Raw genomic sequence first — 55,497 nt, 5'->3', positions numbered from 1 at the left:
GAACTGGCGCTCCTCGGGGCGGCGGGGAACATCACCTCGGGTACGGCGGAAAGACGCCGGTCACGAAGTGGTGTGGAGAAGCCGGTGTGCCGGTCGGAGATCGACGGGCTGTTCGGCGAAGGTGAAATCAGATCTGCACCGGCGCCCACAACGGGGCGTACACAAGTGCTGACCGCACCGTAGCACACCCGGTGCGGTTCTGGGTGTGACGTAGGGCTCAGCGACTTGCCAGGAGGCCGTACAGGAGGGGGATCCGGGGCTCGGGCAGGCACCACCAGCCGGTCTCGGTCCGGACCATCTGCGGCCAGCGCGGCCACGGCAGTTCGTCGCTCTCGCGAAGGTGCCGGATGTTCAGTCCCGCTGTCGTCAACGCGTTGATGACTTCGTCTATTCCGTGCATCCACTCGTAGCTGTCGGTCGCGCCCGCCACAGCCGGGCCGTCGGTGTACGTGAACGTCGCGTCCCGGTGCACCGGGCCCCCGCCGCCCAGGTAGTCGTGGCGCAGCAGGAGTTCCGGTCCTTCGCCCGGAGCCGGCTTCGGGCCGAGGGAGTTGAGCAGGGGGTGGAACTCGACGATGTACAACAGGCCGCCGGGGCGCAGGAGTTGGGCGACCGTGTCCGCCCAGCGTGGTAGGTCGGGCAGGTAGCACAGGGCACCCTTGCCGGTGTACACGACGTCGAACTGCCGTTGTCCCAGGGCCGCTACGGCGTCGTACACGTTCGCCTGTACGTAGTCGACGTCGAGGCCCGCCTTCGCCGCGATGTCGTTCGCGGCCGCGACGGACGCCTCGGAGAAGTCGAGGCCCGTGGCACGCGCCCCGCGCTGTGCGAACGCGAGGGTCTCGGTGCCGAGGTGACACTGGAGGTGGAGCACGTCACGGCCGGTCAGCTCGCCGAGGTCGTCCCACTCGAAGGCGGCGAACCAGCGGGCCGGGTCCGGGTCGCCGTCGAGGCCGTAGAAGCGGCTGGCGAGGTGGACGGGGGTGCGGGCGTCCCAGTTCGCCTGGTTGGCGCGCATCAGCCGGGACTGGTCGTCGGTGCTCATGGGGACATCCTGCCGTGAACCTGTGAGGAGTTTCCGGCTTCCCGCCTCATACCAGCCATACGAACCCCCGATGGCCCTTCGTTGACCCATTTCTTGTTCTCGCCAATGGCCGTACCTACGCTGCCACCACCGCACCACGGCGGCACGGGACAAGGGACTTGGCAATCATGGGTCGACTGGCCGGGAAAATCGCTTTCATCAGTGGAACGGGGGCTGGAATAGGGCGGGCCGCGGCACTGGTATTCGCTGCGGAGGGTGCTGAAGTCTTCGGTTGTGACATCGACGTGGACAGCGCGGCCGAGACCGTGGAACTCGTCGAAAAGGGCGGCGGAATCATGCGGTCCCTCGCACCCGTGGATCTGTCCACCGAAGACGGCGCCCGGGAGTGGATCGAGGCCGGGATCGCGGCCTTCGGTGGGATCGACATCCTCTACAACAACGCCTCCGCGCTGCGGAACGGCCCGTTCGGGACGATGCCCGCCGAGGACTGGTACTTCACCATCAAGAACGAGCTGGACATCCCCTACTTCTGCACCCAGGCCGCCTGGCCGCATCTGATCTCACGCGGTGGCGGGGCCGTTCTCAACGTGGCGTCCGTGGCCGCCGTACGCGGGGCGCCGTTCATGCCGATGGTGCCCCACGGGGCCGCCAAAGGTGGGGTGTTGGCGATGAGCCTGCACCTGTGCGCGGCCGGCGCCCCGCACCGCATCCGGGTCAACACCATCGCGCCCGGCATGACCCGCACCTCCGCCACCGCGCCCTTCCTCGACGATCCGGCAGGCCCCAAGGCCCAGTTGGAGGCGCGTATCCCGGTCGGGCGGGTGGGGCAGCCCGAGGACATCGCACGGGTCGCCGCCTTTCTCTGCTCCGACGAGGCGGCCTTCGTCAACGGCGCCAACCTCATGGTCGACGGCGGCGACAGCGCGATGGCGGGCTGAGCCGCCGTGACCACCCGACTCGACCATGTGGGCGTCAACGTAAGGGATCTGGCGGCACAAGTCGCCTGGTACCAGGGCGCGTTCGGGCTCAAGACCGTCTTCGAGTTCCACCTCGAAGGGCCCGGTCTGCGCGGTGTCGTCCTGGAGCATCCGCGGGGCTGGCGGATCGAGTTGCTCGCCAGACCCGGTTCCGCCCCCGGCCTTCGCGCGCCGGACCCGCTGACCGCCGCCCTCACCGAGGGATACGGGCACTTCGCGGTCACCACCCCCGAACTCGACCCCGTCCACGGCGCGTTGATGGCCCATGGCGCGGGCGAGGTCATGGCACCCGGTCCGTCCCCCGAGCCCGGAGTGCGCATGGCCTGGGTCAGTGACCCCGAGGGAAATCTCATCGAACTCATAGAGAAAAACGCAGAGTGAGGGCACGCACGATGACGGATTCGACCTCCTTGAAAAGACTGGACCCCGGAACACTCATAGCATGCTGTCTCGCGGTCGCGGCGGCACAGTTGTGCATTACCGTTCCCTCGCCCATCAACGGAGAAATTCAGGCCGCATTCGGCGCATCGGGTTCCCAAGTAGCCTGGGTCACCTCGGCCTTCATTCTCCCCACCGCGATTCTGGAACTGAATTTCGGTGTGGTGGGCGATCTCTTCGGACGCAAGCGGCTGTTGGTGCTCGGCGGGATCGTCCTGGCGCTCGGTGAACTCCTCAACTCCACCTCGCAGAACATCACCATGATGTGGACCGGGCAGGCCCTGGCCGGCATCGGCGCCGCCGCCCTGTTCCCCAGCTCCCTCGCGGTCATCGCGGCGGCCACACCGGACGGCAAGGACCGGGCGAAAGCCGTCTCTACCTGGGCGCTGTCCATCTCCCTCGCCTCCGCGCTCGGCCCGCTGTCCTCCGGGATCCTCGCCACGGTCGCCGACTTCCGCTGGGCGTTCGTGCCGCCGGTCGTCCTCGGTCTCGTCGTCGCGGTCACCTCCTGGAAGCTCGTCACCGACTCCAAGGCCCCTGAAGGCCGCGCGCTGGACTGGCCCGGGCAGATCACCATCGCCGTCGGCCTCACCGCCCTGCTCTGGGGCATCATCGAGGGCGGCGACCGAGGCTGGGGCAGCGCGGCGATCGTCGGCTCGCTGGCCCTGGCGGCCGTCGCACTCACCGGGTTCGTCGTCGCGGAGACCCGCGCGGCCTCGCCGATGTTCAACCTCGACCTGCTGAAGATCCCGTCGTTCGCGGCGGCGGCCGTCGTCGCGCTGGCCGGCATGTTCGGCTTCATCGGCACCGCCTACTGCGTCTCGATCCGCCTCGGCGCGGTGATGCACCTCAGCGCCCTGCGGGCCGGAATGCCGTTCGTGATCCTGCAGTTGATCCCGCTGCTCTTGGCACCCGTGCTCAGCCGGATGCTCACGAAGATCGACGCCCGCTGGCTCCTGATGGGCGGGCTGCTGCCCATGGCCGCCGGACAGTTCTGGATCGCCGCGCTGCCCATCACCACCACCTCCCTGGCGGCCTTCATCGGCCCGGTGCTGCTGCTCGGCATCGGCTTCATCTGCGTGGTGTCCTCGCTGACCTCCGCCGCCGTGAACGCCGTACCGATCAACATGACCGGCATGGCCAGCGGCGCGACCAGCCTGGTCCGCGAGTTCGGGCAGGGCCTTGGCCCGGCCGTGATCTCCACCATCGCGATGAGCCTCGCGTCCTCCGCCCTCGTCGGCAAGCTCAGCGGGGCCGACGCGGGCATGGAGAAGGCGGCCGGTCCCCTTGCGGTCGTGAACGCGGGCAGCGCGCAGGCCAAGGCCGCCGCGCAGACCGCGCTCGGCCACGGCATGGCCGTCGGTGTGGTGATCTGCGGCTGCGCCTCACTGCTGGGCGCGGTGGTCACCCTGCTGCTGGTCCGCAAGAACACCGAGCGCGCGGTTGTGGGGGCGGGGGAGCCTTCGGTGCAGGCCGCCACCGCGTAGCAGGTAAGTCGTACGGGTCGTACGGGAGAGGTCGGGCCGGTGCCCCGGCCTCTCCGTGTTTTTGGACGCGTGGTTTTTGGATGCGTGTTTTTTCTTCGCGGGGTGTCGATCCGGCTCGGTCGCGTTCGTCGGTGGGGTGTAGGAAGCTCATCGAGGACCGGGAGGACCCATGAAATACATGCTGCTCGTGTGTGGCGACGACACTGCCGACGGCTCCGGGATGGCACCCGTAGAACCTTGGGTGGAGGAACTCGGCGACCGGAACGTACGGCTGCACGGGCACCGGCTCGCGCAGCCCGCCGAGGCCGTCACGGTGCGGGTGCGCGGCGGGGAGGTGCTGCGCACGGACGGGCCGTTCGCCGAGACCAAGGAGTACGTCGCCGGATACGACATCCTGGAGTGCGACACCCTGGAGGAGGCCGTCGAGGCCGCCGCCAAGCACCCCGTGGCGACCATCGGCGCGATGGAAGTGCGCCCGTTCTGGCCGATGGACGGCGAGGAGGAGGGCGAGGCGGAGATCCGCGCGCTCGACGCCGAACTGACCGACGCGGCCCGCGAAGGGGACGTGGACCGCGTCGTCGCCTGCTACGCCCCGGACGTGGAGGCCTTCCACTTCACCACCGGCCTGGAAGCGCAGGGGATCGACGCCTTCCGCAAGGCCATGGAGGGCGTGTTCGCGAGCGTGGCCGGTCCGGTGACCCGCGAGGTCCTGGAGTTCCGCGTCCGCGTCGACGAGTCCATCGCCTTCGGCAACGCCCTCGTCCGGCTGCGCGGCACCCTCGCCGACGGCCGGCCGCTGGACGACGTACTGCGCGTGACCACCGGCTACCGCAACGCCGGTCTGCGCTGGCAGATCGTCCACGAACACGTGTCGGCCGCGGCCGACAAGACCGAGGAGCGGTCATGAAGTACGTTCTGCTCATCTGCACCCCCGTCGGCGGCGAGGAACTCAGCCCCGCCGAGATCGCCGACGACCCCCGCTTCACCTCCTACATCGACGAGGTCCGCAGCCGCGACCTCATGCGCGGCGGAGCACGGCTGCGGCCGGCCACGGACGCCACCACCGTGCGCGTCCAGGGTGACGAAGTCCTGCTCAGCGACGGGCCGTTCGTCGAGTCGAAGGAGTACGTCGCCGGTATCGACATCATCGAGGTCGCCGACCTCGACGAGGCGATCTCGCTAGCCTCCCGGCACCCCGCCGCGCTGGCCGGCGGCTCGGTCGAGGTGCGGCCGGTCTGGGAGTGAACGTGCCGGACGTCGAGGAGGCGGTCGCCGCCGCCTTCCGTGAGGAGTGGGGCCAGGTCGTCGCCACCCTGATCCGGGTGACCGGCGACTGGGACCTCGCGGAGGAGTGCGCGCAGGACGCCTTCGCCCAGGCACTCGACCGGTGGCGGCGCGACGGAATCCCGCGCCGCCCCGGCGCCTGGCTGACCACGACCGCCCGCAACCGCGCCCTCGACGTCCTGCGCCGGGAGGCGGTCGGGGCGGCGAAACTGCGGGAGGTCGCGGTGCTGGGGCGGGACGAGGGACCGTACGACCCGGAGTACGACGGTGAGGACAGCGGAGTCGAGGACGACCGGCTGCGGCTGGTCTTCACCTGCTGCCACCCCGCGCTGCCCATCGAGGCCCGGGTCGCGCTGACCCTGCGCACGCTCGCGGGCCTGACCACGCCGGAGATCGCCCGCGCCTTCCTCGTCCCCGAGGCGACCATGGCGCAACGGCTCGTGCGGGCCAAGAAGAAGATCCGCAACGCCGGTATCCCGTACCGGGTGCCGCCCGCGCATCTGCTGCCCGAGCGGACGACGGGCGTGCTGGGGGTCGTCTATCTCCTCTTCAACGAGGGGTACGCGGCCTCGTCCGGCGCCGAGTTGGTGCGGACGAACCTGTGCGCGGAGGCGATCCGCCTGGCCCGTGTGCTGGCCCGCCTGATGCCGGACGAGCCCGAAGTGCTGGGCCTGCTGGCCTTGTTGCTGCTGCACGATGCCCGCCGTGGCACGCGCGTGGACGCGGCGGGGGAGCTGGTGACCTTGGAGGACCAGGACCGTACGGCGTGGGACCGGGCCGAAGTCGACGAGGGCGCCGCCCTGTTGGAGACCGCGCTGCGCCGGGGCCGTCCCGGGCCGTACCAGATCCAGGCCGCCATCGCCGCCTGCCACACCACCGCGCCCACCGCCGAGGAGACCGACTGGGCCGACATCGCGGGCCTGTACGGCGAGTTGGAGCGCTTCGTGCCCTCCGCCGTGGTGCGTCTGAACCGGGCGGTGGCCGTGGGCATGGCCCAACACCCGGACGCGGGACTGGAGTTGGTGGCCGAGCTGGAGCGGTCGGGCGAACTGGCCGACTATCACCTGCTGCCCGCCACCCGCGCCGATCTGCTGCGCCGCAGCGGCCGTACGGCGGAGGCGGCCGTCGCGTACGAGTGGGCGCTGGAACTGGTCGAGAACGCAGCGGAGCGAAGGTTTCTGGAGAAGCGGCTCGCGGAGTGTCGATCCGCGTAGGAGCCGTTCGTCGGTGGGGTGGAAGCAGCCCACGACACCGGAGGTTCCGATGACCGCCCTCGCACTCCTGCGCCGCGCACGGCAGATCCTCGCCCGGTTGGCGGCCGAGGAGCCGGCACCCGGCATGCCCGACGTCTGGCTCGCGGGGCTCCGGCTGGGCGGCTGACCGGGGGTCGTCCTCAGGGGGCGTCGAGCAGGCCCGCGAGGAGTTGGAGTCGCTCGGCGTCGAGGCTGCCCTCGGCCGCGGTGCAGACCATGAGCGCGGGACCGGGGTTGCCCGGTATCGGGTAGGCGTCCCAGTCCAGGTTCAGTTCGCCGACCCGGGGGTGGTTGAGCCGCATCTGGCCGCGGGTCGGTTCCTCCACGTCGTGGAGGGCCCACAGGGCCGCGAACTCGTCGCTGCGGACGGCGAGTTCACCGACCAGCTCGATGGCGCGCGGGTTCCCCGGGTCGGCGGCGACCTGCGTCCGCAGCATCCCGATCAGCTCCGCGACGGTGGCCGCCCGGTTCGGGCAGGTCCGGTCGGCCTGGGGGTGCAGGAACAGTGCCAGCATGTTCCGTTCCTTCTGGGGCTGCCGGGTGAAGTCGCCCAACAGGGCGCCGCCGAGCGGGTTCCAGGCCAGCACGTCCAGGAAACGGCCGACGACCAGAGCGGGCGCGGTCATGCCGTGCAGCAGTCGTAGCGTGGTGTCCGGTACCTCCTCCGGCTCGTACGAACGCGGCGGGCGGGCCGGGTTGCGTGCGGCGGCGGCGAGGCTGTGCAGGTGGCGGGTCTCCTCGGCGGAGAAGTCGAGGGCGCGCGCGAGGGCGTCCAGGACCTGTTCGGAGGGGCGTACGTCGCGGCCCTGCTCCATGCGCTGGTAGTAGTCCGAGCTCACTCCCGCCAGTAGGGCCAACTCCTCGCGCCGCAGCCCGGCGACGCGCCGTCGCGGGCCGGGTTCGAGGCCAACGTCCTCCGGCCGCAGCCGAGTTCGGCGGGTGCGCAGGAACTCCGCGAGTTCGCGTCGGGGGTCGTCGCTCATGGCGTGGGAGGTGTCGTTCACCGCGCCAGTATGCCGTCGGCACGGCCCGCGAGGGTGGGTCTGCCAGACCCAGGAAAAGGAGAACGACCGTGATGTCGCGTGCGGGGTCCACCATCGGATCAACCACACAGCAGGCCACGGAAGGAACAGCGACATGAAGGCCGTTCAGATCACGAGTTTCGGTACCGCGGACGCACTGCAGGTCAACGAGGTCGACCGGCCCACTCCCGGCGCGGGTGAGGTCCTGGTGTCGGTCGAGGCGTCCAGCGTGAACGGACACGATGTGATCGTCCGGTCGGGGGAGTTGAAGATGGTGTCGGGGCGCCGCTTCCCGATCGGCGTGGGGCTGGACTTCGCCGGCGTCGTCGCCGCGACCGGCGCCGGTGTCGAGGGCTACCGGGTCGGCGACCGGGTGTGGGGCATGGTGCACCCCCGGCAGAAGCACTCCGTCGCCGGGGCGGCCGAGTATGTCGTGGTCTCCGCGGACCGGATCTCGCACGCCCCTGCCGACCTCTCCTCGGTCGAGTCGGCCTCCCTGGTGGTCGCGGGTTCCACCGCGCTGATCGCACTGCGCGACAGTGTGCGCCTGGTGAGCGGCGAGAAGGTCCTGGTCCGGGGCGCGGCCGGCGGAGTCGGCACGGCCGCCGTGCAGTTGGCGCACGCGATGGGCGGCCATGTGACCGCGCTGGCCCGCGATCGCCACGCCAAGATCCTCACCGATCTCGGCGCCGACGAGGTCCTGGACTACGGTTCCACCACGTCGGACCAGATCGGCCCGTTCGATGTCATCGTCGACACCGTCGGCACGGAACTGCACTGCTACCGCGGCCGGTTGGCCAAGGGCGGCCGGATGGTCACCGTCGGACTGTCCCCGTCCGCCATTGCCGCGATCGCCGCGTCGAGCGTGCACGGCTCCCGCCGCATCCGCACCTTCAGCGCCAACCCCGAGACTCCCGTGCTGCGCGATGTGGCCGACCGTGTCACCTCGGGCGCGCTGCGGCCGGTGATCGACAGTGTGTACCCGCTCGCGGACATCGCCGCGGCGCACCAGGCGTTCGAGCGCGGCGGCGTCGTGGGCAAGCACGTGGTGACGGTGCCGCGCAGCGCCGTCTGACGGAGTCCGGTCAGCGGGGATCGGTGCGCAGGTCGATGCCGTGGTCGTGGGCGTCGGCGGTCACGATCCGCGTGGCCATCCGCGACAGCCGCTTCCGGTCGGTTGCGGGAAGCGGCTCGACACACCTCTCGATCCGCTCGGCGAACTGAGCGGCGACCTGCTCCACGAGCTGTCGGCCGGCGTCGGTGATCGACACCTGGAACGAGCGGCGGTCGACGGTGCTGGGCGTACGGGTGACCAGGCCCCGGCGCTGGGCGCGGTCGACGAGGCCGGTGATCGAGGACTTGTCGAGGCCGAGGTGGTGGCCGAGCTGGTTCATCGTCGGCTCCCGGTCCCGCAGTATCCCGAGCATCCGGGTCTGGACGACCGACAAGTCGTACTGCCCCGCGATCTCGGCCAGGGCGCTCTGCACCAGGAACGACAGCTGGGCGAGGCCGTCGACCAGGCCGAGGTCCTCGGTCGGCGGGGGCGGGGTGTCGTGTGGTGAGGTCATGTTCCGGATTCTACTTGCAAAGGTACGTGGCACCTACTAATTTGATTGGTGTCACGTACTAAAACCTTCGTGGCACCTACTAACTCTTCGCGCCCAGCGCCCTGAATCCGATCCGAGGAGAGCAGCCATGGACATCCACGCCGCCGTCGTCAGCTCGTTCGGCACCCCGCCCCGCTACGAGCCCTTCGACCTGCCCGCGCCGGCCGACGAGGACCAGGAGATCGTCGACGTCCTCGCCGTGGGCCTGCACCCCCGGGTCCGCACCGGCGCGTCGGGCAACCACTACACCAGCACCGGCAAGCTGCCGCTGGTCCCCGGCGTCGACGGGGTCGGCCGCCGTGCGGACGGTCGCCTGGTGTACTTCGTCGCCGACGACGAACTGGTCGGCCCGATGGCGACCCGCACCGTCATCGACAGTCGGCACAGCATCCCGCTCCCCGACGGCGCGGACGTCGTGAAGATCGCCGCCGCGATGAACCCCGCCATGTCGTCCTGGGTGGCGCTGCGCCGCCGCGTCCCGATCGAGGCAGGGCAGTCGGTGCTGATCCTCGGCGCCACCGGCAACGCCGGACAGATGGCCGTCCAGGTCGCCAAGCGGCTCGGCGCCGGGCGGGTCGTCGGCGCCGGACGCGACCAGGCCCGCCTGGCCGCCCTGTCGGGGCTCGGCGCGGACGCGACCGTCGCGCTCACCGACGACGCCGACGCCACCGCGACGGCGCTGGCCAAGGAAGCGGCCGAAGTCGACCTGGTCATCGACTACTTGTGGGGCAAGCCCGCGGGTGACGCGATCATGGCCCTGCTGCGATCCCGCGCCGACCGCAGCCGCGCCCTGAACTGGATCCAGATCGGCGCCATGGCGGGCCCGACCATCGAACTCCCGTCAGTGGCACTGCGTTCGGCGAACTTCCGGCTCCAGGGCAACGGCCAGGGCGCCGTGTCGACCAGGACGTACCTGGAGGAACTCCCGTCCCTCGTCGAGGAGATCGAGAGCGGCGGCATCGCGGTCACCGCGAAGGCGGTACCCCTCGCCGAGGTCGAGAGCGCGTGGAACGCGCCCGAGGTCCCGGGTGTGCGCACCGTCCTGGTGCCCTGAACTCGCCCCGACCGTCATGCAGTTCGTACCGGAATTACCCAAGGAGCCTGGAGCCATGTCCCCCACCACAGACACCGACGTCATCATCTGCGGCACCGGCGCGGCCGGTCTGACCCTCGCCCTCGACCTCGCCCGCAGGAACATCGCCTTCCTGCTGATCGACAAGGCGCCGCACCCGTTCGTCGGCTCGCGCGGCAAGGGCATCCAGCCCCGCAGCCAGGAGGTCTTCGAGGACCTCGGCGTGATCGACCGGATCGTCGCCTCCGGCGGTGAGTATCCCGTCCAGCGCATCTACACCGCCGACGGGCCCATCGACCAGGTCGGCGTGGAGATGTCGGAGCCGACGCCCGAGGAGCCGTACCAAATACCCTTGCTCGTCCCGCAGTTCCTCACCGAGCGCCGGCTGCGCGAACGCCTCGCCGAACTCGGCCACGCCCCGCACTACGGCCATGAACTCGTCGGCTTCGACCAGGACGGCGACGGTGTGACCGCGCGCATCGCCACCCCGGACGGCGAACAGGCCGTACGCGCACGGTACTTGATCGGTGCCGACGGCGGATCGAGCTTCGTCCGCAAGACGCTCGGGATCGGCTTCCCCGGCAAGACCCTCGGCGTACGGGCGATCGTGGCCGACGTGTACGTCGACGGCGTCTCGACGGACGCCTGGCACCGGTGGGGCGAGGACACCGCCGGGCAGGTCTCGATGTGCCCGCTCTACGGCACCGACATGTTCCAACTCCAGGCCCCCGTACCCTTCGACGTCGACCTGGACCTCTCGGCCGAGGGGCTCACCGCCTTCTTCCGCGAACGCACCGGCCGCGACGACGTCGTGATCCGCTCCGTGTCCTGGGCGTCCGCTTTCCAGATGAACGCCCGGCTGGCCGACTCGTACCGACAGGGGCGCGTGTTCCTGACCGGGGACGCCGCGCACTGCCACCCGCCGACCGGCGGACAGGGCCTCAACACCAGTGTCCAGGACGCCTACAACCTCGGCTGGAAGCTCGCCGCCGTGCTCGACGGCGCCCCGGAATCCCTGCTGGAGACGTACGAGCAGGAACGCCGGCCCATCGCCCAAGCTGTCCTCGGTCTCTCCGAGAAGCTGCTCGAAGCGGCCAAGAATCGTGACATCCACCGGGGCCGCGAGGTCAGTCAGCTCGACCTCGGCTACCTGAACTCGCCCTTGTCGCTGCACAGTTCGGCGCGCGACAAGGGCGTACTGGCCGGCGACCGCGCGCCCGACTCGCCCGTGACCGGCGCGGGCGGCCTCCCCACTCGCCTGTTCAGCCTGTTCCAAGGGCCGCACTGGACTCTCCTCGGCCACGACGTCGAGGAGGCTTCGGCCCCGGAACCACGCCCCGGCCTGCACATCCACACCATCGGAACCCGGGGCGACATCCTCGACAGCGGCGACCGCGTCCAGGGGGCCTACGGACTGTCCGCCGAGCAGTGGGTGCTAGTGCGCCCGGACGGGTACGTCGCCGCCGTGGTCGACACCGCCGAACTCCCTGCCGTAGAAGCCTATTTGGACACCGTCGGCGTCCGCCCCCTCGCGGCGACGCGACCCACCACCACGGAAGCGAGCACCGACATGCCCACAGAGACCTCGTCCGAGAGCACCGGCACGCCCCGCACCCGACGGGAGCACCGACAGGCCCGAACCGCCGCCGAGCAGCGACTCGCCACCGCCCAGCGCGAACTCCACCAACTCTCGCGCCAGGTACAGCGCGACCTGCGCAGCGTCCGACGGCACGGCGAGACGACCGCCATCGTCGCCCGTTCGAACTTCGCCGAACTCGCGGTCAAGAGCATCAACCGGCTGACCGCCAACTTCCGCACCGAGCGCACCGATCAGTAGGGCTTCGCTCCTCGCCCACGACGGCCGGTGTCGCCCAGGACGCCGGCCGTCACGTGGCGTCGAGGGCGTTCGTGATTGCCTTCACCCCGCCGTGCGCCGCGTACCCGCCGTCGACCGTGATCTCCGCGCCGTTGACGTACGACGCCTCGTCCGACAGCAGATAGACGACCAGCGGCGCCACCTCGTCGACCGTGCCCGGCCGGCCCTGCGGGGTCAGCGACAGGTGGGCCTGGACGAAGACCGGGTTCGCGGAGGCCATCAGCGGGGTCTCGATGTAGCCGGGGTGGATCACGTTCGTACGGATGCCGCGCGGGGCCAGCTCCAGCGCGGCCACCTTCGACAGGCCGCGCAGCGCCCACTTGCTCGCGGTGTACGCGACCGCGTGATGTGCGGTGAGACCGGCGACCGAGCCGACGTTGACGATGGACGAACCGGTCGGCATCAGCGGGGTGAGGGCCTGGATGCCGAGCAGCGCGCCCGTGGTGTTGACCGCGAACGCCCGGTTCCAGTCGGCGAGTTCGACCGAACCGAGGCGGGCGCGCACGGCGATGCCCGCGTTGTTGACCAGGCCGTGCACCTCTGTGAGGGAAGCCGCGAGATCCGCCCAGTCGCCCTCGGACGACACGTCCAGGTGCCGGTACCGGACGTCCAGACCCTCGCCACCCAGCGACACGGCGAGCTTCTCGCCCGCCTCGTCGAGGACGTCGGTGGCGATCACCGTCGCCCCCTCCCGGGCCGCGGCCGCCACCTCGGCGGCTCCCTGGCCCTGCGCGGCCCCGGTGACGACGACGGTACGACCGGCCAGACGCGTGCGGCTCACGGTTCCTCCAGGGGGTGCGGGCTGTCTCCCGACCACGCTAGGAAGTCGGGGTCAGCTCCGGAAACGCACGATCGGCATGGGTGGCATCCGCACCGGCGATCTCCCGCACCACAGGCTCGTCCAGCGACCGCACCACAGGCTCGTCCAGCGACCTCACCACCGGGTCGTCGAGCGACGCGGCCACTTTGCGGACGGTCTCCCGCAGCCAGCGGTGCGCCGGGTCCCCGTGCCGGTTGTGGTGCCAGTACATGGCCTCCACCAGCGGTACGTCAGGGAAGGGCGTCGGTACGACCGCGCAGCGCGCGAAGCCCTCGTAGCGCCGGGCGAGCCGCTCGGGTACCACGGCGACCAGGTCGGTGCCGCCCACCAGGAACGGCAGCACGTTGAAGCCGGGCGTGCTGACCTGCACCCGGGGCGTGATGCCGAGGGTCTCCAACTGCCGGTCCGCGGGCGTGAGTTTGCCGATGACGCAGGCCGCGTGGGGCATCTCGGCGAGGTCGCGCAGCGAGAGCCGTCCGTCCACCAGGCGTGGGTTGTCCGGGTCGACGAGACACACGAACCGGTCGTGCATCACGGTCTCGCTGACCCCCGGCAACTGATACCCGAGCGGCACGATCATCAGGTCGTGGCAGCGCAGATGGGTCTCCGTCTCCAGCTGCCCGATGACGATCGGGTGGAAGTCGATCCGGATGCCGGGGGCCTCCTGCGCGAGGGCCCGCAGCAGCGGTTCCATGAACACCGTCATGACGTAGTCGGACATCACGACCGAGAACCGCTGCCGACTGCGTGACGGATCGAAGTGCCTGGTCAGCGACAGCGCCTCCTCCGCCTTGTGCAGCGAGGACTGGACGACCGGAAGCAGTCGCTCGGCAAGCGGGGTCAGCTCATACTCGCGGCCCACCCGCACCAGCAGCTCGTCGTTGAAGTGCCGCCGCAACCGGGCCAGGGAGCCGCTCATCGCGGACTGGCTGGTGGACAGCCGCACCCCCGCGTGGGTGACGTTCTTCTCCTCCAGGAGGGCTTCCAGAGCCACCAGAAGATTCAGGTCGATTGCTCCCAGACCCATGCGTGTGTCCTTCCGGCCGCGTCGTTGAAGCTCGGTGAAACCGGAGCGTAACGACCGGATTCCCGCCGAGGAAGGGGCCGGGGGACAAGTCACAGGGATCCGATAGCTGCCATCGGATCCCTGGATGCGTGCAGGTCGGAAGCTTTTCTGGCGCTTCTACGGCCGCGGGGTCCGGCCGCGCTTGCGGGCGCGCGGCAGATACACGTCCGTACGGCCGGGCACTACGCGGTTGGTCAGGGTGCCGAGGCGCTCCACCGCGAGGGTCACCTCGTCGCCCGGCTGGAGCGGCGGCGGAGTGCGCTCTCCGACCCGGCCCCAGAACTCCGCCAGCGCGCCCCAGCCGCAGGTGCCCGAGCCGAGGATGTCCCCGGGGCGCACCCAGGCGTCCCGGGAGGCGTAGGCGATCATCTCCTCGAACGTCCAGGAGACGTTGGCGAGGGTGTCGCGGCCGATCAGCTCACCGTTGAGGGTGACCGTCATCTCCAGGTCCAGGAAGCCGTCCGGGTCGCGCCGGTCCTCGACCTCGTCGGCGGTGACCAGGCAGGGGCCGAGCGTGTTCGCGAAGTCCTTGCCCTTGGAGAAGCCGAGACCGAGGTTCTTCTCCGGTTTCTGCAGATCGCGCGCCGACCAGTCGTTGAAGACCAGATAGCCGACGATGTGCTCGCGCGCCTGCTCCGGCGTGAGATCACGCCCGCTGCGGCCGATGACGACACCGACCTCCAACTCGAAGTCGAGCACCGAACAGCCCGCAGGGACAGGCACGTCGTCGTGCGCGCCGTACGCCGCATGAGGGTTGGTGAAGTAGAAGTTGGGCGCCCGGTACCACTCCTCGGGCACGTTCTCCAGCCCGTCCAGGGACTTGGAGACCCCCTCGATGTGCGCCTCGAAACCGACGAAGTCCCGGATGGACGGCGGCTTGAGGGGAGGTAGCAGCCTGACCTGATCCACCGTCAAGTCGCTTGGTGTGCGCAGCGCTTCGGTACCGGCCGCGTGCAGCACGTCCTGCTCCAGCAGGGTCAGTACGGTGATCCCCTCGGGCAGCGGATGGATGGTGCCGTCCCGGACGACCCCGGCGCGCTCCACGCCCTCGTACTCGTATGTCGCGAAACGCATCGCTCACTGCTCCCAGTGGTTGGTGTTGGTGACGGTCCCCGTGCTGAGGTAGCCGGCGAAGAGGCCCTTGGGGTCGTACGCGGCCCGGATCTCCCGCAGCCTCCGCCACTGTTCATCGCCCATGAACCTCAACTGCCGCACGGTGAAGTCGGAGTCGCCGAGGTACTGACCGGCGGTCACCGGCTCCATGTCCGCCATCGCGCTGTCCAGCCAGGCGCGCAACTCCGCGTCCCGTGCCGGGTCGTCGTGGATGACGTAGGTGGCGCAGTAGATCTCCGACTGCAACGAGAAGGCCATGTCGGGGAGTTGACGCAGCGGGGCCATGGAGAACCAGATGGTGAAGGTCTGCCGGGTGGGCTGCTCGGTGAACGCCTTGCGGATCGCCGGGACGACCTCGTCGGCACCGCCGGTCAGCCAGGCGTTGTCGACCAGGTAGCGGTGGCCCTCGGGGTTGGCGACGCGCTGACCCGCCAACTGCTCGGCGAGCGTGGTCTGTTGGGCCTCCACGCGGAACAACGCCCGGTCCGCGTACGGGTTGGCGTGCAGCGGCGCCAGCGCCTCGGCGGCTTCGTCCGCGGTGTCGGTCATCGACACGCCCGTGACCAGGAGCACCGGTTCGTCCAGGTCGGGCGGTGTCTGGGTGAGCGCGACGATCTCGACCAGGTCCGAGACCGTGTGGTGCATGCCGTGCAGCCAGGTCATGACCTCGTCGAAGAGGTCGAGCGGATACGCGTGCACGGTGTGGCCCAAGTACTGCGGGAGCGGGCGGGTACGCAGATGGAAGCGGGTGACGATGCCGAAGAAACCCGGGCCCGCACCACGCGCCGCCCAGAACAGATCGCTGTGATGACTCTCGTCGGCGCGTACCAACTCGCCCTCCGCAGTGACGACATCGATGGCCACGATGTTCTCCGCCGCCCATCCCCAGCCCCGCGCGTTCCAGCCCTGCCCGCCCTGGAGCAGGAAGCCGCCGATGCCCACGGAGGGGCAGTGCCCGCCGTTGAAGAAACGGCCGAACTCCCCGAGGTACGGGTTGAGTTCGTCGCCGCCCTTCACGCTGGGCGTCGCCGTCACGATCCCGGTCCCCGGGTCGTACGCCATCTCGCGGAAGCCCCCGAGGTCGATCAGCAGCGCGTCCTGACGCACCGACCAGGCGGCCCAACTGTGCCCGCCGGAGCGGACGGCGACCTGCCAGCCGCGTTCGAGGGCGAGCCGTACCCCTTCGACGACGTCCTGCTCCGACTCGGCCATCAGCACGGCGGCCGGTGAACGGTCGTACGGGACACGGGCGTTGAAGACCCGGCCGAAGCACGCCGTCTCGATATCCTCGTCGTCGGGGAAGTGGAGAGTGCCGGAGAAGCGGTTCAGGTTCACTGGTGGACTCACTTGATCGCGATCGGGTTGACGGGGGCACCCACCGCGCCGGTCACCGGCAGCGGCGCGGCGACCAGCAGGAACTCGAAGACACCGTCGGCCGCGCAGTCCTCGGCCAGCGCCTCCAGGTCCCACATCTCGCCCAGTGGGAGGCCCATGTTGGGGATCGCTATCTGGTGCAGCGGGGACATAGCGGGCTGCGGGAACTCGTAGGGCCGTACCTCAAGTCCCCAGGTGTCGGAGGCGATCGCCGCGATCTCCGTGCGGTGCAGCCAGCCGAGGGCGGTGAAGGAGAGGCCGGGCGCGTCACCGGCGGCGTAACCGCCCCACGCGCCGAGCCGTCGTACGCGGCCGAGTTGGCCGGTGCGGATCAGGACGAGGTCGCCGCGCCGTACGGAACTCGTCGCGCCCTGTGCCTCGATGGTGGCCCGCAGATGCTCCTCCAAGATGGGGAATCCGTCCGGGAGTTCACCGTGCTCGTCGCCAACCGCGCGGCCCACGTCGAGGAGGACCCCGCGGCTGGTGAAGGCCTCTTTCATGTGCTCGATGCCGGTGACCGAGTCGCCGTCGCCGTTGACGATGGTGCACGGACGGCCGTTCCACGCCTGTTTGTTGTCGTAGATGTGGCCCAGCCCGTCCCACTGTGTGGAGGCCTGCAACGGCATCAGGACGTGGTCGTCGGCGCCGCCGAAGCCATGCGGGAAGCCCTGGGTGCCGGCGGCCGCGTCGGAGCCGGTGTCCCGCATGTAGTGGACCGGGTTGATACGGCCGCGGAAACCGCGCTGCGGTCCGGACTCGTTGAACTCCTGGGCGAGCGAGAAGGACCGCCCGCGCCGCACCAGGCCCACCGCGTGGGCGCGGATCGCGTCGTCGATGAAGTTCAGCGTGCCGAGCACGTCATCCTCACCCCAGCGGCCCCAATTGCGGTAGGCGGAACGGGCCTTGGCGAGTTCTTCCTCGATCGGCCCGAGGGCACCGGCGGTCATCGCGTACGTCCTTTCAGCAGCAGGTCGAGGGCGTTGCCCCCGGCGACGGCGGCCCGGTCGGCCGGGGCAAGACCGGCCGCGTCCAGACGGGCCACCGGGTCGTCCACACCCATGTCGAAGGGATGGTCGGTGCCGAGGACGACCCGGTCGGCGCCCACCGCCTCGACGAGATGGCGCAATGCGCCCGGGGTGTACACCAGCGCGTCGAACCACATCCGCCGTAGGTAAGCGCTCGGTGGTTCGGCGCAGCCGCGCGCGTCCTCCCGTACCTGCCAGGCGTGGTCCGAACGGCCGATGTACGTCGGCAGATAGCCACCGCCGTGCGCCGCCACCAGCTTCAGCCGCGGGAAGCGGTCGAGGACCCCGGTGAAGATGAGCTGCGAGAGCGCGACCGTCGTCTCCACCGGCTGACCGACTGTGTTTCCCAGGTAGTTGGTGGCCAGGCGTTCGCCGAGGGAGCAGCCCCAGGGGTGCACGAAGACGACCACGCCCAGCTCCTCGGCCCGTTGCCACACCACGTCGTGTGCGAGGTCGGCGAGTTCGCGGCCGTCGACCGTCGTGGAGACGCTGATGCCGTACAGACCATGGTCGTTGACCGCCTGGTCGAGCAACGCGACGGCCAGGTCCGGGTGTTGGAGCGGGACGGTGCCCAGGCCGTACAGGCGGTCGGGTGCGGTGGCGCAGTGGGCGGCCACTATTGCGTTCACGGTGCGGGCGAGGTGGATCGCGAGGTCCGGGTCCGCCCAGTAGTGGTGCATCGGCATCGGGCCGACCACCTGAATGTCGACGCCCATCGCGTCGAGATCCGCGAGGCGGGTGGTGACGTCCGTCAACTTGGCGGTCAGGCGCTGGAGTTGGGCGCGGTTGGCGGTCATGGACGCGGGGGAGTGGGCGCGCTGGTCGGCCGCCAGCTCGGCGGCGAGACCAGGGGTGCCCGCGATCAGGGCGTCGGCGGCGGGGACGGCGAGGTGGCCGTGGAAGTCGACCACGGGCGAGCTGGTCACGCCGCCGCCGTCAGGCTGTCCAGGGTCTCCGACATGATCCGGGCCGGGTCGGCGCCGGGGGTGTCCGGGTGGATCTCCCAGTCGGCGAGCTGGAGGGAGTTCTCCAGGACCATCCGGACGCGGGACAGCCGCCGGGCCATGAAGTGGTCCAGGGCCTTCTCGGTCGGTTCGTCGCCCGTCGCCAACTCGGCGAGCAGCACGGCGTCTTCCATGCACATCGCGGCACCCTGCGCTATCAGCGGCGGACAGGCGTGCGCGGCGTCGCCGATGACCATCACGCGGCCCCGGTGCCAGGGCTCGTCGACGAGGATCGCCTCGATCCAGCGGTAGTCCACCGCCGTGTCGTCGGGCAGCGAGGCGAGGATCTTGCCCCAGGTGCCGCCGTACCCGGCACCGCGCTCGCGCAGCAGGTCGAGCGGGGCGCGGGGGCCGATCAGGGTGGTGTCGAGGTTCTCGTCGAGGAGGTAGGCGTAGCACTGGTCGGGGGAGATCGGGCTGTAGCCGGCCTTGAAGCGGGGGCCGCCGTAGTACACCTCGGCGCAGTCCATCTCGGCCGGGCGCTCCGCGACGACCCGGAAGATCGACATGCCGACGGGACGGGGCTTGGCGTCGATGCCGATCAGTTCGCGCATCGCCGAGTTGATGCCGTCGGCGCCCACGACGAGGTCGTAGCGGCCGGTCGTACCGTCCGTGAAGGCCACGTCCACGTGGTCGGGTGTCTGGTCGAGCCGTTCCACGCTCAGCCCGAGGCGGACCCGCACCCCGTGTGCGCGCACCGCGTCGCACAGCGCGTCCTGCAGATCCGAGCGCAACGCCCCTGCGGTGGACGGCAGTTCGGGCCCGCCGGTGTGCGGGGTGCTCAACTCGGTGAGCAGCCCGCCGTCGGCCCGGCGCAGCCGCATGAGGTCGAACGGCACCGCCCGGGCCAGCACCCGGTCCAGGACACCCACGGACCGCAGCGCCTTGAGCGCGTTGCCCTGAAGGGTGATGCCATGGCCCACACCGAACCACTGCGGAGAGATCTCGACGAGCTCCACCTCGGCGCCCCGCTGGGCGAGCGCGAGACAGAGCACGCTTCCGGTGATGCCGCCGCCGACGACGAGCACCTTTTGTACGGGCATGGGCGATCCTTGTGAACGTAGACAGAAGTGGTGGGTCAGCCTGGCTGTGCTCATTCCGGGGGCAGGCCCCCGGGCCCCCGCCGGTCGCCGAGTTCGTGGAAGTGCTCGACGGTCGGCGGCTCGGCGAAGAACGGCCCGACCAGGGCCCGCCAGCGCCCGAATGCCTCGGACTCCCGGAAGCCGACGTTGTGCGCCTCGACCGACTCCCAGCCGACCAGCAGAAGGAAGGTCGTCGGCCGCTCCGCACCGCGCAGCAGCTCGGCCCAGCGGAACCCGTCGGCCTTGGCCAGCACCTCACGGGCCTTGCCGAACACCTCCGCGAACTCCCGTTCACGACCCGCCTCGACGGTCAGCTCGGCATGCTCGACTATCACGCTCTTCTCCTCGGGCTTCTCCTCGGGAAAGTGGGTGCTCCGAGCCTGCGTGGGCGGTCGATGCACGGTCAACGGATCGAGGCATCGGCAAGGGGGACGTCATGCATCCCCTACGGCGATGGACCAGCGGTTCAGCCGTCCGGTGGGCCGGTGATGGAGGAGCGGGGCGGTGTCCGGTGGGCCGGTGTTGGAGGAGCGGGTGCGTGCCCGGTGGGCCGGTGATGGCAGGCATCGCGGATCGCCATTTCCGCCCGGTCCCCGGGCCGCCTAGCGTCGAGGGCGAGCCCCCACCCGTACGAGGAGAGCGCCGTGCCCGATCAACTGCCCACCCACGCCGGACCCTTCGCGCTCGGCACGTTCGCCTCCGGTGCCTCCGGTGAGGCGGGTTTCCCCGGCCTGGTCACCGGCGGCCGCGTGCGCGACCTCTCCGACCTCGTGCCGTCGATCCGCGCGCTCGTCGAGGAGTGGGACAGCTGGTTGCCCCGGCTCGAAGACCTGGCCCGGTCCACCGAGGGAACCTGGCACGAGCTGGCCGCGCTGCGCGTCCTGACCCCGATCGAACCCGGCCAGATCCTGCAGAGCGGCGCCAACTACCGCAAGCACGTGGTCGATCTGGTCGCGGCCGAGAAGGAGAGCATGCACGGCGCCACCCCCGAAGAGGCCCGCGCCGACGCCGAGTTGATGATGGACGAGCGCGCCCGCAACGGAGTGCCGTACGTCTTCCTCGGCTCCCCGCGCGCGATCAGCGGTCCCTACGACGACATCGTGCTCCCCCCGCTCGGCGAACAGCACGACTGGGAACTCGAACTCGCCCTCGTCATCGGCAAATCGGGCAAGAACATCGCCGCCGAGGACGCGATGGATTACGTCGCCGGGTACACGATCTCGAACGACCTCACCACCCGCGACCGCCTCTACCGGCCCGACCTCAAGGCCATCGGCACCGACTGGTTCAGCGCCAAGAACGCCGACACCTTCCTGCCGACCGGGCCCTTCCTGGTACCGGCGGCCTTCGTCGGGGACCCCGGGGACCTGCGGATCACCCTGCGTCACAACGGAGTTGTCCGCCAGGACGAGTCCACCAAGGACATGATCTTCGACATCCCCCGGCTCATCGAGTACGTCTCCACGACCACCACCCTGCGCCCCGGCGACCTGCTGCTCACCGGTTCCCCGGCCGGCAACGGCGCGCACTGGGGCGTCTTCCTGAAGCCCGGCGACGTCGTCGAGTCCGAGATCACCGGCCTGGGCCACCAGCGCAACACCGTCAGGAGCCACGCATGAGTGTCTTCCAGCCCATCACCCATCTGCGCCATGTCGACCTGGCCGTACCGGACTTCGCCCGCCAGCGTGCCTTCTACGGCACCACCTGGGGCCTCACCGAGGTCGCCAACGACAGCGGAGTCGCCTTCTTCGCCGCCGAGGGCAGCCCCGAGCAGTACATCGTCCGCATCCGCGAGGACGAGCGGAAGCGGATGGATCTGGTTGCCTTCGGGGCCGTATCGCCGGCTGCGGTGGATGAGTTGCACGGTCGGCTGGGGCGGGCCGGGATTCAACTCCTCGGTGAGCCCGGTGTGTTGGACACCCCGGGCGGGGGCTACGGCTTCCGGTTCTTCGACCCGGACGGGCGGGTCGTCGAGGTCTCGGCGGACGTCGAGACGCGCGCCCACCGGAAGATCGAGGAGCGTGAGGCGATCCCGGTCCGGCTCTCGCACTGTGTGGTCAACTCCCAGGACCCGGAAGGGCTTCGGGACTTCTACGTCCAGCACCTCGGGTTCCGGCTCACCGACACCCTGTACTCGACGCACATGGGCGACCTCATGTACTTCCTGCGGTGCAGCCCGCTCCACCACTCCTTCGCGATCGCCCGGGGACCCCATGTCTCCCTGCACCACGCCTCGTTCGAGATGCGCGGGGTCGAGGAGTACATGCGCGGCACCGGGCGGGCACTGCGCGCCGGGACCCGGCTGACCTGGGGGCCCGGGCGGCATCTCGCGGGCGACAACACCTTCTCCTACTTCCACGACCCGCACGGCAACACCGTCGAGTACACGACCGAACTCGCCGTCCTCGAAGAGGACTTGTGGCACCCGGGCCGGCACGACGTCGACGACCCGATCACCCAGGACCAGTGGGGCACCGCCGACCCGATGAGCGAGTCGGTCGCCAAGGAGCAGTTCAACGACCCCGACGTGCTGTTCGTGGCGCCTCCCGTCTGACACCTCCTTCTGACACCTCCGTCCGACACCTCCGTCCGACCCCCTGGTCTGGCATCCCCACTGTCGCGAACCACCCGCAGAAAGGCCGCAGTTGTGGCAACGATCCTGAAGCACGCCGTGCCCAAGTCGGAGGTGACCGCCTCGCTCGCCCAGGTGCGCGAGACCGTGACCGGCGTCATCGCGGACATCCGGGCGCGCGGCGACGAGGCGGTACGCGCCTACTCCGAGAAGTTCGACAAGTGGAGCCCCGACTCCTTCCGGCTGACGGACGAGGAGGTCGAGAAGATCGTCGCGTCGGTGCCGCAGCAGGTCATCGACGACATCCGCTTCGTCCAGGAGCAGGTACGCACCTTCGCGCGCCACCAGCTCGACTCCTTGCGGGAGTTCGAGGTGGAGACCCTGCCGGGTGTGCGGCTCGGGCAGAAGCACATCCCGGTGCAGGCGGCGGGCGCGTACATCCCCGGTGGCCGCTACCCGCTCACCGCCTCCGCCCACATGACCATCGTCACCGCCAAGGTCGCGGGCGTGCCCCGGGTCGTCGCCTGTACGCCGCCCATCCACGGGGAGATCCCGGCCGCCACCGTCGCCGCGATGCATCTCGCCGGCGCGGACGAGATCTGGCTGCTCGGCGGGGTGCAGGCGGTGGCCGCCATGTCCGTCGGCACCGACACGATGCGGCCCGTCAATCTCATCGCCGGGCCCGGCAACGCCTATGTCGCCGAGGCCAAGCGGCAGTTGTTCGGGGAGATCGGCATCGACCTGTTCGCCGGGCCGACCGAGATCCTGGTCCTCGCCGACGACCAGGCCGACCCGTTCGTGTGTGCCGTGGACCTGCTCTCGCAGGCCGAGCACGGCCCGGACTCCCCGGCCGTCCTCATCACCACCTCCCGCGAGGTCGCCGAGAAGACCATCGCCGAGGTCGAACGCCTCCTGCCCGGCATGCCCACCCGCGACTTCGCCGAGCCCGCCTGGCGCGACCACGGCCAGGTGCACGTCGTCGACACCCTCGACGAGCTGTACGCCCTCGCCGACGACTTCGCCTTCGAGCACGTGGAGGTCCTGACCGCCGAACCGCGTCTCGCGCTGGAGCGGATGACCCAGTACGGCGCCCTGTTCCTGGGCGAGGGCACCTGTGTGTCGTTCGGCGACAAGGTCATCGGCACCAACCATGTGCTGCCCACACGTGGTGCCGCGCGCTATACCGGCGGCCTGTGGGTGGGGAAGTACCTCAAGACGGTCACCTACCAGGAGGTCACCGACACCGACTCCCAGACGCTGCTCGGCCGGTTGTGCGGGCGGGCGGCCCGCGTCGAGCTCTTCGAGGGCCACGCGCGCTCCGGCGACGTACGGGCGGCGAAGGCCGCGGGCGACGAGCTGCCCTGGAACACCGCGTGACCTCGGATCCCGGCGTCACCTCGGATCGCCGTACGCCTCTCGACGGCCGTACGGCACTGATCACGGGCGGCGGCGGGCCGCTGGGGCGCGCCTTCGCGCTCGCCCTCGCGGACGCCGGGGCCCGGGTGATCCTGGTCGGCCGCAACGAGACGGCGCTCGCGGACGCGGCGGCACAGGTGGAGAAGGACGGGGGACAGGCCCGTACGGGAGTGGGTGACGTCTCCGATCCGGCGGCCGTCGGCGCCCTTGCCGCCCAACTCGCCGACGAGGACGTGTCGTTGCTCGTCAACAACGCCGGAGTCGCGGGCCCGGTCCGTCCCCTCGTCGACATCGAGCCGGACGAATGGGACGACGTGTTCGCCGCCAACGTCCGGGGCGTCTATCTGATGTGCCGCGCCTTCCTGCCGCCGATGCTCGCCGCCGGGCGCGGTGACATCGTCAACGTGGCCTCGGTGAGCGGCAAGCGACCCCTCCTCAACCGCACCCCGTACACCGCCTCCAAGATGGCGCTGCTCGGCCTGACCCGGACCCTCGCGGGGGAGGTGGGCCCGCAGGGGATCGCGGTCAACTCCCTTTCCCCGGGCCCGGTTCGGGGCCCGCGCATGGACCGCAACTTCAGGCTCACCGCCGAACTGACCGGCTGCACCGTCGCCGAGGCCGAACGCGACTTCGCCTCCCGGGCCGCCCTCGGCCGGCTCGTCGAGGAGCACGAGGTCGCGCAGGCGTTGGTGGCGATGCTCGCGATGCCAGGCCTGTGCGGGGCCGACATCGACCTGTCGGCGGGAATGATCGCCCCGGCGTAGCTGATCGGGGCGCGGGAAACGGCGAGGTGGACGGCTGACGAGCCGCCCGCCTCGCCGTCGCGCGTACGGGAACACACCCGCTATGACGACTCTGTGTGACCGCCATGAAATGGTCCGCCTGATCCGAGGCATCGGACTCCCATATGTGTGTGCCGCCCGCCTATTCCCTGGTTCTCATGGCTGCTTCACTCCCTCGTGCGCACCTTCGGTGCCTCCGCCGCGCCGTCCGCATCCCGCGTTCGACGGCCTGCCGGTCACACTGCGCAACGGCGCATCGATCCCTGGGAAGGCAAGCAATGACGCTGATCACCCGACGCTCGGTCCTGATCGCCGGTACCGCCACGGCCGGAGCCGTACTGGTTCCGGCGGTGTCCGCCACCGCCGCGCCGACGGCCACCAAGGCCACGAAGGCTTCGGGCACGCGCATCTCGGTCGCATCCGGTGAGACGTACACGGTCTCCGCGACCACCCGCGTGAGCGAGCTGTCCATCGCCGACGGCGGCACGATCGCCGCCCCGGACGGCTCCAGCCTCTCCCTGACCGTCGACGGAGTGGAGACCGGCCAACTGCTCACCGCCACCGGCGGAACGGCCACCCTGATCCAGGCCGGCACCTACCGGGGTGACGTCGTCCTGACCGTCTCAGCCGCCAACGAGGTGACGTACGAGACGCTCACCTTCCCGTTCCGGCAGGCGGTGTACGTCGACGGTGACGGCGTGGTCAAGGACAAGTCCGTCCTCGCGGCCGTTCTCGGCGGCAAGCTGACGGACGCCTACGCGAAGAACGTGTCGATCACCTCGACCGGCGAGTGCTTCGACGGGGTCTACGTCCAGGACGCCACCTACACCCTCGACCGGCCCGTCATCTCCCTTACGGGCAACGGCCGTTGCGACTTCGCGGGCTACGGTGCCGCGGTCGTCGGCGACGGTTCCTCGACCACGCTTGTCGTCGACGGCGCCCGGATCGACAACAAGGGAGTCGTCCGCACCGCCGTCATCGCCAACGACGGCGCCAACGTCATCGTCAAGGACTCCGTCCTCCGCGCCCGCAACGGCGTCCTGCCCGCCGACTACCAAGCCACTGTGGAAACCCCGTACATGGAGTCCGTGCCCTGGATGCTCGGCCTTGACGGCAACGTCCGCGCCACCAACCTCATCGGCGCGAACAGCAAGGCCACCTACCTCAACTCGACCGTGTTCTCGGAGACTTGGGGCGCCCTGTCGGTCGAGGGCGGCAGCGGGCTCAAACTGACCGCGATCAACAGTCACTTCGGCAACACGGGGGAGTACGGCTACGGCACCTACGCCATCGGCGACGCGACCGTGCGGGTGCTCGGCTCCCGGCTCGACGTCGGCAGCTACGCGACCATCATCGCGGGCCCGGCTGCTGTCGTGCACTACGGCGACAGCACCAGGGCCGCCGTCTCCGCGCTCAACACCGAGCTGGAACTCGGGCTGTCCAAGGCCGAGTTGGCGTCGATCCCGGTGCGCAACACCGTCGTGAACTCCGGGCACTTCGGCTACATGTTCTTCGGCGCCGGCCAACTCACCCTCGACGGCGGCACGGTGATCAACTCCGACCGGGCCACCTTCCTCAACAAGGGCCAGCAGACAACGATCAGCGTCGACGGCTCGCAGGGCGCCCGGCTCAACCCGCGCGACGGGATCATCCTGCAGATGATCGAGCTGGACGACCCGGGGCCGGTCCCGGTCAACGGCAAGATGATGAACATCGGTGTCTACACCGAGCCCACCGGCGATCCGGCGAAGGACGCGAGCTTCGATCCGACCGCCGTGCATGCCACCGACGGTGCCGCCACCTTCAACTCCATAGCTTTGAAGGGCGACTTCTACAACGGCATGCGCACGGGCAAGAACATGGTCCTCACTTTCGCGGGCGCGAGTGTCGAGGGCGTCATCTCGGCGACGAAGGCCAAGCACCGGGTCTCCAGCATCGACGCGTCGACCTTCTACGAGCTGGGGATCGTCACCAACACCACGCAGGCCGCCGTCAACAACGGGGCGATCGTGCAGCTGAACAGCGGCTCGACGTGGACGGTCACCGGCACCTCGTACCTGACCCGGCTCGCCCTCGCCGCCGACGCGACCGTCAAGGCGCCCCGGGGAAAGAAGGTCACGCTGACGGTCGACGGGACGGCCACGGCCATCACGCCGGGCCAGACCTACACGGGCGCCCTCGCGCTGACCGTCGCGTGAGGGATAGGCGGAGGCGCGGGGCCCACCCGAGCCGAGGGATTCATCCAAGCCGAAGGGCTCACCCGAGCCGCGCCTCCGCCTCCTTCGCGATCCGCTCGAACTGCGCACCCATGGCCGCCTGGAGAGCCTGCGCCCCCGACAACGGCCGGACCATGACCGTCAGTTCGTCGATCAGGCCCTCCTCGTTGACGTGGATGAAGTCGCACCCGGTCAGCTCGCGGTCGCCGACCCGCGCGGCGAACATCAGCGCGCTGTCGCTGCCGTCCGGGTCGCCGATCTCCCGGACGTACCGGAAGTCCTCGAAGACCCGCGCCACCCCGTGCAGGATCGCCGCGGTGATCGCCTTGCCGGGGTACGGCTTGAACACGACCGGGCTGGTGAAGACCACGTCCTCGGCCAGCAGCGCCTCGACGGCGTCCATGTCCTGCGCCTCGACCGCCTCACGGAACGCACGCATCGGCTCACCTCATAGTCAATTAGTTGAGTAGGTGTGGATGAGACTAATCAACGGCTGTTAGCGTGTCCACATGTCCCTCAAGTACGCGGTCCTCGCGGCCCTCCTGGAAGGCGAGGCCTCGGGCTACGAGCTGGCGAAGGTGTTCGACGTGTCGCTGGCCAACTTCTGGCCCGCGACACCGCAGCAGCTCTACCGCGAACTGGAGCGCCTCGCGCAGGACGGACTGATCGCGGCACGGGTCGTACAGCAGGAACGCAGGCCCAACAAAAGGATGTTCACGCTCACCGAGGCCGGCCGCCGCGACCTCGACGCCTTCGCCGCCGAGCCGCCCAGGCGCCCCACCGCCATCCGCGACGAACTCCTCATCAAGATCCAGGCGATGGACGGCACCGACCCCGCCGTGACCCGCGAGCTGATCGAGGAGCGCAGGTCGTGGGCGCGCGGCAAGCTCGACCGCTACGAGCGCGTACGGGACCGTCTGCTCGGCGGCCGGACCGAGGAGGAGTACCTCCGGGACGCCGACCGCATCGGGCCGTACCTCACACTCATGGCCGGGATCACCTTCGAGGAGGAGAACCTGCGCTGGTGCGAGCGCGTTCTCGCGATCCTCAAGCAGCGGATTGCCCTAGGCTGACCCGGATGTTCAGCCCCGAAGGCCCCAGTCTGCGCGAACTCGCCGTCCAGGCAATGTCGTCCGTCGAGCACGGCTACGACCTCCTCGCGCCCAAGTTCGACCACACCCCGTTCCGCACACCGGCCGCGCTGCTCGACGCGGTCGCCGCGATGCTGGCACGCATCGGCCCCTTCGACGACGGACTCGACGTGTGCTGCGGTACGGGTGCGGGCGTCGAGGTGCTGGCGAAGGTGTGCCAAGAGAGCGTCACCGGCGTCGACTTCAGCACGGGCATGCTCGACGTCGCACGGGAGCGGGTGAAGAGCGGCGGGCCCCGTGTCTCATGGGTGCGCGGCGACGCCCGAGCCCTCCCCTTCGCGCCCGCCTTCGACCTGGTGGTGAGCTTCGGGGCGTTCGGCCACTTCCTGCCCCGCGAACTGCCGGGACTGTTCGCCCAGGTCCACTCGGTGCTGCGGCCCGGTGGCTGCTTCGCCTTCCCCGTCGTCGCACCGCCGCGCCCCACATCGCCCGCGTACTGGATGCTGTCCGGCTTCGACGCGGTGATGAAGGTACGCAACGCCGTCTGGCGACCGCCCTTCGTCATGTACTACCGGGACTTCCAACTCGGTTACGTACGGCCGGAGTTGGAGCGGGCGGGCTTCGAAGTCGACCTCCACGCCCTGCCCGAGTTCGGGCACCGCGGCGACGGCAGCCCCCGCGTCCGCATGGTCGCGGCGCGACGGCTGCCGTAGCCGGAGCGGTTCTCAACCGGTCGCTGTCGCCGCCGACTTGATGACCTTCGTGACCAGGCCGGGAGTTCACACGTAGCGGCGCACGAACGACAGGGCGGTGTCCGCGACCTCCTGCCAGCCGTGGTCGATGGTCAGGGCGTGGCCCCGGTCCTTGATCTCGGTGATCTCGGTGACGCCTTTGTTGTGCTGCTGCTTCTTGTAGGAGGCGTTGGCGATGGACCAGGGCACGGTGTGGTCCTTCTCGCCCGAGATGATCAGGAGCGGGCCACGGTCGGGGTTCTCGGTGTCGACCTTCGCCTCTGTCCACGGGTTGAGGTTCGCCGTGGCCGCCTGGAACAGCGGGGCACCGGGCGCGGGCACGGCGAACGTCTCGTACAACTCCCGCGCCTCCTCCTCACCGACGGCGTTGGCGAAGCCGTAGCGGAACTGGTCGTAGGTCAGGGGGACCGCGCGATTGCGGTTGGCGGGGTTGCTGAGGATGGGTGCGGAGGAGCGCAGCGCGGAGATCGGCAACGGCAGCACACCCCGGAACGGGGCCGGGTCGATCGCCACGGACGCGACGGAGAGTCCGCGCCCGGCGAGGATCTGCGTGAGCAGTCCGCCGAAGGAGTGGCCGACGATCGCCGGCCTACGGGTCAGCGTGCCGATCAACTCCGCGAGATGGTCGGCGACTTGGCCGACCGTCTTGCCCGCCATGACCTCCGGGTGCTCGTTGGCCTCCTTCACCGTCTCCGGGTCGTCGGGCCAGGACAGGGCGACCGGCGCGTACCCGGCCTGCTCGAAGTGCGCCGCCCAGCGGTCCCAACTGCTCGGCAACAGCCACAGACCGTGGACGAAGACGACCGGCGTGCGTTCGACGGCGTTCGCCCGCTCGATCTGCTGTACGTCGATGTGGGTCATGTCCGCAGTATGGGTCCGTGGACTCCTGGAGTCTGTTGTACGGCCGCACTTGGTGCGGGAGGACGCCATTGTCGCGGCCTGGGTGATCTCCTAGGCTGAGGGCGTGGGGGCAAGAGTGCTGTCCGGGAACGGAGTTGTACATGCTCAGCAAGGGTGAAGCCGGCGAAGCGGTGCGTCAGGCGAAGGTCAAGACCGGTGTCACATGGGCCCAGTTGGCGGAGGCCGTGGGCCGGCCGCTGGCGTGGACAACGGCGGCCCTGCTGGGCCAGCACCCCATGTCCAAGGACGAGGCGGCGACGGCCGCGGCCCTCCTCGAACTCGGCGAGGACGCCGCCCTCGCCTTCCAACTCCAGCCGACCCGGGGCGCGTTGGACGCGGCCGTACCTGTCGACCCGACGATCTACCGGCTCTATGAGGTCATCCAGGTCTACGGCCCCACCATCAAGGAACTGATCCACGAGCAGTGCGGCGACGGCATCATGAGCGCCATCAACTTCCGCCTCGACGTCAGCCGCGTCCCCGACCCCGCCGGTGACCGGGTCGTGATCACCCTCGACGGCAAGTACCTGCAGTACCAGTGGGAGTGAGCGTGCCCCGTCAGCGACTCCGGCGCGCGTTGAGCCGGGCGGCCTGACGGGTCAAGTGGTCGCGCTCGGCGAGGCTGGGTGCCTTGAGTGCCGCCTCCGCGTACAGCCTGGCCGCCGTCTTCAGGTCGCCGTCGCGTTCGTGGAGGTAGGCCGCCACCGCGGTGTACCGGGGGAGCGAGTCCTCCAGTACCGCGAGCGCTGCCAGACCGGCGCGCGGGCCGTCCGCCTCGCCCACCGCCACCGCGCGGTTGAGGCGGACGATCGGGCTGTCGGTCAGGCCGACGAGTTCGTCGTACCACTCGACGATCTGCACCCAGTCCGTCTCCTCGGCCGTGGGCGCGTCCGCGTGGAGCGCCGCGATCGCGGCCTGGGCCTGGAACTCCCCCAACCGGTCGCGCGCGAGGGCGACTTGGAGGATCGTGACGCCCTCGGCGATCAACGTGGTGTCCCACCGGCCCCGGTCCTGCTCGGCGAGCGGCACCAGGCTGCCGTCCGGCGCGGTCCGGGCGGCGCGCCGGGCATGGTGCAGCAGCATGAGCGCGAGCAGGCCCGCGACCTCGGGGTGGTCGATCGCGGCGGCGAGCTGCCGGGTGAGCCGGATCGCCTCGGCGGCGAGGTCGACATCGCCGGAGTAACCCTCGTTGAACACCAGGTAGAGGACGCGCAGCACGGTCGCCACATCACCGGGCTGGTCGAAGCGCACATCGGAGACGGTGCGCTTGGCCCGGCTGATGCGCTGCGCCATCGTCGCCTCGGGCACCAGATAGGCCCGCGCGATCTGCCGCGTGGTGAGCCCGCCGACGGCACGCAGGGTGAGCGCGACCGCCGACGACGGCGTCAACTTCGGGTGCGCGCACAGGAAGTAGAGCTGGAGCGTGTCGTCCGAGGCGGGCGCGGGCCCGGGAGCCGGCTCCTCGTCCACGAGGTCCTCGCGCCTGCGGCGGGCGGTCTCCGCCCGCGTCGCGTCGAGGAACCGCCGCCACGCCACCGTGACCAACCAGCCCTTCGCGTCCCGCGGCGGATCGTCCGGCCACACCCGGACCGCCTCGACGAGCGCGTCCTGCACGGCGTCCTCGGCCGCCGCGAAATCTGCTCCGCGGCGGACGAGGATCCCGAGCACGCTCGGCGTGAGGCTCCTCAGCAGGACCTCGTTCACTTAAAGATGCACTCCGTGTCCGTGACGGTGGAGTGCACGCCCAGGAACGGACGCAGCTCCAGCCACTCGTGGATCGGCCTGCCACCGGCACCCGGGGCGGCCGACAGCTCACCGGCCAGCTCCACCGCGCGCTCGTAGGAGTCGACGTCGATGACCATCCAGCCGGCGATGACGTCCTTGGTCTCGGCGAACGGCCCGTCGGTGACCGGCGGGCGCCCCTCACCGTCGTAGCGGACGAAGGTCCCCTCGGGGGAGAGCGCCTGGCTGTCGACGAACTCGCCGGTCTTCTCCAGGCGGGCCGCGAAGTCGTTCATGTACTGGATGTGGGCCGTGATCTCCTCGGGCGCCCACTGGTCCATGGGGACGTCGTTCACGGCGGCGGGGGCGCCGCGGTAGTGCTTCAGGAGCAGGTACTTGGCCATCGTCGTTCTCCTCGGTGCTCGTGCGACCCATTGTGGTCGCCTTCACCTCGGGGACGGAGCCGGGCGCGGGTTCTCGACATCGGCAGGCGGGTTTTTTCGCCGCGGACTTCGCGAGGCCTGTGGGGGAGAGTGGAAAGGGAGGCGTACTCACTCCTCTTCCCTTCTTAACGTATAGCGCACCGGGGGGCTTGCGGCAAGGCCCCCGTCGTGCCGCAGAATGTCCGGCCTGAGGGCATGACCTGCGGAAACGGGAGTCGCGGAATGCGTGTGTTGTTGACGACGTGGGGATCGCGCGGGGATGTCGAACCCGTGGCGGGACTCGCGTCGCGTCTGCTGGAACTCGGCGCGGAGGTGCGCGTCGCCGCGCCGCCGGACGAGGAGTTCGTGGAGCTGCTGGCCCGGGCCGGTGTGCCGCTGGTGCCGCTCGGCCCGTCGGTGCGCTCGGTGGTGACCGGGGCGAAGCCGCCGTCGGCGGCGACCGCGTTCCGGCTCGCGCCCGAGCTGGTCGCCGCCCGGTACGAGACGCTGCTGCCGGCGGCCGAGGGGTGTGACGTGCTGCTGGCGAGCGGCCTGATGCCGACCGGCGCCCGCTCGGTGGCCGAGAAACTGGGCATCCACTATGTGTTCGCCTGCTTCCACACGGCCGGTCTGCCGTCGTCGAAGCACCGGCCGCTGTCGCGGCCCGGCCATCAGTCCTCCCCAGAGGAGACCGACAACAAGGTGCTGTGGGAGGAGGACGCCCAGCGGGTGAACGCGCTGTACCGCGAGGCGGAGAACCGGCACCGGGCGGCGATCGGTCTGCCGCCGGTGGACAACGTCCGCGACCACGCGTTCACCGAGCGGCCGTGGCTGGCCTCGGACCCGGATCTGTTCCCGTGGCAGGACCAGACGGATCTCGACCTCGCGGTGACCGGGTCGTGGATCCTGCCCGACGAGCGCCCGCTCCCGGCGGATCTGGAGGCGTTCCTGCGGGCCGGTGCGGAGCCGGTGTACGTGGGGTTCGGGAGCATGGCCCTGCGCACCTCGCCGGACGCCGCCCGGATCGCCGTCGAAGCGGTCCGCGCGCAGGGCCGTCGTGTCGTACTCGGCCGCGGCTGGGCGGACCTGGCTCCGATCGACGACCGGGACGACTGTTTCGGCGTGGGCGAGGTCAACCACCAGGCGCTGTTCGGCCGGGTGGCCGCGGTCGTACACCATGGCGGCGCGGGCACCACGACGGCGGCCACGCTGTCCGGCGCGCCTCAGGTGGTCGTGCCGCAGATCGTGGACCAGCCATACTGGGCTGCGCGGGTGGCCGAGCTGGGCATCGGCGTCGCACACGACGGTCCAACGCCGACCTACGATTCCCTGTCGGCCGCGCTCACCACCGTCCTGGCCCCCGATATCCGGACCCGGGCACGGACCGTGGCCGGCCTGCTCCGCACCGACGGGACGACGGTGGCCGCGAAGATGCTCCACGACATGGTCAGCGGGGAAGGGCGGTCCACGCACGCGTGAACCGGCCGAACCGAGCACACGAGAAACCGCACGCACCGGTCCCCACGCCCAGCCGCACGCCGGGCCGTGAGCGACCCAGATCGGAATTGATGCCGTGAACCCCCTGACCACCAGCGCCTTCGACCTTCCCGACCGGCTCGCCGCCAAGGCCGACCCGGCGCTGATCGCCGCCGACGAGCAGCACTTCGCGGCGATCGCGGAAAGCCTCGACCGGTCGATCGCGGAACTGACCGAGCAGCTCGACACCGAGCGCAGGGCACCCGGCGGCATCGGCCGGGCGGCGATGGACCGGGACACGGAGATCCACCGGCTCACCACACGGCTGCGCACCCTACGTCGCTTCGGCCTGGACCTGTGTCTTGGCCACATGGTGGACACCAACACATCCGAGCCCGTGTACATCGGGCGGCTCGGTCTCACCGACAGCACGGGCCGACAGCTGCTGCTCGACTGGCGCTCGCCCGCGGCCGAGCCGTTCTTCGGCGCCACTCACGCCAACCCGATGGGTCTGGCGAGCCGCCGCAGGTACCGCTGGACGCGCGGCCGGATCAGCGACTACTGGGACGAGGTGTTCACCGCCGACGGCTTCGTCGGGCACGCCGCGCTCGACGACCAGTCCGCGTTCATCGCCAGCCTCGGCGGCAACCGCTCGGGCCGGATGCGCGATGTGCTCGGCACCATCCAGGCCGACCAGGACGCCATCATCCGCGCGGGATCACGCGGCGCGCTGGTCGTCGACGGCGGCCCCGGCACCGGCAAGACCGTCGTCGCCCTGCACCGCTCCGCCTACCTCCTCTACTCCGACCCGCGCCTCGGCCACCGCAGGGGCGGCGTGCTGTTCGTCGGTCCGCACCGGCCCTACCTGGACTACGTCGCCGACGTCCTCCCCAGCCTCGGCGAGGAGGGCGTGCAGACCTGCATCCTGCGGGACCTCGTCGCCGAGGGCGCCGCGGCGGTCGTCGAGGCCGATCCGGAGGTGGCCCGCCTGAAGTCGTCCGTGCAGCTGGTGCGGGCGATCGAGCCCGCCGTGCGGTTCTACGAGGAGCCGCCCACCAAGGGCATGAACGTCACCACCCACTGGTCCGACATCTGGCTGAGCGCCGAGGACTGGGCGGTCGCGTTCGAGGCGGCCGAACCCGGCACCCCGCACAACGAGGGGCGCGAGCAGGTCTGGCAGGAGCTGCTCACGATCCTGGTGGACAAGCACGACGACACCGCCTCGCCGCGGGACGGGGAGGACGGGCAGGTCACGCCCGAGCAGCTCCGGCGCTCGCTGCGGCAGAACAGGGAGCTGCTCACCGCCTTCAACCGCGCGTGGCCGCTGCTGGAGGCGGCCGACCTCGTCGGGGATCTGTGGACGGTCCCGGCCTACCTGCGCAAGTGCGCCCCCTCGTTGAGCCGTGACGAGGTCCAGCGGTTGCAGCGAGCGGACGCCCAGGCCTGGACGGTGTCCGACCTGCCGTTGCTCGACGCGGCACGGCAACGGCTCGGCGACCCGGAGTCGGCGCGCCGCAAGCGCCGACAGGAAGCCGCCGTGGTCGCCGAACACGCGCGCCGGACCGACGTCATCGACAGCCTGCTGCAGAACGTCGAGATCGACGAGAGCGAGGGCGCGATGGGCATGCTCCACGGAAAGGACCTACGGGACGCGCTGATCGACGAGGCCGCACAGGTGTCCGCCATCGAACCCGACCTGCTGGCCGGGCCGTTCGCGCACATCGTCGTGGACGAGGCACAGGAACTCACCGACGCGGAATGGCAGATGCTCCTGCTGCGCTGCCCGTCCCGCAGCTTCACCATCGTCGGCGACCGCGCCCAGGCCCGGCACGGGTTCACCGAGTCGTGGCAGGAACGGCTGAAGCGGATCGGCCTCGACCGGATCAACCTCGCCTCCCTGACCGTCAACTACCGCACCCCGGAAGAGATCATGACGGAGGCCGAGCCGGTCATCCGTGCCGTGCTCCCGGACGCCAACGTGCCGACCTCGATCCGCAGCAGCGGCATCCCCGTGGCCCACGGACCCACCTCCGACCTGGAGTCGGTCCTCGACACCTGGCTCGCCGAGCACGCGGACGGGATCGGCTGTGTCATCGGTACGGCCGAGATCGAGAAGGCCGTCTTCCGGGCGAGGCCCCGCGTCCGGGCGCTGACTCCCGAGCTGTCCAAGGGACTTGAGTTCGACCTGGTCGTCCTTCTCGACCCGGAGAAGTTCGGTGAGGGCATCGAGGGAGCCGTCGACCACTATGTGGCGATGACCCGGGCGACGCAGCAGCTGGTCGTGCTCACGAGTGCCTGAACTCCGGTGGGCGCGCGGCGAGTTGGGACCCGCCGCGCGCCGACGTTCTGGTGTCAGCCTGCTGCGGGCAGCGTGAACTCATAGATCAGGGCGTCCTGTTGGGCCTCCACCACCAGGTCGGTGATCTCCAGCGGGCGCGCGTACTGGTCGTGCACGCGGCGGGTCACGCGGACCGAGGGCGCGTTCGCGACCTGGGTGATGGCGTCCCGGTGGTGCAGGGTCAGACCCGCCCGGCGCATCCAGTCGTAGGTGCGCCGGAGTTGGGCGGCGGCGGAGCCGTCGGCGCGGTCGCGGTAGCGGGCCAGTTCCTCCACCTCGGCCAGCGCCACCGCCGAGAAGGACGTGACGGCCGTACGGAGTCCGCTGCCGTCGGCCGCCGCGGACGCGTAGCGGTGGACGAGGGTCGGTCGGTGCGGGGCGATGCCCAGGGCCTCGGCGTGGTCCGGCGGGGGAGTCTCCCAGGTCACGGTGGCCCGGTCGAAGCCGGTCGGGTCCGTGCTGCGGGCGCCGACCGGGAAGGTGAGGGAGGAGGGGGTCTCGACGGGCTGCCCGGCCAGGGTGGCGTGGCTGCCGCGCCGGTCGGTGGCGACCAGGCCGTCCCTGCGCAGCACCTCCAGCGCCTGCCGTACGGTCTCCCGGCTGACCTGGAAGTGCTCGGCCAACTGCCGTTCGCCGGGCAGACGTTCGCCGGGCGGGATGGTGCCGTCGTGGAGTTCGCCGAGCAGTTGGGTGGCGACCCTCCCGTAGAGGGGCTGGTCGTCGGCGGTCGGGTGGTCGTGGGGGGTGGTGCGGGCCATGCCGCGCCTCCTGTTGGTGACAAGACTGATGGTAGAACCGGTGACAATTCGTAGCCGTGCGGGCTCGTTGCGCGACCAGATCTAGCATTGGTCTAAACCACCAGGGAAGAGCGGCAGGGCAGTTAGGCCGAAACCGACCCGCGCCGATCACTCCTCACAGCGCGCCGTACGCGGCGTCGATCAGGCCCATCTTCCGTGGGTCGTCGGCGATATGGGCGCCCATCCGGTTCATCACATAGCCCATCGACACCCCCGCCTCCGGGTCGGCCAGACCGAAGGAGCCGCCGAAGCCGTCGTGTCCGAAAGCCCTCGGGTTCGGACCGTACGATCCGTTCGGGCCGCTGAGCCACAGGCCGAGCCCGATCTCCGTCTCGTGTGCGAAGCCCGCGCCGATCACCAGGTCGCGGCAGCTGCCCTGCCCCTCGCGCACCCGCTCGACCGCCTCGGGGGAGAGGACGCGGTGGCCGTCGTGGGTTCCGTGCCCGGCGAAGACGCCGTAGAGCGCGTCGATCGCGCGTGCGGTGCCGTGGCCGTTCGCGGCCGGGATCTCCGCGGCGCGCCACTCCGGGCTGTTGGCCTCGGTCGCGCCCGGCATCGGATTGGCCAGCGCGGCGATGGCCGCGGGCGCCAACTGGCTGAAGATCGCGGCTTGTTCGCTCGCCGACGCGGCGGGCGGATGCACCAGCTCGGCCGCCCGGCCGGCCTCCTTCTCCGGCAGCCCGATGGTGAAGTCGATCCCGAGCGGGCCGGTGACCTCGCGCTCCAGGAAGGCGCTCGGGAGCAACCCCGAGACACGGCGCACCACTTCGCCGACGAGGAAGCCGTAGGTGATCGCGTGGTACCCGGACTGTGTGCCCGGCTCCCACCAGGGCTCCATCGCCGCGAGCCGCTCGGTCGTCAACTCCCAGTCGTAGAGCTGTGCGAGAGAGTGCGGCTCACGCAGCCCGGCCAGTCCGGCGCGGTGCGAGAGCAGGTGTCGTACGAGGACGTTCTCCTTGCCCGCGGCGGCGAACTCCGGCCAGTACGTGGTCACCGGGGCGTCGAGGTCGAGCAGGCCGCGGTCGGCGAGGATGTGGGCGCACAGGGCCACCGGGCCCTTCGTCGTCGACCACACGTTGACCAGCGTGTCCCGCTCCCAGGGGCGGGTCCGCGCCGGGTCGGCCCAGCCGCCCCACAGGTCGACCACGGTCTCGCCGCCCACGGTGACGGTCACCGCGGCGCCCAGGTCGTCCCGGTCCCGGAAGTTCTCCTCGAACGCCGTGCGCACCGCCGTGAAGCGGGGGTCGCAGTGGCCGTCGACGGCTGGCTGGTGCTCGGACATGGGGCCTCCGTGGTGTGCCGGACGTCCGGGCCGCGACGCTGCGGTCCGGACGTCCTGAACATACCGACTGGTCGGACTGACCGGAAGGCGTCGTACGCTCAGTTCAGGAACAAGGTGCCGGTCGGCTCCCGGTGCCCCGCCTCCGCGTGCCAGTAGTCGCGGGTCTCCACGGCCAGACCGTCGCCGTCGAAGCGCACGAAGACACATCCGGCCAGCGTGGACGGCTCGCCGTCCTCCTCGGCCAGCACCCTGAACTCGGCCACGGCGACACCGTGTTGACCGATGACGGGTGTCGAGAACCGCACATCGCTCACCTGCTCCGCCGCGAACGACCACCGGAGATATGCGGCCAACTCGGCCCGCCCCCGGTGCGGTTCGCGGAACGGCATCGAGCGGTGGACGCAGTCCTCGGCGTACAACTCCAGCAACGCGTCCACATCGTGTTCCGCCCAGCCCCGCGCCCAGACGCGCACGAACCGCTCGGCGGCCTCACTGGTGGCCATGGTCATGTGGGCACTCCTCAGACGTACGACCGCAGCCAGTCCAGCTTGGCCGCCTCCTGGTAAGGACCGCCGCCCTCATGGCCGTTGAAGTCGTACACCTCGATCTTCTTGTCCTCGTGGGCCCAGGCGTTGAACGCGGCGAACACCGTGGAGGGCGGGCAGGTCTGGTCCTCCAGGGCGGTCGAGAAGAGGGCGGGGGCGCGGCCCCGGGACGCGAAGTGGACGCTGTCGAAGTACGAGAGCGTGCGCAGGACATCCTCGGTGCGGCCACGATGGGTCTTCAGATAGTTGCCGATCTCCCGGTACGGGTCGCGGTCCGTGAGGGTCGCGGCGCGCGGGTAGTCGCACAGGAACGGTACGTCCGGCGCGATGGCGGCCAGGTCCCCGACCAGCCCGCCCACGGCGATGGTGATGCCGCCGCCCTGGCTCGCACCGAGGGCCACTGTGCGCGCGGGATCGACCAGTGGGTGCGAACGGGCCGCCTCGACGGCCCGCACGCCGTCCGTGAACACGCGGCGGTAGTAGTAGTTCTCGGGGGCGTCGATGCCCCGGGTCATGAAGCCGGGATACGCGGGCGCGCCGCCCACCGGGTCCGGGGTGCCACCGCCGCCGCCCCACGCGCTGCCCTGCCCGCGCGTGTCCATGACGAAGTGCGCGCGGCCCGTCGAGGCCCAGAGCAGGTTCTCGTGCGGAAGACCGCGCCCGCCGCCGTAGCCGACGAACTCCACGACCAGCGGCAGGGGTTGGGCCGCGTCGGCCGGCAGCCGAAGCCAGCCCTTCACCGGGTGACCGCCGAACCCGGCGAACGTCACGTCGTACACCTTCACCGTGGACAGTCCCGTGTCGACCGGTTCGAAGCGGGCGTTCAGATCGTGCTCGCGGGCCTCCTGGAGGGTCTTCGACCAGAAGGCGTCGAAGTCCTCGGGCTCGGCGGAATCGCTGCGGTAGTCGCGGAGTTCGTCGAGCGGAAGGTCGAACAGGGCCATCGGTGACCGCCTTTGTGAAGTGTGGGTGCGGATGATCACACCGTACGTGTGACATCGGAGGACTCGCCAGGCTTTTGCGGCGCCCCGCGCCTACCCTGTCGGCATGTCGTCTGCCGTGGATCTGCTGGTCAAGGACGCCGAACTGCTCGTCGTGGACGGTGAGCGGGAGATCCCGGGCGGCTGGGTCGCCGTCACGGGTGGTCGGGTCACCGCCGTCGGCGCGCGAGGATCCGAACCCGATGCCGCTACGACCGTCTCGGCGACCGGGCGGCTCGTCACCCCAGGTCTGATCAACACGCACCACCACATCTACCAGAACCTCACCCGCTCCTACGCCCCCGCCGTCAACGGCACCCTCTTCGACTGGCTGACCACGCTCTACCCGCTGTGGGCCCGCCTCGACGAGGAGGCCGCCTACGTGTCCGCGTACGTCGGTATGGCGGAACTCCTCATGGGCGGCTGCACCACATCCTCCGACCACCTCTATGTGCATCCACGCCCCTACCTGGTCGACGCCGAGATCCGCGCCGCCCGTGACATCGGCTTCCGCTTCCACGCGACCCGCGGTTCGATGACCCGGTCCGTCGAGGACGGGGGACTGCCGCCGAGGAGCGTCACCCAGAGCACCGACGAGGTGCTCGCCGACAGCGAGCGGCTGATCAAGGCCCACCACGACCCGGAACCGGGCGCGCTGGTCCGGGTCGCGCTCGCGCCCTGCTCGCCGTTCTCGGTCACCAAGGAGGTGATGACGGCGACCGCGGAACTCGCCGAGCGGTACGACGTACGCCTGCACACGCACCTCGCCGAGGACCGCGACGAGGACACCTACTGCCTGGAGACCTACGGCTGCCGGCCCGTCGAGTACTTCGAGGACACCGGGTGGATGAGCGACCGCACGTGGGTCGCGCACTGCATCTACCCGAACGACGACGAACTGCGCCGCCTCGCCGCGGCGGGCGTCGGTGTGGCGCACTGCCCCAGCTCCAACATGCTCATCGGCGGCGGCACGGCCAGGGTGAAGGAGATGCGCGAGCTGGGTCTGCCGGTGGGCATCGGCTGCGACGGCTCCGCCTCGACCGACCATGCCTCGCTGTGGATGGAGACGCGGGGCGCTCTGCTGCTGGGCCGGTACCGGGGCGGGCCCGGTGCGATGACCGCGCGGGACGCCCTCGACATCGCCACCCGGGGTTCGGCGCGGTGTCTGGGCCGCGCCGACGAGTTGGGGCACCTGCGGCCGGGCGCGTGTGCCGACCTGGTGGTCTGGGACCTGCACGAGGTCGCGCTGGCCGGGGCGCTGAGCGATCCCGTCGAGGCGTGGCTGCGGTGCGGGCCCGCGCGGGCGTGGACGACCGTTGTGGGCGGGCGGGTGCTGGTGGAGCGGGGCGAGCCGGTGCTGGCCGCGCTGGGGGATGTGCTGCGGGACCATGGGCGGGTGGCCCGGCGGATGCAGCGGGCGGTGTAGGGGCTGCGGGCGGATTGCGGGGGCGGTGGGTCAACCGGCTTGCGGTCGTGGGGTGTTGAGGTGCTCGGTCGGTCGGGGTGATCGTGGTGGGTGTGCCACGTCTGCGGCGCCCGTCGCAGCCCGTCGTGTTCACGCCCGCCGTCGAGTCCACTGCGGTTCCGTGAGCGCCCAGTCCCGTTCCCACTCGGCCAACCGGTGTCGCAGCGCGACCCGTCGGGTCATCGTGCGCGCGAGGAGAGTCAGGCCCACCACACCGCTCGCCGACCAGATGCCGACGGTCAACGTGTGCTGCCAGACGGCCACTTCACCCGGTGGCGGGGAGACACTGCGGCCCTTGGCGTCGAGCCATACGTCCACCACGTCACCGCGCCCCGTGTCCGCCGGGACCGCGACCGTGGCCGTACGCGCTCCCTTGCCCGGTTCCGTCCAGCGCACCGTCACCGGGAAGCTGCGCGGGCGGTTCTCCTCGACCGAGGGGAGTGCGGCGGGCAGGTTGCCGATCACCTTCGCGTGGACGCTGTGGCGGTCGGCCCGCTGGGTCGCGGCGATGGTCCGGGCCTGGTCGTGGGCCCACAGCCCCGCGGCGGCGCCGGCCAGGGGAGCGCCGACGAACAGCAGGAGCGTCACGGCCAGCGCCGTCCAGGCCTCCACGACGTCCGACCGGCGGCGCAGCGGATTGTGCCCTCCGTGCTCACTCCGCACTCCGGTCCGCATGCCGACCTCCTCGCCGTCACCGGAGCCGAGGAACCGCAAGGCCAAAAGCCCCTTGTGGGGCCGGTCCGCCGCCGCCTCGACACCGCGCACGCATGCGAGCGTCCACACAGCAGTCGTACCCCCTCCGAGGTACTTCCCTCAACCGGAGCCGGGTGGATCAGCCCGGGAGGCCGCGTGTCACCGAGCCGAACCTCAGCCGAAGCGCTCGATGCGGATGCGGTCCACCGGCTGGCCCGCCTCGACCAGCAGCCGCGAGGCATGCTCGGCGAACCCGTTGGAGCCGCACACATAGGCCTCCCACCCACCGGCAGGCTGCTCGGCCAGGAGCGGTTCCACATGTGCGGCGGCCATACGTCCCACCGGCACACCGTGTGGCGCACTGCGCGTGAACACGGCCGTGGTCTCCGCGCCGTACTCCCGCGCGTAGATCAACTCCTCGGGACTGCGCGCCGACACCACCAGTCGCAGCGGTACGGACAGGTCCCGTGCCCGGTGCTGGCGGAGCATCGACATCAGCGGTACGACCCCGGAACCGGCGCCCAGCAGCAGCGCGGGCCGGTCGCCTGGCCAGGCGAAGAAGCCGCTCAGCGGGCCGCGCACCTCGACCTCGTCACCGGGCTCGGCCACCGTGTGGAACCAGCCCGACACCTCGCCGCCCTCGACATGGTCCAGGGTCAGCTCCACATGCCCGGCGTCGTCCGGGTGCGAGGCGATCGAGTAGTGGCGCTGCGCCACATAGCCGTCCTCGGCGCGCAGCCGCAGCATCAGATGCTGCCCCGCCAGATGGCCTGTCCAGCCGGGCACCGCAAACCGGAACGTCGAGGCGTGCGGGGTCTCCCGGCGGATCTCGGTGAGCGTGGCGGTCTGCCACACGGCGGCGGCGCGGTTGCTCACGGCGATGCGTCCCGGCACCGCGAACCTGGTGGTGGGCGCGAAGGTGTCAGTCACCGGAGTACCGCTGTTCCTCCCAGGGGTTGCCCCGGGCGTGATAGCCGTTCTGCTCCCAGAAGCCCGGCTCGTCGTGGTCGAGGAGACGCAGGCCCGCGATCCACTTGGCGCTCTTCCAGAAGTACAGATGCGGCACCAGCAGCCGGGCCGGGCCACCGTGCTCGGCGGGCAGCGGCCTGCCGTCGTACTCCCAGGCGATCCAGGCGCGTCCGCCGGTCACGTCTTCGAGCGGGAGGTTCGTGGTGTACCCGGTGTGCGAATACGCGACCACATGTGTGGCGGACACATGGGGCCGCACCACATTGAAGAAGGCGTCCAGTGAGACGCCCCCGAACCGCACCCCGAACTTCGACCAACTCGTCACACAGTGGATGTCACCCTCGTAGGCCGACGCGGGCAGTTCGTGGGCCTGCGTCCAGTCCCAGGTGCGCGGCTCTTCGACCAGGCCGTCGACACGGAACGTCCAGTCGGCCGGTGCCAGGTCCGGGGTGACCTCGGCGGACAGGACGGGCCAGTCGTCACCCGCGTCGTACTGACCGGGCGGCAGGCCGGCGTCGGGGACACGGGGGCGTCCGGTGAAGCCTCGGGTGACGTGCATACGGGTGGAGCCTCCAGGCCGCCGCGGCGCGGGTCCGCCGGGCGAGCGTGATCAGTGGTTTCTCGTTTCAACGGTACGCGTCCACGAGGTATGCCCAGGTCCGAGGATGCTCGACGATCATTGCGGCCGTATGAACTCTCCCCGCGCCGGGGAATAGCGGCCCGGGGATCGACCTTGGTCTTCAATGCGGCTCGAGTGCCGACAACCGCCGGCCGTGCTGGTGTGGTGACCACACGTGACCACCGGTGATCCGGTGATCCGGTGACTGCGAAGGAGAGTGAGGGACCAGATGCCGAAGGCGTACGTCTTCACGCGTTACGGGGGACCCGAGACCGAGGCGCTCGTCGAGGTCGACAGGCCCAGTCCCGGCCCCGGTGAAGTCCTCGTCGCGGTGACCGCGGCCGGGGTGAACCCGGTCGACTGGAAGGTGCGTACCGGCTACCGACGCCCCGGCGAGACCGACTCACGCGCGTTCCCCGCGGTCTTCGGCCAGGAGGCCTCCGGAGTCGTGCGGGAGATCGGCGCCGGAGTCGACGGATTCGCCGTCGGCGACGAGGTGTTCGGATCCACCGTGGCCGGCGGATACGCCGAGTACGCCCTGCTGCCCGTGACGGTGGCCGCGCACAAGCCCGCCGGGCTGTCCTTCCAGGACGCGGCCACCCTGCCTGTCGCCGCGGCGACCGCGTACGACGGCATCCACCAGCTCGACCTGCCCGCCGGCGCGACCGTGCTGGTCACCGGCGCGGGCGGCGGCGTCGGCTCCGCGGCCCTGCAGATCGCCCGCGCGCTGGGACTGCGCGCCGTGGGCGTGGCGAGCGAGGGCAAGAAGGACCTGGTGGAGTCGCTGGGTGCCCGCCACGTCCCGTCCGGACCGGACCTGGCCACACGGGTACGGGCAGCCGCCCCGGACGGCGTCGACGGCGTCTACGACCTCGTCGGCGGCGAGGTGCTCGCCGAGGCCGCCGGCCTCCTCACCGACCGCACGAAGCTCGTCACCGCCGGAGCCCCCGCCCCCGAGGTCGAGAAGCTCGGCGGCGCCCGCGTCGAACGCGCCCGCAACGCGGCCGTCCTCGACGCGGTCGCGCAGCTCGTGGTCGACGGCGAGCTGGACCCGCACGTGACGCGGACCTTCCCGCTGGACCGGGCCGGCGAGGCCCTGCGCACCGTCGAGGACGGCCACGCCCGCGGCAAGATCGTGATCGAGGTCGTCGGCGCATGAGCAGGTCCGACGAACGCGTCCTCGACAACCCCGCCCGCGCCGCCCTCACCGGCCCGCACGGGCACTTCGCCGAGCGGCGCGGCCGGGTCCTGCGCTACCCGGTCGACGTGTCTCCGTGGCTGGCCCTGCCCGACGAGCCCGACGCCGACGACTGGGCGGACGTGGCCACGCTCGCCGGCCCCGGCGCCGAGATCACGCTCTTCGGCTGCAGGGGGCAGATTCCGGAGGACTGGGAGATCACCCTCGACATGGACGGTGTGCAGATGGTGGACGACGGGCTGGCCGCCGCACCGGACCCGGAGGCGATCCTCCTCGGCCCCGCCGACGTCCCCGAGATGCTCGACCTCGTGGAACGGACCAGGCCCGGCCCGTTCCTGCCCCGCACCGTCGAACTCGGCACCTACCTCGGCATCCGCCGCAACGGCGCCCTTATCGCCATGGCCGGCGAACGGCTCCACCCGCCCGGCTGGACCGAGATCAGCGCCGTCTGCACCGACCCCTCCGCCCGCGGCGAGGGCCTCGCCAGCCGCCTCATCCTCGCCGTCGCCCACGGCATCCGCGAACGCGGCGAGACCCCGTTCCTGCACACCGGTGCCGGCAACACCACCGCCATACGGCTGTACGAGTCCCTGGGCTTCCGGCTGCGCCGGACCACGGCGTTCCTCGCGGCACGGGCGCCGGAGCACCTCGCCCAGACGCGGTCCGTCGGGGTGTCGTAGAACCGCGCGTAGAACCGAAGGGACGAGGGCCGCTCAGCCGCCGTCCTCGGTTCCGCCCGGCCACGTGTTGTAGCGCTCCAGATAGGCGGCGAACCGGGTCAGGTCCTCCTCCGGCCAGTCCGCGAGGCGTTCGCGGAAGGCGGCCTGGCGGTTCTCGGTGACCTGGGCGAGGATCCGGCGGCCCGCGGCGGTGAGGTGCAGGACCTGGACGCGGTGGTCCTCGGGATCGGGGCGGCGCTCGATCAGGTCGGCGCGCTCCAGGGCGGCGACCTGACGGCTGACCGTGGACTTGTCGAGGGCGTAGTGCGCGGCCAGGTCGGTGGCCCGGCAGCCCTCCTGCTCCTCCAGGTGACCGAGCAGGGTGTACGACACCAGCGACAGCTCGGGGTGGAGCCGGCCCGCCGAGGCCCGGGCACGCCGGGCGAAGGTCGTCATCTCGCGCTGGATGGTCTCCACTGCCCGGTCCGCTCGCACTGGAATCTCCCTCGATCTCCTGGTTGTTGCAGAGTACAACTCAGGTAGGGGGTCGGCCCCTCGCGGGCCCGGTGGTTCGGGTACTGTTGCTCACCGGTCGCGGACGTTCCCGGCCTTGAACTCCCTGGAGGTGAGACCCATTTCCGCTGTGTCAGGCCGGGTGCTCTCACCTCAGGACAGCTCGGATCACCGCCAGTAGGTGACCGCGAGAGCGCCCTTCGGCTACCTCCCGAAAGGCTCTCGGCTTTCATGCCCCCTCTTTCCCCCGCCTCCGTCGTCGTCGCGCTCCGTGCCGCGGGCTGTGTCTTCGCCGAGGACGAGGCGCGACTGATCCTCTCCGCCGCGCGCACCCCGGACGAACTCGATGCCATGGTGGACCGCCGGGTCGCGGGCCTGCCCCTCGAACACGTCGTCGGCTGGGCCGAGTTCAGCGGTCTGCGCATCGACGTGGAACCCGGCGTGTTCGTGCCCCGCCGCCGTACCGAGTTCCTCGTCGAACAGGCCCTCGCGCACGCCCCGGACGCGTCCGTCGTCGTGGACCTGTGCTGCGGCAGCGGCGCGGTCGGCGCGGCCCTCGCCGCGGCGCTCGGCCGGGTCGAACTGCACGCCGCCGACATCGACCCCGCCGCCGTGCGCTGTGCCCGCCGCAATGTCGCTCCCTACGGCGGACAGGTCCACGCGGGCGACCTGTTCGCGGCGCTGCCCCACGCGTTGCGCGGCCGGGTCGACATCCTCGCGGCCAATGTCCCGTACGTCCCCACCGGCGAGGTCGGTCTGCTGCCCGCCGAGGCCCGCGAGCACGAACCGCTGGTCGCCCTCGACGGCGGCACCGACGGCCTCGACATACTTCGCGAGGTCGCCACCGGGGCGCCCGACTGGCTCGCCCCCGGCGGCTGCCTGCTCGTCGAGACCAGCGAACGTCAACTCCCGTCCGCCGTCGAGGCGTTCACCAGCGCCGGGCTGGAGACACGGTCGGCCCACTCCGAGGAGTCCTACGCGAACGTCGTGATCGGTGTCAGGGCGGGGAGGCCGGTCAGGTCGTAGCGCCGCTGCCGGACGGGCTCGGCGCGGGGCTCGGGGCGCCGTCGGACGGGTTGGGGGAGGCGTTCGGGCCACCGCCGCCGTGCTCCCAGGCGTGGCCGCGGCTCGGGAACCCGCTCGGGCGGTCGCCCGGGCCCTTGCGGTCGAAGGCGCCCGTGAAGGCCCGGTCGGCGGTCCGGGTGCCGCTGTCGGAGCGGGTGCCGGTCAGGGAGGCCGTGTCGCCCTTCTTGAGAGCGGCGGCGCCCTGGGCCGTGGCGCCGGAGCCCATGGTCCAGGTCCACGAGGTGCCGTCGTCGCTCTTCACGGTGACCTGGTCGCCGTCCGCCTTCGTGACCGTGCCGCGCTGCCAGATCCGTACGACCCACTTGCCGGTGGTGCTGTCCTTGACCGTCGCCTCGCCGTGCACGGCCGTACCGCCGACCCCGAACCCGAACCACATCCCGCCCCCGTGCCGGGAGCCGGGCCCACCGGGCGAGGGCGATCCGGACGGGGTCCCCGCGGCGGCGGGCAGCGCGTCGTTGCCCGAACTCCCCGAGGTCGCCGCGTAGGCGACGGTCCCGCCGAGCGCCAGCACACCCACGGTGGCCGCGGCGATCACCGCCCGGGCCCGCCGCGACCGCTGCCGCCACAACAGGGCGAGGCCGTAGTCACGCTCCGCGCCACCGGGTCCGGTGAGCACCTCCATCTCGGGTGCGTGGTCGGGCATCGGAGGTATCGCCGCGTTGTCGCCGGCTTCGTGCTCAGGATCGTGCGTCACGGCTCGCTCCCTAGGCCACGCGCGCGGCATCCCACCGGCACGCCTGCCTGTGATTCTCGGGGGCGGGCGATAAAGAACAGGTAATAAATCCCTGTGAATCGGCGAATCGGGGGGCTGACGACCCCGGGGGAGGCCGTGTGGGGCGAGAAAGCTCACCCTCTCCCGATTGTGCAACTAGTTGCATAACCGCCTCCGTGTCCTCTACAAAAGAGGCACGACACCGCGCACGGAGGCCCCGATGAGCCGTTACCCCCACCTGCTGAACCCGCTCGACCTGGGCTTCACCACACTGCCCAACCGCGTCCTCATGGGCTCCATGCACATAGGCCTGGAAGAGGCCGAGCGTGGGTTCGAGCGCATGGCGGAGTTCTACGCGGCACGCGCGCGTGGCGGAGTCGGCCTGATCGTCACCGGCGGCATCGCGCCCAACGAAGCGGGACGGCCGTATGAGGGCGGCGCCAAGCTCACCACCGACGCCGAGGCCGAACAGCACACCGAGATCACCGCCGCCGTGCACCGCGAGGGCGGGCGGATCGCGATGCAGATCCTGCACTTCGGGCGGTACGCCTACCACCAGGACCTCGTCGCGCCGAGCGCCGTCCAGGCGCCGATCAGCCCCTTCCCGCCCCGCGCGCTCACCGACGCCGAGGTCGAGCAGACCGTCGAGGACTACGTTCGCGCGGCCCGTCTCGCCCGGCAGGCCGGTTACGACGGCGTCGAGATCATGGGCTCCGAGGGCTACCTCATCAACGAGTTCATCGCCGCGCAGACCAACCACCGCGACGACCGCTGGGGCGGCTCGTACGAGAACCGGACGCGCTTCCCCGTCGAGATCGTGCGCCGGGTGCGCGAGGCGGTCGGCGAGGACTTCATCATCGTCTACCGGCTGTCGATGCTGGACCTGGTGCCGGGCGGCTCCACGCTCGACGAAGTCGTCATGCTGGCCAAGGCAGTTGAGGCCGCAGGGGCGACCATCATCAACACCGGCATCGGCTGGCACGAGGCCCGCATCCCGACCATCGCGACCTCGGTGCCGCGCGGGGCGTACACCTGGGTGACCAAGAAACTGATGGGTGCGGTCTCGATCCCGCTCGTCACCACCAACCGCATCAACACCCCTGAGCTGGCGGAGCAGTTGCTCGCCGACGGGTACGCCGACATGGTGTCGATGGCCCGCCCGATGCTCGCCGACCCGGACTTCGTCGCCAAGGCCGCGGCCGACCGCTCCGACGCGATCAACACCTGCATCGGCTGCAACCAGGCCTGCCTCGACCACACCTTCAGCGGCAAGATCACCTCCTGCCTGGTCAACCCGCGCGCCTGCCACGAGACCGAACTCGTCCTCGCCCCAACGCGGTTGAGCAAACGCGTCGCGGTGGTGGGTGCGGGTCCGGCGGGTCTCGCGTGCGCGGTCTCCGCCGCCGAGTGCGGCCACCAGGTGACGTTGTACGACGCCGCGAACGAGATCGGCGGACAGCTCAACGTCGCCCGACAGGTCCCGGGCAAGCAGGAGTTCGACGAGACGCTGCGCTACTTCCGCACCCGGCTCGACGAGCACGAGGTCGACGTACGCCTCAACACGCCCGTGACGGCAGGGGACTTGGGCGACTACGACGAGGTAGTCGTCGCCACCGGTGTCACCCCGCGCACCCCCGACATCCCGGGCGTCGACCACCCCAGCGTCGTCGGCTACCTCGACGTCCTGCGCGACCGCGTCCCCGTCGGCGACCGCGTCGCGATCCTCGGTGCGGGCGGCATCGGCTTCGACGTCGCCGAGTTCCTCACGGACGGCGGCGACAAGGCGAGCGAGGACCCGGCGACGTACTTCCGCGCCTGGGGCGTCGACATGGACTACGCGGCCCCCGGCGGCCTCACCGCGCCCGAGCGCCCCGCCCCGCCGCGCAGCGTCCACCTCCTCCAGCGCAAAGCGACCAAGGTCGGCGCCGGCCTCGGCAAGACCACGGGCTGGATCCACCGCACCGAACTCAAGCACCGGGGCGTCACCATGGTCCCGGGCGTTCAGTACGACCTGATCGACGACGCCGGACTGCATGTCACCGTCGACGGCCGCTCCACGGTCCTGGAGGTCGACACGGTCGTCCTGTGCACAGGGCAGGACCCGCGCCGCGACCTCTACGACGAGTTGACCGCCGCCGGCCGCAACGTGCACCTCATCGGCGGTGCCGACGTGGCCGCCGAACTCGACGCCAAGCGCGCCATCAAGCAGGGCACCGAGGTCGCGGCCGCCCTCTGAGGCCCGAGGCCCGTCCCTAGGATGACCTCCATGTCACTCCCGCACGCGATCCTCACCGCCCTTCTGGAGAAGCCGTCCTCGGGTCTCGAACTGACCCGGCGCTTCGACCGGTCGATCGGTTACTTCTGGTCGGCGACGCACCAGCAGATCTATCGCGAGCTGGGAAAACTGGAGGCCGAGGGTCAGATCAGGGCGCTCGCGTCCGAGCAGCCGGCCCGCGGCCAGAAGAAGCGGTACGAGGTCCTGCCAGCGGGCCGCGCCGAGCTGGCCCGCTGGACCGCGTCCTCCCAGGACCCCAAGCCGCTGCGCGACACGATGCTGTTGCGGTTGCGCGCGGCGGCGGTGGTCGGCACGGACGGCATCGAGACCGACCTGCGCCGTCATCTCGCCCTGCACCAGCGGCAGTTGGCGGAGTACGAGGAGATCGAGAAGCGCGACTTCCCACCCGGCAGGGACAGCCCCCAGGACCGGCTCCAGCACCTGGTGCTGCGCGCGGGCATCGACCTGGAGACCTTCTGGACGCAGTGGCTGACGCACGCGATCGAGGAGTTCGCCGAGCTGTCGTAGCGCGTGGGGGGCGTGTGTGTGGGGGCGTGGGGACGAGTCGTCGTAGGACATGGGGGAGGGGCCGCCCGGCGTCGGGCGGCCCCTCGTGGTCGGGCACGGTCAGAGGCGGTACGGCTTCGCGCGTCTGCGCAGGAACCAGGCCGTCGCGAGGACGCCGACTGCGACCAGGCCGCCGCCCGTCGCCAGGGTGAGCGGGCCGTAGTCCTTGGTGGCCCCGCCGAGGCCGCCCATCACGCCGCGGGTGGGCGAGGCCGTGGCCGTGGGGGTCGTGGACCTGGACACGATCACGGACTGGGTGCCCGCGGGCGTGCTGACGTTCTGGCACATGACGATGACCGTGTAGGTGCCCGGGGTGACGTTGGTCCAGGCGGTGGACTGGCTGACGGTCGTCCCCGCCAAGGTTGCCTTCCGGCCCTCGGCGAAGCTCCCCTGGCTGCTGGTCAGGAGCGAGCCGGTGCCCCAGACACCGGTGGTGCGGTTCTGGGAGCACGCGCTGGTCGTGACCGAGACGGTGGTCCCGGTCGTGCTCACGGAGATCCCCGACGCCGCGCCGGCGGTTCCGGCAGTCAGGGCGAGGGGAAGAGCGGCGGCGGCTGTCACGGTCAGGCCGGAGCGTAGTAGTAGCTGAAAAGTGCGCATGGGACTGCCCTCCGGCGGCACGGTTGGCGGAACATCCCTTGCGCCGCCGGGATCGGGAAACGGCCGTGCTGCCTCCAAGGAAGCCAACGCGTCCCCGGCCGGTCCCGCATGCGGACGGGGACCGGGCAGGTGACGGATTCCTTCGTCCGGCTCAGAGATGAGGCGCCGTCAGGGGTGGGCAGCGGCGACGGACCGCAGGATTCCGTGGCGGGCTGCCCACCGTGCGAAGTCCGGGGACGCGCTCACCGGCCGTCGGGTCGCCCGCCGGGGTGGCCGGGGCCTATCGCGGGCGGCTGCCTGGGCTGTGCCGGTGGGGTGGGCGCCGACGAGCGGATGATCTCGTCGTGGGCCAGCCAGCGGAAGAGCGCGAAGTGGTACGGAGCGGGCCAGACGCGCAGCGCGACCGCCGGAATGCTCCCCATGGTCAGGAATACCGAGGCCCCGTCACAGCTGGACATCCGAATGTCCTCGAACCACAGGTCGATCCACTGATGCTGCCCCTGTACCGAGAACCGGCGGTTCGTGAGGTACATGCGGCCGGCGTCGACCACACGCAGGCGAGGTGCGGCCTCCGCCGCCGCCCGCTGACGACGGGCGTGATTGCCGAGCATGCTGCCCACGACCAGGGCGACGCCGATGGCGCCCGATCCGGAGGCGGACGTGTGCGTGTACGTCCCGTCGCCCTCCAGATACTGGAGAACCTGGGTGTTCTCCTGGCTGAAGCAGCCCTCGCCCGGCCGCAGGTGGAACGGCGCCGGCATCTCCTGCGGCTGCCAGCCCGAACTCAGTCCGTCGGCCAGCCGGTCAGCCGCGGCGATGGCTGTCCTTCTGTCCTCTTCGGACTGTTGCCAGTACCAGTCACTCATCATTTCCCCCGATCCCGTGCCTGTTCGCGGAGCCGGAACAGCGGCAACGGATCCATCTTCAGCGCTGGGGCCAGTTGATCGATCGTCATCGCCGCTCTGAAGCGGTGAGTCAACTCCCCCAGCGCATCCCGACGTTGGTCGTCGAGCACCCGCAGTCCCCCGTTCAACGGCGTTCGTCCCTGTGCAGGTCGAACATCCCGTCAGATCCCCAGTTGCAAGGCTAAAGCGGGAGGAAATTCGTTGAACGACTCTTGGGGAAACCGTGATGAACCCGTCCCTGACCGCAGCCGGGGCGGCCGTTCTCACCGGCTGTCTCGTGACGCTCTTCGCTCTTTTCGTCGGCGGGGCCGCTGGATCCCCTACGGCGTGGCGGTACCGGTACCGCCCGTCGTCACCGTCCGTTCCGCCGAGAACCCTCCCCACGTACCGTCCGGCAACCGCGCCCTGAGCCGCACCTGATGGCTGACCCCGGCGTCTCGGCCCGTGTAGAAGCTGTACTTCGCACGATCGCGCGGCGCGGTCCCGCCCCAGACCAGCGAGGTGGCCGGCTGTCCGTCGAGGCGGATCTGGTACTCCGTGACCACGCCGTCCGTGCGCGGTGGCACCCAGGACAGGTCGATGTAGTACGCCCCGTCGTCGCCCCGGTGCGTGGTCGCGCGGAACTCCGTGGGAGCGGTGCCCTCCCCGTCGTCACTGCCCGGCGCGGTGGTGAGCGGGACGGTCGTGCTCGCGGGCGAGAGATTGTCGGCGGCGTCCCGCGCCCGCACGGTGAAGGAGTAGCGCGTGCTCGGCCGCAGCCCCGTGACCACGGTCGCGGTCTGGGCTCCGCCCACACTGTGGATCTTCGCCCCGCCCTGATAGATGTCGTACGACACCACACCCCGGTTGTCCGTGGAGCCGCCCCAGGACAGCTGGACCGCCCGGCTGCCGATGACCCGGCCCTGCGGTGCGCTCGGACGGGTGGGCGCCGAGTGGTCCGCCGCGACGGCGACCGGTGTCCGCGCCCGGACCTCCCGGCTGCGTGGACCCAGGCGGCCGTCGGTGTCCCGGGCCCGCACGGTGAAGGCGTACACGGTGGCGGGCGTGAGCCTGGTGACATCCACCATGTGCTCGGAACCCGGTACTTCCTTCACTTTCGTGGTGCCCCGATATATCTCGTAGGTGCCGACGCCCGGGTTCGCGGTCACCGCGTCCCACATGACGTGCACGCTGGTCGCGCTCCCCGCCGCCGCCGTGACTCCGGCCGGGGCGCCGGGGGCGTGGCCGTCCTCCTCGACACTCGTGGCGCAGGAGGCGAGCAGCAGGAGCGCGGCGCACACCAGGACCGTACGGGGGAGAGCGAGGGCGGCACGGAGGAGGGCGGGGGTGGCACGGACGCGTCGCACGTTTCTGCCTCCCGGCATTGCGCGGGCACCACACGACGAAAAGGTCCGGACCAATATGACCCGGGTGATGCGACCGCATCAAGAGGGGCGCCGTTGCCGACCGGTCACGGGGGTTACGTATGCTGAGGCACTCACGGCTGAACTCGCCCCTGGGAGTGGGCAGTTCATGCCGGTGGCGCGGAACGCTGTCGTCGCTGATCCCGCGCCGGCGCGGGCGGCCGGGTGGCCGGAGCCGACACGGGCTCGGGTCCCCGGTCCCCGTCGGGAGTGACGCGAGGTCAGGTCCCCGGCGGCGTCAGGAATTCGGGGGGTGCACCGTCCGGCCCCCTACCGGTGGCCGCTCGATCGGACCGGTACCAGGGTGGGCTGAGTGTCCGTCAGATCCCCCAGGAGAGGGTCCTCTATCGTGCGTGTCCAGTCGCTGACGCTGGCCGCGGCCGGCGCCGCCCTGCTCGCCCCGACCACACTGCCCACCGCACCCGTCGCCTTCGTCCGGCCTCAGACGGGGCCGGCGGCGCTGCGCGAGGGGGACGTCCGCGCCGCCGACCTGCTGGCCAAGGTGCGTGACTGCATCCCCGTCTCGCGCGGCCGGTACCGCAGCGACGACGGGGAGCGCGCGACGATCCCGGTCTGCGGCACCAAGGAGGCCGTCTTCTGGAAGGCGGACATGGACATCGACTGCGACGGCCAGGCCGGCGCCCGCTGCAACGCGCGCACCGACCCGCTCTTCTCCTCGATGACCGCGTTCCAGCAGTCCGACGGCCGCTATCTGAACGCCGAACAGCTCCCGTACATCGTGGTCCCCGCCGCGAGCGCCCGCTGGAACCACCGGGACCACGGCGTACGCGGCGGCTCGGTCGCCGTCGTCGTCTACCGGGACCGGGTGCAGTACGCCGTCGTAGGAGACGTCGGTCCGCACGACATCATCGGCGAGGCGTCGTACGCCACGGCCAAGGGCCTGGGCATCCGCACCGACCCGCGCGGCGGCGGGACGGGCGCCGGGGTCACCTACATCGTGTTCAAGGACTCGCGGGTGAAGCCCATCGAGGACCATGCCGCGGCCGTGGAGACGGGGCAGCGGCTGGCGCGGCTCTTCGTGCAGGGCGCTGCCGAGCGTCCAGGGTCGTAGGGCGCAGCCTGCCGAGTGCTCCGGGGCGGAGTCGTCAGACCGCCGACCAGCCGTCGTCGACGGGCAGGATCACGCCGTTGATGTTCCTCGCCGCGTCCGAGGCGAGGAACACGATCGCTGCGGCCTGCTCCTCGGGCTGGGCCAGCTTGCCGATGTTGACGAAGTGCGGGCCGAGCGTCGCCGGGCCGTGGGCCGTGCGGTCGGCGTCCATGGAGATGTTGGTCGCCGTGGCGCCCGGGGCGATGGCGTTCGCGCGGATGCCCTGCTTGCGATACATGACGGCGAGGGACCGGGTCAGGCCCACGACCCCGTGCTTGGAGGCCGTGTAGGCGGCGCCGGCCGCGCTGCCCCGGAGGCCGGCCTCGGAAGCGGTGTTCACGATCGCGCCCCGGCCCGCCGTCAGCATGTGCGGCAGTACGGCTCGGGTGAGCAGGAAGGGCGCGGTCAGATTGACCCGGATGACCCGGTCCCACTCGGCGTCGGCCACGTCCGCCACCGCCGACATGCGGTCCATGATCCCCGCGTTGTTCACCAGCACGTCGACCCCGCCGAACCGCTCCACGGCGGTCGCGGCCACCTCGTCCACGACCGCCTGCTCGCTCAGGTCGCCCGTGACCGCGACGGCGGTACCGCCCGCCTGCTCGATCTCCTTGACGACCGCCTCGGCGCCGTCGGCGTTCAGATCGGCCACCACGACCTTGGCGCCTTCCGCGGCGAAGGCCAGGGCGGCGGCCCGCCCGATGCCCGAACCCGCTCCGGTGACGATGACGCTGCGTCCGTCGAGTCCACTGGCCATGAGGTGCTCCTGTTCCGTTGTGCGTTCCCCTCACCATACGACTTAATGTCTTCGAGTGACATGAAGTCGTGTGGGAGTCATGTCATGAGGGAGAATTCCGGGAGGTCACGACCGCAGCCGGAGGGGAACCGATGACCGCACCCAGCGGACGCACGGGACGACCGCCTCTCACCGAGGCACGCAAGACCGAGATCCGCCTGGAGATCGCCCGGGCCGCGGTGGAACTGTTCGTCGCCCAGGGCGTCACGGCGACCACCGGCGAACAGATCGGCCAGGCGGTCGGCGTCTCCGCGCGCACCGTGTGGCGTTACTTCCCGAGCAAGGAGAGTTGCGTACGGCCGCTCTTCTCGGCCGGTATCGACGTGATCGCCGCCCGGCTGCGGGAGTGGCCGCCCGGCCACGCCCTGGAGGAACTCTTCGACCCGGCCCTCGCGACCGGCGTCCTCGCCGCCACCGGCCCCGACGGCGCGACCGGCACCGCACTGGTACGCCTCACTCGCACGGAACCGGGCCTGCGCGCGATCTGGCTCCAGACCTACGACGAGGCGGAACCCGCCTTCGCCCAGGCCCTGGCCCACCGCGCGGGCCTACCGGCCGACGACCTACGCCCCATGATCCAGGCGGCGATGCTCAACGCGGCACTGCGCGCGGCGGTGGAACGGTTCGCCTGGCGGCACGCGAGCGAGGGCGTGACGGATGAGGCGCCGGGGGCGGTGACGGACGTGGCGCCGGGGGCGGCGTTGGCGGCGGCCGAAGTGGCGGAGGCGTTGCGCTCGGCGCTGGTGGTTGCGGCGGGTGGGGTTTCTTAGGTGCCGTAGGGGGGCGTCTTGGGCCTGGCCTGGCCTGGCTGCGCTGCGCTGGGCAGGGCGCTGGAGCGAGTGCGTCCTGGGCGGGGGCGTTGGTGTGCTTGGTCGGGCGGTGTCGCCGGGTGAGGGAGGGGCGGGCGGTTCGGTCTGGGGCTCGGTCCGGTGGGTGGGGCTGGGTCTGGGTCTGGTGGCTCGGTCCGGCGGGTTTTGCCGGAGGCGACCGGCCCAAGGTTCCTGCGGCCTGCGGCCCGGCTCTCTCTCGCATCGTTCGCCGCCAGCCGCCAGCCGCCAGCCGCCAGCCGCCAGCCGCCAGCCGCCAGCCG

The 55,497-nt window shown here is 70.8% G+C and carries 56 protein-coding genes; 27 read left to right on the top strand and 29 right to left on the bottom strand.

Translation table 11 applies throughout. The features are described from left to right. Positions 1-217: 217 nt before the first annotated feature. Positions 218-1,045 (bottom strand): class I SAM-dependent methyltransferase, encoded by an 828-nt coding sequence (locus SPR02S_RS16060; RefSeq protein WP_019058000.1) that lies wholly within the window; start codon positions 1,043-1,045, stop codon positions 218-220. A gap of 167 nt (positions 1,046-1,212) precedes the next feature. Here SPR02S_RS16060 and SPR02S_RS16055 point away from each other — a divergent pair, with 167 nt between their 5' ends. From SPR02S_RS16055 to SPR02S_RS16030, 6 genes are all read left to right on the top strand, one after another. Next, complete coding sequence (locus tag SPR02S_RS16055) at positions 1,213-1,983, top strand: SDR family NAD(P)-dependent oxidoreductase (protein ID WP_078622911.1); 771 nt, start codon at positions 1,213-1,215, stop codon at positions 1,981-1,983. Between the two features lie 6 nt (positions 1,984-1,989). Next, complete coding sequence (locus tag SPR02S_RS16050) at positions 1,990-2,403, top strand: VOC family protein (RefSeq protein ID WP_019057998.1); 414 nt, start codon at positions 1,990-1,992, stop codon at positions 2,401-2,403. Positions 2,404-2,414: 11 nt separating this feature from the next. Further along, positions 2,415-3,947, top strand: coding sequence for an MFS transporter (locus tag SPR02S_RS16045; RefSeq protein ID WP_026150585.1), 1,533 nt, complete (start codon positions 2,415-2,417; stop codon positions 3,945-3,947). A gap of 169 nt (positions 3,948-4,116) precedes the next feature. Continuing rightward, positions 4,117-4,854, top strand: a complete 738-nt coding sequence (locus SPR02S_RS16040) for a nuclear transport factor 2 family protein (RefSeq protein WP_026150584.1) — start codon at positions 4,117-4,119, stop codon at positions 4,852-4,854. Beyond that, complete coding sequence (locus tag SPR02S_RS16035) at positions 4,851-5,192, top strand: YciI family protein (protein WP_019057995.1); 342 nt, start codon at positions 4,851-4,853, stop codon at positions 5,190-5,192. Before SPR02S_RS16040 ends, SPR02S_RS16035 begins: the two co-directional genes overlap by 4 nt. Then, a complete protein-coding gene (locus tag SPR02S_RS16030; RefSeq protein ID WP_019057994.1) occupies positions 5,189-6,445 on the top strand; it encodes an RNA polymerase sigma factor in 1,257 nt (418 codons plus the stop codon). Before SPR02S_RS16035 ends, SPR02S_RS16030 begins: the two co-directional genes overlap by 4 nt. Before the next feature lie 179 nt (positions 6,446-6,624). Here the strand turns inward: SPR02S_RS16030 and SPR02S_RS16020 are convergent, their stop codons facing one another. Beyond that, complete coding sequence (locus tag SPR02S_RS16020) at positions 6,625-7,467, bottom strand: helix-turn-helix transcriptional regulator (protein WP_019057992.1); 843 nt, start codon at positions 7,465-7,467, stop codon at positions 6,625-6,627. A 154-nt stretch (positions 7,468-7,621) separates the two neighbouring features. On the opposite strand from SPR02S_RS16020, the gene SPR02S_RS16015 reads away from it, so the two are divergent. Further along, positions 7,622-8,581 carry an NADP-dependent oxidoreductase gene (locus tag SPR02S_RS16015; protein ID WP_019057991.1) on the top strand — a complete coding sequence of 320 codons (960 nt, stop codon included), beginning with the start codon at positions 7,622-7,624 and terminating at the stop codon, positions 8,579-8,581. A gap of 10 nt (positions 8,582-8,591) precedes the next feature. On the opposite strand, the gene SPR02S_RS16010 is transcribed toward SPR02S_RS16015, so the two are convergent. Beyond that, complete coding sequence (locus tag SPR02S_RS16010; RefSeq protein WP_019057990.1) at positions 8,592-9,074, bottom strand: MarR family winged helix-turn-helix transcriptional regulator; 483 nt, start codon at positions 9,072-9,074, stop codon at positions 8,592-8,594. A gap of 127 nt (positions 9,075-9,201) precedes the next feature. Between SPR02S_RS16010 and SPR02S_RS16005 the strand changes: the two genes are divergently transcribed. Continuing rightward, the gene (locus tag SPR02S_RS16005) at positions 9,202-10,167 is read left to right on the top strand and encodes a quinone oxidoreductase family protein (protein ID WP_019057989.1); all 966 of its coding nucleotides are present in this window, start codon (positions 9,202-9,204) and stop codon (positions 10,165-10,167) included. A 55-nt stretch (positions 10,168-10,222) separates the two neighbouring features. After that, entirely contained in the window at positions 10,223-12,022 is a 1,800-nt protein-coding gene (locus SPR02S_RS16000; protein WP_019057988.1) for an FAD-dependent oxidoreductase, read from the top strand. A gap of 49 nt (positions 12,023-12,071) precedes the next feature. Here SPR02S_RS16000 and SPR02S_RS15995 read toward each other — a convergent pair whose 3' ends face one another. From SPR02S_RS15995 to SPR02S_RS15960, 8 genes are all read right to left on the bottom strand, one after another. After that, positions 12,072-12,842 (bottom strand): SDR family NAD(P)-dependent oxidoreductase, encoded by a 771-nt coding sequence (locus SPR02S_RS15995; RefSeq protein WP_019057987.1) that lies wholly within the window; start codon positions 12,840-12,842, stop codon positions 12,072-12,074. Between the two features lie 37 nt (positions 12,843-12,879). After that, the gene (locus SPR02S_RS15990) at positions 12,880-13,908 is read right to left on the bottom strand and encodes a LysR family transcriptional regulator (RefSeq protein ID WP_019057986.1); all 1,029 of its coding nucleotides are present in this window, start codon (positions 13,906-13,908) and stop codon (positions 12,880-12,882) included. A 156-nt stretch (positions 13,909-14,064) separates the two neighbouring features. Continuing rightward, the gene (locus tag SPR02S_RS15985; RefSeq protein WP_019057985.1) at positions 14,065-15,021 is read right to left on the bottom strand and encodes a fumarylacetoacetate hydrolase family protein; all 957 of its coding nucleotides are present in this window, start codon (positions 15,019-15,021) and stop codon (positions 14,065-14,067) included. Positions 15,022-15,024: 3 nt separating this feature from the next. Beyond that, on the bottom strand, positions 15,025-16,395 hold the full coding sequence (locus tag SPR02S_RS15980) for an FAD-binding oxidoreductase (RefSeq protein WP_019057984.1): 1,371 nt from the start codon (positions 16,393-16,395) through the stop codon (positions 15,025-15,027). Positions 16,396-16,403: 8 nt separating this feature from the next. Then, entirely contained in the window at positions 16,404-17,381 is a 978-nt protein-coding gene (locus SPR02S_RS15975; RefSeq protein WP_019057983.1) for a cyclase family protein, read from the bottom strand. Then, positions 17,378-18,385, bottom strand: a complete 1,008-nt coding sequence (locus SPR02S_RS15970) for an amidohydrolase family protein (protein ID WP_019057982.1) — start codon at positions 18,383-18,385, stop codon at positions 17,378-17,380. Before SPR02S_RS15970 ends, SPR02S_RS15975 begins: the two co-directional genes overlap by 4 nt. Then, a complete protein-coding gene (locus tag SPR02S_RS15965) occupies positions 18,382-19,560 on the bottom strand; it encodes an FAD-dependent monooxygenase (protein WP_158697837.1) in 1,179 nt (392 codons plus the stop codon). Before SPR02S_RS15965 ends, SPR02S_RS15970 begins: the two co-directional genes overlap by 4 nt. Beyond that, positions 19,557-19,880, bottom strand: a complete 324-nt coding sequence (locus SPR02S_RS15960) for an antibiotic biosynthesis monooxygenase family protein (RefSeq protein WP_019057980.1) — start codon at positions 19,878-19,880, stop codon at positions 19,557-19,559. Before SPR02S_RS15960 ends, SPR02S_RS15965 begins: the two co-directional genes overlap by 4 nt. Positions 19,881-20,189: 309 nt before the next feature. Between SPR02S_RS15960 and SPR02S_RS15955 the strand changes: the two genes are divergently transcribed. The 5 genes from SPR02S_RS15955 to SPR02S_RS15935 all read left to right on the top strand — a co-directional run bounded on the left by SPR02S_RS15955 (position 20,190) and on the right by SPR02S_RS15935 (position 26,513). Further along, positions 20,190-21,164 (top strand): fumarylacetoacetate hydrolase family protein, encoded by a 975-nt coding sequence (locus SPR02S_RS15955; RefSeq protein ID WP_019057979.1) that lies wholly within the window; start codon positions 20,190-20,192, stop codon positions 21,162-21,164. Continuing rightward, positions 21,161-22,099, top strand: a complete 939-nt coding sequence (locus SPR02S_RS15950) for a VOC family protein (protein WP_019057978.1) — start codon at positions 21,161-21,163, stop codon at positions 22,097-22,099. Before SPR02S_RS15955 ends, SPR02S_RS15950 begins: the two co-directional genes overlap by 4 nt. 93 nt (positions 22,100-22,192) lie before the next feature. After that, positions 22,193-23,494: a histidinol dehydrogenase gene (gene hisD / locus SPR02S_RS15945; RefSeq protein WP_019057977.1), complete on the top strand. Its 1,302-nt coding sequence runs from the start codon at positions 22,193-22,195 to the stop codon at positions 23,492-23,494. After that, positions 23,491-24,297 carry an SDR family NAD(P)-dependent oxidoreductase gene (locus tag SPR02S_RS15940; RefSeq protein WP_019057976.1) on the top strand — a complete coding sequence of 269 codons (807 nt, stop codon included), beginning with the start codon at positions 23,491-23,493 and terminating at the stop codon, positions 24,295-24,297. Before hisD ends, SPR02S_RS15940 begins: the two co-directional genes overlap by 4 nt. Before the next feature lie 296 nt (positions 24,298-24,593). Beyond that, a complete protein-coding gene (locus tag SPR02S_RS15935) occupies positions 24,594-26,513 on the top strand; it encodes a hypothetical protein (RefSeq protein ID WP_019057975.1) in 1,920 nt (639 codons plus the stop codon). A gap of 58 nt (positions 26,514-26,571) precedes the next feature. Here SPR02S_RS15935 and SPR02S_RS15930 read toward each other — a convergent pair whose 3' ends face one another. After that, entirely contained in the window at positions 26,572-26,970 is a 399-nt protein-coding gene (locus SPR02S_RS15930; protein WP_019057974.1) for a nuclear transport factor 2 family protein, read from the bottom strand. Between the two features lie 70 nt (positions 26,971-27,040). Here SPR02S_RS15930 and SPR02S_RS15925 point away from each other — a divergent pair, with 70 nt between their 5' ends. Both SPR02S_RS15925 and SPR02S_RS15920 read left to right on the top strand, forming a co-directional pair. Then, a complete protein-coding gene (locus tag SPR02S_RS15925) occupies positions 27,041-27,604 on the top strand; it encodes a PadR family transcriptional regulator (RefSeq protein WP_019057973.1) in 564 nt (187 codons plus the stop codon). A 5-nt stretch (positions 27,605-27,609) separates the two neighbouring features. Then, the gene (locus SPR02S_RS15920; RefSeq protein ID WP_019057972.1) at positions 27,610-28,335 is read left to right on the top strand and encodes a class I SAM-dependent methyltransferase; all 726 of its coding nucleotides are present in this window, start codon (positions 27,610-27,612) and stop codon (positions 28,333-28,335) included. A gap of 66 nt (positions 28,336-28,401) precedes the next feature. Here the strand turns inward: SPR02S_RS15920 and SPR02S_RS15915 are convergent, their stop codons facing one another. Continuing rightward, complete coding sequence (locus SPR02S_RS15915; RefSeq protein ID WP_019057971.1) at positions 28,402-29,235, bottom strand: alpha/beta hydrolase; 834 nt, start codon at positions 29,233-29,235, stop codon at positions 28,402-28,404. Positions 29,236-29,375: 140 nt separating this feature from the next. Here SPR02S_RS15915 and cynS point away from each other — a divergent pair, with 140 nt between their 5' ends. Next, positions 29,376-29,822, top strand: a complete 447-nt coding sequence (cynS, locus tag SPR02S_RS15910; protein WP_019057970.1) for a cyanase — start codon at positions 29,376-29,378, stop codon at positions 29,820-29,822. Between the two features lie 10 nt (positions 29,823-29,832). Here cynS and SPR02S_RS15905 read toward each other — a convergent pair whose 3' ends face one another. Together SPR02S_RS15905 and SPR02S_RS15900 are read right to left on the bottom strand one after the other, a co-directional pair. Beyond that, entirely contained in the window at positions 29,833-30,978 is a 1,146-nt protein-coding gene (locus tag SPR02S_RS15905) for an RNA polymerase sigma factor (protein ID WP_019057969.1), read from the bottom strand. Continuing rightward, positions 30,975-31,400 carry a YciI family protein gene (locus SPR02S_RS15900; RefSeq protein WP_019057968.1) on the bottom strand — a complete coding sequence of 142 codons (426 nt, stop codon included), beginning with the start codon at positions 31,398-31,400 and terminating at the stop codon, positions 30,975-30,977. Before SPR02S_RS15900 ends, SPR02S_RS15905 begins: the two co-directional genes overlap by 4 nt. A 261-nt stretch (positions 31,401-31,661) precedes the next feature. On the opposite strand from SPR02S_RS15900, the gene SPR02S_RS15895 reads away from it, so the two are divergent. After that, positions 31,662-32,897 carry a glycosyltransferase gene (locus SPR02S_RS15895; RefSeq protein WP_019057967.1) on the top strand — a complete coding sequence of 412 codons (1,236 nt, stop codon included), beginning with the start codon at positions 31,662-31,664 and terminating at the stop codon, positions 32,895-32,897. A 94-nt stretch (positions 32,898-32,991) separates the two neighbouring features. Beyond that, positions 32,992-35,193, top strand: coding sequence for an RNA polymerase recycling motor ATPase HelR (helR, locus tag SPR02S_RS15890; RefSeq protein WP_019057966.1), 2,202 nt, complete (start codon positions 32,992-32,994; stop codon positions 35,191-35,193). 53 nt (positions 35,194-35,246) lie between these two features. Here helR and SPR02S_RS15885 read toward each other — a convergent pair whose 3' ends face one another. The 4 genes from SPR02S_RS15885 to SPR02S_RS15870 all read right to left on the bottom strand — a co-directional run bounded on the left by SPR02S_RS15885 (position 35,247) and on the right by SPR02S_RS15870 (position 38,800). Beyond that, complete coding sequence (locus tag SPR02S_RS15885) at positions 35,247-35,990, bottom strand: GntR family transcriptional regulator (RefSeq protein ID WP_019057965.1); 744 nt, start codon at positions 35,988-35,990, stop codon at positions 35,247-35,249. A gap of 154 nt (positions 35,991-36,144) precedes the next feature. Beyond that, on the bottom strand, positions 36,145-37,311 hold the full coding sequence (locus SPR02S_RS15880; RefSeq protein ID WP_019057964.1) for an EstA family serine hydrolase: 1,167 nt from the start codon (positions 37,309-37,311) through the stop codon (positions 36,145-36,147). Positions 37,312-37,409: 98 nt separating this feature from the next. Continuing rightward, the gene (locus SPR02S_RS15875; protein ID WP_043258316.1) at positions 37,410-37,814 is read right to left on the bottom strand and encodes a nuclear transport factor 2 family protein; all 405 of its coding nucleotides are present in this window, start codon (positions 37,812-37,814) and stop codon (positions 37,410-37,412) included. Between the two features lie 17 nt (positions 37,815-37,831). Next, the gene (locus SPR02S_RS15870; RefSeq protein WP_019057962.1) at positions 37,832-38,800 is read right to left on the bottom strand and encodes an acetylxylan esterase; all 969 of its coding nucleotides are present in this window, start codon (positions 38,798-38,800) and stop codon (positions 37,832-37,834) included. 103 nt (positions 38,801-38,903) lie between these two features. On the opposite strand from SPR02S_RS15870, the gene SPR02S_RS15865 reads away from it, so the two are divergent. Next, positions 38,904-40,262 carry an 8-oxoguanine deaminase gene (locus SPR02S_RS15865; protein ID WP_043258309.1) on the top strand — a complete coding sequence of 453 codons (1,359 nt, stop codon included), beginning with the start codon at positions 38,904-38,906 and terminating at the stop codon, positions 40,260-40,262. 129 nt (positions 40,263-40,391) lie between these two features. On the opposite strand, the gene SPR02S_RS15860 is transcribed toward SPR02S_RS15865, so the two are convergent. From SPR02S_RS15860 to SPR02S_RS15850, 3 genes are all read right to left on the bottom strand, one after another. Further along, positions 40,392-40,976 (bottom strand): Rv1733c family protein, encoded by a 585-nt coding sequence (locus tag SPR02S_RS15860; RefSeq protein ID WP_026150582.1) that lies wholly within the window; start codon positions 40,974-40,976, stop codon positions 40,392-40,394. 192 nt (positions 40,977-41,168) lie between these two features. Continuing rightward, the gene (locus SPR02S_RS15855) at positions 41,169-41,924 is read right to left on the bottom strand and encodes a ferredoxin reductase (protein ID WP_019057959.1); all 756 of its coding nucleotides are present in this window, start codon (positions 41,922-41,924) and stop codon (positions 41,169-41,171) included. Beyond that, a complete protein-coding gene (locus tag SPR02S_RS15850; protein ID WP_019057958.1) occupies positions 41,917-42,522 on the bottom strand; it encodes a sulfite oxidase-like oxidoreductase in 606 nt (201 codons plus the stop codon). Before SPR02S_RS15850 ends, SPR02S_RS15855 begins: the two co-directional genes overlap by 8 nt. A 289-nt stretch (positions 42,523-42,811) precedes the next feature. Here SPR02S_RS15850 and SPR02S_RS15845 point away from each other — a divergent pair, with 289 nt between their 5' ends. Then, the gene (locus SPR02S_RS15845) at positions 42,812-43,741 is read left to right on the top strand and encodes an NADP-dependent oxidoreductase (protein WP_019057957.1); all 930 of its coding nucleotides are present in this window, start codon (positions 42,812-42,814) and stop codon (positions 43,739-43,741) included. After that, positions 43,738-44,460: a GNAT family N-acetyltransferase gene (locus SPR02S_RS15840; RefSeq protein WP_019057956.1), complete on the top strand. Its 723-nt coding sequence runs from the start codon at positions 43,738-43,740 to the stop codon at positions 44,458-44,460. The genes SPR02S_RS15845 and SPR02S_RS15840 overlap by 4 nt, the downstream gene beginning before the upstream one ends. A 33-nt stretch (positions 44,461-44,493) precedes the next feature. On the opposite strand, the gene SPR02S_RS15835 is transcribed toward SPR02S_RS15840, so the two are convergent. Beyond that, positions 44,494-44,895, bottom strand: coding sequence for a MarR family winged helix-turn-helix transcriptional regulator (locus SPR02S_RS15835; RefSeq protein WP_052346992.1), 402 nt, complete (start codon positions 44,893-44,895; stop codon positions 44,494-44,496). A 288-nt stretch (positions 44,896-45,183) separates the two neighbouring features. Here SPR02S_RS15835 and SPR02S_RS15830 point away from each other — a divergent pair, with 288 nt between their 5' ends. Then, complete coding sequence (locus SPR02S_RS15830; protein ID WP_019057954.1) at positions 45,184-45,978, top strand: putative protein N(5)-glutamine methyltransferase; 795 nt, start codon at positions 45,184-45,186, stop codon at positions 45,976-45,978. Here SPR02S_RS15830 and SPR02S_RS15825 read toward each other — a convergent pair. Then, positions 45,968-46,732, bottom strand: coding sequence for a hypothetical protein (locus SPR02S_RS15825; protein WP_019057953.1), 765 nt, complete (start codon positions 46,730-46,732; stop codon positions 45,968-45,970). The two genes, SPR02S_RS15830 and SPR02S_RS15825, sit on opposite strands and share 11 nt — an antisense overlap. 238 nt (positions 46,733-46,970) lie before the next feature. On the opposite strand from SPR02S_RS15825, the gene SPR02S_RS15820 reads away from it, so the two are divergent. Both SPR02S_RS15820 and SPR02S_RS15815 read left to right on the top strand, forming a co-directional pair. Next, complete coding sequence (locus tag SPR02S_RS15820; protein WP_019057952.1) at positions 46,971-48,986, top strand: NADPH-dependent 2,4-dienoyl-CoA reductase; 2,016 nt, start codon at positions 46,971-46,973, stop codon at positions 48,984-48,986. A gap of 30 nt (positions 48,987-49,016) precedes the next feature. After that, on the top strand, positions 49,017-49,553 hold the full coding sequence (locus SPR02S_RS15815) for a PadR family transcriptional regulator (protein ID WP_019057951.1): 537 nt from the start codon (positions 49,017-49,019) through the stop codon (positions 49,551-49,553). Between the two features lie 99 nt (positions 49,554-49,652). Here the strand turns inward: SPR02S_RS15815 and SPR02S_RS15810 are convergent, their stop codons facing one another. From SPR02S_RS15810 to SPR02S_RS15795, 4 genes are all read right to left on the bottom strand, one after another. Next, a complete protein-coding gene (locus tag SPR02S_RS15810) occupies positions 49,653-50,192 on the bottom strand; it encodes a hypothetical protein (RefSeq protein WP_019057950.1) in 540 nt (179 codons plus the stop codon). A 242-nt stretch (positions 50,193-50,434) separates the two neighbouring features. Further along, positions 50,435-51,061 carry a hypothetical protein gene (locus SPR02S_RS15805; protein WP_019057949.1) on the bottom strand — a complete coding sequence of 209 codons (627 nt, stop codon included), beginning with the start codon at positions 51,059-51,061 and terminating at the stop codon, positions 50,435-50,437. Beyond that, on the bottom strand, positions 51,058-51,207 hold the full coding sequence (locus SPR02S_RS63125; RefSeq protein ID WP_158697836.1) for a hypothetical protein: 150 nt from the start codon (positions 51,205-51,207) through the stop codon (positions 51,058-51,060). The genes SPR02S_RS15805 and SPR02S_RS63125 overlap by 4 nt, the downstream gene beginning before the upstream one ends. Before the next feature lie 210 nt (positions 51,208-51,417). Next, entirely contained in the window at positions 51,418-52,443 is a 1,026-nt protein-coding gene (locus SPR02S_RS15795) for a fibronectin type III domain-containing protein (protein WP_019057948.1), read from the bottom strand. Between the two features lie 406 nt (positions 52,444-52,849). Here SPR02S_RS15795 and SPR02S_RS15790 point away from each other — a divergent pair, with 406 nt between their 5' ends. Beyond that, on the top strand, positions 52,850-53,572 hold the full coding sequence (locus SPR02S_RS15790; protein WP_019057947.1) for a glycoside hydrolase family 75 protein: 723 nt from the start codon (positions 52,850-52,852) through the stop codon (positions 53,570-53,572). A gap of 34 nt (positions 53,573-53,606) precedes the next feature. On the opposite strand, the gene SPR02S_RS15785 is transcribed toward SPR02S_RS15790, so the two are convergent. Next, entirely contained in the window at positions 53,607-54,368 is a 762-nt protein-coding gene (locus SPR02S_RS15785) for an SDR family NAD(P)-dependent oxidoreductase (protein WP_019057946.1), read from the bottom strand. A 131-nt stretch (positions 54,369-54,499) separates the two neighbouring features. Here SPR02S_RS15785 and SPR02S_RS15780 point away from each other — a divergent pair, with 131 nt between their 5' ends. Further along, complete coding sequence (locus SPR02S_RS15780) at positions 54,500-55,177, top strand: TetR/AcrR family transcriptional regulator (RefSeq protein ID WP_019057945.1); 678 nt, start codon at positions 54,500-54,502, stop codon at positions 55,175-55,177. Positions 55,178-55,497 lie beyond the last annotated feature (320 nt).

The organism is Streptomyces prunicolor NBRC 13075 (assembly GCF_000367365.1).
GTDB lineage: Bacteria > Actinomycetota > Actinomycetes > Streptomycetales > Streptomycetaceae > Streptomyces > Streptomyces prunicolor.
Note: the sequence above shows the minus strand (reverse complement) of the source record. Positions and strands in the feature narration are given on the sequence as shown.

Coding starts and splice junctions, on each gene's coding strand:
- SPR02S_RS15780 (WP_019057945.1), top strand. CDS start 54,500: ATGACCGCACCCAGCGGACGCACGGGACGACCGCCTCTCACCGAGGCA.
- SPR02S_RS15935 (WP_019057975.1), top strand. CDS start 24,594: ATGACGCTGATCACCCGACGCTCGGTCCTGATCGCCGGTACCGCCACG.
- SPR02S_RS15950 (WP_019057978.1), top strand. CDS start 21,161: ATGAGTGTCTTCCAGCCCATCACCCATCTGCGCCATGTCGACCTGGCC.
- SPR02S_RS15820 (WP_019057952.1), top strand. CDS start 46,971: ATGAGCCGTTACCCCCACCTGCTGAACCCGCTCGACCTGGGCTTCACC.
- SPR02S_RS15965 (WP_158697837.1), bottom strand. CDS start 19,560: ATGAGCACAGCCAGGCTGACCCACCACTTCTGTCTACGTTCACAAGGA.
- SPR02S_RS16055 (WP_078622911.1), top strand. CDS start 1,213: ATGGGTCGACTGGCCGGGAAAATCGCTTTCATCAGTGGAACGGGGGCT.
- SPR02S_RS15845 (WP_019057957.1), top strand. CDS start 42,812: ATGCCGAAGGCGTACGTCTTCACGCGTTACGGGGGACCCGAGACCGAG.
- SPR02S_RS15895 (WP_019057967.1), top strand. CDS start 31,662: ATGCGTGTGTTGTTGACGACGTGGGGATCGCGCGGGGATGTCGAACCC.
- SPR02S_RS15925 (WP_019057973.1), top strand. CDS start 27,041: ATGTCCCTCAAGTACGCGGTCCTCGCGGCCCTCCTGGAAGGCGAGGCC.
- SPR02S_RS15920 (WP_019057972.1), top strand. CDS start 27,610: ATGTTCAGCCCCGAAGGCCCCAGTCTGCGCGAACTCGCCGTCCAGGCA.
- SPR02S_RS15875 (WP_043258316.1), bottom strand. CDS start 37,814: ATGGCCACCAGTGAGGCCGCCGAGCGGTTCGTGCGCGTCTGGGCGCGG.
- SPR02S_RS15805 (WP_019057949.1), bottom strand. CDS start 51,061: ATGATGAGTGACTGGTACTGGCAACAGTCCGAAGAGGACAGAAGGACA.
- SPR02S_RS15810 (WP_019057950.1), bottom strand. CDS start 50,192: ATGCGCACTTTTCAGCTACTACTACGCTCCGGCCTGACCGTGACAGCC.
- SPR02S_RS16060 (WP_019058000.1), bottom strand. CDS start 1,045: ATGAGCACCGACGACCAGTCCCGGCTGATGCGCGCCAACCAGGCGAAC.
- SPR02S_RS15975 (WP_019057983.1), bottom strand. CDS start 17,381: ATGACCGCCGGTGCCCTCGGGCCGATCGAGGAAGAACTCGCCAAGGCC.
- SPR02S_RS15830 (WP_019057954.1), top strand. CDS start 45,184: ATGCCCCCTCTTTCCCCCGCCTCCGTCGTCGTCGCGCTCCGTGCCGCG.
- SPR02S_RS16045 (WP_026150585.1), top strand. CDS start 2,415: ATGACGGATTCGACCTCCTTGAAAAGACTGGACCCCGGAACACTCATA.
- SPR02S_RS15885 (WP_019057965.1), bottom strand. CDS start 35,990: ATGGCCCGCACCACCCCCCACGACCACCCGACCGCCGACGACCAGCCC.
- SPR02S_RS15900 (WP_019057968.1), bottom strand. CDS start 31,400: ATGGCCAAGTACCTGCTCCTGAAGCACTACCGCGGCGCCCCCGCCGCC.
- SPR02S_RS15835 (WP_052346992.1), bottom strand. CDS start 44,895: ATGACGACCTTCGCCCGGCGTGCCCGGGCCTCGGCGGGCCGGCTCCAC.
- SPR02S_RS15850 (WP_019057958.1), bottom strand. CDS start 42,522: ATGCACGTCACCCGAGGCTTCACCGGACGCCCCCGTGTCCCCGACGCC.
- SPR02S_RS16005 (WP_019057989.1), top strand. CDS start 9,202: ATGGACATCCACGCCGCCGTCGTCAGCTCGTTCGGCACCCCGCCCCGC.
- SPR02S_RS16015 (WP_019057991.1), top strand. CDS start 7,622: ATGAAGGCCGTTCAGATCACGAGTTTCGGTACCGCGGACGCACTGCAG.
- cynS (WP_019057970.1), top strand. CDS start 29,376: ATGCTCAGCAAGGGTGAAGCCGGCGAAGCGGTGCGTCAGGCGAAGGTC.
- SPR02S_RS15985 (WP_019057985.1), bottom strand. CDS start 15,021: ATGCGTTTCGCGACATACGAGTACGAGGGCGTGGAGCGCGCCGGGGTC.
- SPR02S_RS15930 (WP_019057974.1), bottom strand. CDS start 26,970: ATGCGTGCGTTCCGTGAGGCGGTCGAGGCGCAGGACATGGACGCCGTC.
- SPR02S_RS15785 (WP_019057946.1), bottom strand. CDS start 54,368: ATGGCCAGTGGACTCGACGGACGCAGCGTCATCGTCACCGGAGCGGGT.
- SPR02S_RS16035 (WP_019057995.1), top strand. CDS start 4,851: ATGAAGTACGTTCTGCTCATCTGCACCCCCGTCGGCGGCGAGGAACTC.
- SPR02S_RS15865 (WP_043258309.1), top strand. CDS start 38,904: ATGTCGTCTGCCGTGGATCTGCTGGTCAAGGACGCCGAACTGCTCGTC.
- SPR02S_RS16020 (WP_019057992.1), bottom strand. CDS start 7,467: ATGAGCGACGACCCCCGACGCGAACTCGCGGAGTTCCTGCGCACCCGC.
- SPR02S_RS16010 (WP_019057990.1), bottom strand. CDS start 9,074: ATGACCTCACCACACGACACCCCGCCCCCGCCGACCGAGGACCTCGGC.
- SPR02S_RS15870 (WP_019057962.1), bottom strand. CDS start 38,800: ATGGCCCTGTTCGACCTTCCGCTCGACGAACTCCGCGACTACCGCAGC.
- SPR02S_RS15915 (WP_019057971.1), bottom strand. CDS start 29,235: ATGACCCACATCGACGTACAGCAGATCGAGCGGGCGAACGCCGTCGAA.
- SPR02S_RS15990 (WP_019057986.1), bottom strand. CDS start 13,908: ATGGGTCTGGGAGCAATCGACCTGAATCTTCTGGTGGCTCTGGAAGCC.
- SPR02S_RS15880 (WP_019057964.1), bottom strand. CDS start 37,311: ATGTCCGAGCACCAGCCAGCCGTCGACGGCCACTGCGACCCCCGCTTC.
- SPR02S_RS15815 (WP_019057951.1), top strand. CDS start 49,017: ATGTCACTCCCGCACGCGATCCTCACCGCCCTTCTGGAGAAGCCGTCC.
- SPR02S_RS16000 (WP_019057988.1), top strand. CDS start 10,223: ATGTCCCCCACCACAGACACCGACGTCATCATCTGCGGCACCGGCGCG.
- SPR02S_RS15860 (WP_026150582.1), bottom strand. CDS start 40,976: ATGCGGACCGGAGTGCGGAGTGAGCACGGAGGGCACAATCCGCTGCGC.
- SPR02S_RS16040 (WP_026150584.1), top strand. CDS start 4,117: ATGAAATACATGCTGCTCGTGTGTGGCGACGACACTGCCGACGGCTCC.
- SPR02S_RS15840 (WP_019057956.1), top strand. CDS start 43,738: ATGAGCAGGTCCGACGAACGCGTCCTCGACAACCCCGCCCGCGCCGCC.